53 protein-coding genes, 1 tRNA gene and 1 riboswitch (2 of these 55 cut by a window edge) are annotated in these 56,206 nt (G+C 70.3%); of the genes, 17 read left to right on the forward strand and 37 right to left on the reverse strand.

Translation table 11 applies throughout. The features are described from left to right. The 4 genes from rdgB to ACSMXR_RS12590 form a co-directional block, all read right to left on the reverse strand. Nucleotides 1-135 carry the beginning of an RdgB/HAM1 family non-canonical purine NTP pyrophosphatase gene (gene rdgB / locus ACSMXR_RS12575; protein ID WP_473171885.1) on the reverse strand. 468 nt of this gene lie to the left of the window's left edge, so 135 of the gene's 603 nt are visible here — the first part of the coding sequence; the start codon lies at nt 133-135; its stop codon lies off the left edge, out of view. Nucleotides 136-185: 50 nt separating this feature from the next. Beyond that, the gene (locus ACSMXR_RS12580; RefSeq protein ID WP_137233714.1) at nt 186-575 is read right to left on the reverse strand and encodes a hypothetical protein; all 390 of its coding nucleotides are present in this window, start codon (nt 573-575) and stop codon (nt 186-188) included. Between the two features lie 123 nt (nt 576-698). Further along, entirely contained in the window at nt 699-1,436 is a 738-nt protein-coding gene (gene rph / locus ACSMXR_RS12585; RefSeq protein WP_018512386.1) for a ribonuclease PH, read from the reverse strand. A 146-nt stretch (nt 1,437-1,582) separates the two neighbouring features. Beyond that, nucleotides 1,583-1,816 carry a PTS sugar transporter subunit IIB gene (locus ACSMXR_RS12590; RefSeq protein ID WP_010062050.1) on the reverse strand — a complete coding sequence of 78 codons (234 nt, stop codon included), beginning with the start codon at nt 1,814-1,816 and terminating at the stop codon, nt 1,583-1,585. Nucleotides 1,817-2,035: 219 nt separating this feature from the next. Between ACSMXR_RS12590 and ACSMXR_RS12595 the strand changes: the two genes are divergently transcribed. Beyond that, complete coding sequence (locus ACSMXR_RS12595; protein ID WP_137233713.1) at nt 2,036-3,295, forward strand: PTS transporter subunit EIIC; 1,260 nt, start codon at nt 2,036-2,038, stop codon at nt 3,293-3,295. A gap of 263 nt (nt 3,296-3,558) precedes the next feature. After that, on the forward strand, nt 3,559-4,824 hold the full coding sequence (locus ACSMXR_RS12600; protein WP_137233712.1) for a PTS transporter subunit EIIC: 1,266 nt from the start codon (nt 3,559-3,561) through the stop codon (nt 4,822-4,824). A gap of 96 nt (nt 4,825-4,920) precedes the next feature. Here the strand turns inward: ACSMXR_RS12600 and ACSMXR_RS12605 are convergent, their stop codons facing one another. Both ACSMXR_RS12605 and ACSMXR_RS12610 read right to left on the reverse strand, forming a co-directional pair. Further along, complete coding sequence (locus ACSMXR_RS12605) at nt 4,921-5,412, reverse strand: GNAT family N-acetyltransferase (protein ID WP_381795439.1); 492 nt, start codon at nt 5,410-5,412, stop codon at nt 4,921-4,923. Nucleotides 5,413-5,455: 43 nt separating this feature from the next. Further along, nucleotides 5,456-6,208 (reverse strand): MBL fold metallo-hydrolase, encoded by a 753-nt coding sequence (locus ACSMXR_RS12610; RefSeq protein WP_473171886.1) that lies wholly within the window; start codon nt 6,206-6,208, stop codon nt 5,456-5,458. A gap of 215 nt (nt 6,209-6,423) precedes the next feature. Between ACSMXR_RS12610 and ACSMXR_RS12615 the strand changes: the two genes are divergently transcribed. Continuing rightward, nucleotides 6,424-6,939, forward strand: a complete 516-nt coding sequence (locus tag ACSMXR_RS12615) for a type II toxin-antitoxin system PemK/MazF family toxin (RefSeq protein ID WP_473171887.1) — start codon at nt 6,424-6,426, stop codon at nt 6,937-6,939. Between the two features lie 167 nt (nt 6,940-7,106). On the opposite strand, the gene ACSMXR_RS12620 is transcribed toward ACSMXR_RS12615, so the two are convergent. The 10 genes from ACSMXR_RS12620 to clpS form a co-directional block, all read right to left on the reverse strand. Beyond that, the gene (locus ACSMXR_RS12620; protein WP_128847410.1) at nt 7,107-8,057 is read right to left on the reverse strand and encodes a PLP-dependent cysteine synthase family protein; all 951 of its coding nucleotides are present in this window, start codon (nt 8,055-8,057) and stop codon (nt 7,107-7,109) included. Further along, complete coding sequence (locus ACSMXR_RS12625; protein ID WP_006124874.1) at nt 8,057-8,335, reverse strand: MoaD/ThiS family protein; 279 nt, start codon at nt 8,333-8,335, stop codon at nt 8,057-8,059. The genes ACSMXR_RS12620 and ACSMXR_RS12625 overlap by 1 nt, the downstream gene beginning before the upstream one ends. Before the next feature lie 112 nt (nt 8,336-8,447). Continuing rightward, the gene (locus ACSMXR_RS12630) at nt 8,448-8,561 is read right to left on the reverse strand and encodes a putative leader peptide (protein WP_319099102.1); all 114 of its coding nucleotides are present in this window, start codon (nt 8,559-8,561) and stop codon (nt 8,448-8,450) included. Between the two features lie 69 nt (nt 8,562-8,630). Next, nucleotides 8,631-9,428, reverse strand: a complete 798-nt coding sequence (locus ACSMXR_RS12635) for an ABC transporter ATP-binding protein (RefSeq protein WP_218526282.1) — start codon at nt 9,426-9,428, stop codon at nt 8,631-8,633. 94 nt (nt 9,429-9,522) lie between these two features. Continuing rightward, nucleotides 9,523-10,563: a FecCD family ABC transporter permease gene (locus ACSMXR_RS12640; RefSeq protein ID WP_137233707.1), complete on the reverse strand. Its 1,041-nt coding sequence runs from the start codon at nt 10,561-10,563 to the stop codon at nt 9,523-9,525. Next, complete coding sequence (locus ACSMXR_RS12645) at nt 10,560-11,546, reverse strand: ABC transporter substrate-binding protein (protein ID WP_137233706.1); 987 nt, start codon at nt 11,544-11,546, stop codon at nt 10,560-10,562. The genes ACSMXR_RS12640 and ACSMXR_RS12645 overlap by 4 nt, the downstream gene beginning before the upstream one ends. 38 nt (nt 11,547-11,584) lie before the next feature. Beyond that, nucleotides 11,585-11,767: riboswitch (cobalamin riboswitch) on the reverse strand. An 18-nt stretch (nt 11,768-11,785) separates the two neighbouring features. Further along, nucleotides 11,786-12,208: a M67 family metallopeptidase gene (locus tag ACSMXR_RS12650; RefSeq protein WP_030087623.1), complete on the reverse strand. Its 423-nt coding sequence runs from the start codon at nt 12,206-12,208 to the stop codon at nt 11,786-11,788. A gap of 135 nt (nt 12,209-12,343) precedes the next feature. After that, the gene (locus tag ACSMXR_RS12655) at nt 12,344-13,798 is read right to left on the reverse strand and encodes an amino acid permease (RefSeq protein WP_381849333.1); all 1,455 of its coding nucleotides are present in this window, start codon (nt 13,796-13,798) and stop codon (nt 12,344-12,346) included. A 343-nt stretch (nt 13,799-14,141) separates the two neighbouring features. Beyond that, a complete protein-coding gene (locus ACSMXR_RS12660) occupies nt 14,142-14,753 on the reverse strand; it encodes a DUF2017 domain-containing protein (protein WP_473171888.1) in 612 nt (203 codons plus the stop codon). Nucleotides 14,754-14,814: 61 nt separating this feature from the next. Continuing rightward, entirely contained in the window at nt 14,815-15,132 is a 318-nt protein-coding gene (gene clpS, locus ACSMXR_RS12665; protein ID WP_010062069.1) for an ATP-dependent Clp protease adapter ClpS, read from the reverse strand. A 79-nt stretch (nt 15,133-15,211) separates the two neighbouring features. On the opposite strand from clpS, the gene ACSMXR_RS12670 reads away from it, so the two are divergent. Both ACSMXR_RS12670 and ACSMXR_RS12675 read left to right on the forward strand, forming a co-directional pair. Continuing rightward, a complete protein-coding gene (locus ACSMXR_RS12670) occupies nt 15,212-16,537 on the forward strand; it encodes a nicotinate phosphoribosyltransferase (RefSeq protein ID WP_137233703.1) in 1,326 nt (441 codons plus the stop codon). A gap of 251 nt (nt 16,538-16,788) precedes the next feature. Next, nucleotides 16,789-17,379: an isochorismatase family protein gene (locus ACSMXR_RS12675; RefSeq protein WP_137233702.1), complete on the forward strand. Its 591-nt coding sequence runs from the start codon at nt 16,789-16,791 to the stop codon at nt 17,377-17,379. A gap of 39 nt (nt 17,380-17,418) precedes the next feature. On the opposite strand, the gene ACSMXR_RS12680 is transcribed toward ACSMXR_RS12675, so the two are convergent. Both ACSMXR_RS12680 and ACSMXR_RS12685 read right to left on the reverse strand, forming a co-directional pair. Continuing rightward, on the reverse strand, nt 17,419-17,844 hold the full coding sequence (locus ACSMXR_RS12680; RefSeq protein ID WP_137233701.1) for a hypothetical protein: 426 nt from the start codon (nt 17,842-17,844) through the stop codon (nt 17,419-17,421). Nucleotides 17,845-17,968: 124 nt separating this feature from the next. Then, complete coding sequence (locus ACSMXR_RS12685) at nt 17,969-20,371, reverse strand: immune inhibitor A domain-containing protein (RefSeq protein WP_473171889.1); 2,403 nt, start codon at nt 20,369-20,371, stop codon at nt 17,969-17,971. Nucleotides 20,372-20,794: 423 nt separating this feature from the next. On the opposite strand from ACSMXR_RS12685, the gene ACSMXR_RS12690 reads away from it, so the two are divergent. After that, nucleotides 20,795-21,109, forward strand: a complete 315-nt coding sequence (locus ACSMXR_RS12690; protein ID WP_137233699.1) for a hypothetical protein — start codon at nt 20,795-20,797, stop codon at nt 21,107-21,109. Nucleotides 21,110-21,116: 7 nt separating this feature from the next. On the opposite strand, the gene ACSMXR_RS12695 is transcribed toward ACSMXR_RS12690, so the two are convergent. After that, nucleotides 21,117-21,785 carry an RDD family protein gene (locus tag ACSMXR_RS12695; RefSeq protein ID WP_137233698.1) on the reverse strand — a complete coding sequence of 223 codons (669 nt, stop codon included), beginning with the start codon at nt 21,783-21,785 and terminating at the stop codon, nt 21,117-21,119. Between the two features lie 132 nt (nt 21,786-21,917). Then, entirely contained in the window at nt 21,918-23,576 is a 1,659-nt protein-coding gene (locus ACSMXR_RS12700) for an RDD family protein (RefSeq protein WP_473171890.1), read from the reverse strand. A gap of 247 nt (nt 23,577-23,823) precedes the next feature. Here ACSMXR_RS12700 and ACSMXR_RS12705 point away from each other — a divergent pair, with 247 nt between their 5' ends. After that, nucleotides 23,824-24,306 carry an SsgA family sporulation/cell division regulator gene (locus tag ACSMXR_RS12705; RefSeq protein WP_473171891.1) on the forward strand — a complete coding sequence of 161 codons (483 nt, stop codon included), beginning with the start codon at nt 23,824-23,826 and terminating at the stop codon, nt 24,304-24,306. Nucleotides 24,307-24,328: 22 nt separating this feature from the next. On the opposite strand, the gene ACSMXR_RS12710 is transcribed toward ACSMXR_RS12705, so the two are convergent. Continuing rightward, nucleotides 24,329-25,696 (reverse strand): FAD-binding oxidoreductase, encoded by a 1,368-nt coding sequence (locus ACSMXR_RS12710; RefSeq protein ID WP_473171892.1) that lies wholly within the window; start codon nt 25,694-25,696, stop codon nt 24,329-24,331. A 97-nt stretch (nt 25,697-25,793) separates the two neighbouring features. Between ACSMXR_RS12710 and ACSMXR_RS12715 the strand changes: the two genes are divergently transcribed. Next, the gene (locus ACSMXR_RS12715; protein ID WP_473171893.1) at nt 25,794-27,410 is read left to right on the forward strand and encodes a tetratricopeptide repeat protein; all 1,617 of its coding nucleotides are present in this window, start codon (nt 25,794-25,796) and stop codon (nt 27,408-27,410) included. 85 nt (nt 27,411-27,495) lie between these two features. Here the strand turns inward: ACSMXR_RS12715 and hppD are convergent, their stop codons facing one another. Further along, on the reverse strand, nt 27,496-28,641 hold the full coding sequence (gene hppD / locus ACSMXR_RS12720; protein ID WP_137233693.1) for a 4-hydroxyphenylpyruvate dioxygenase: 1,146 nt from the start codon (nt 28,639-28,641) through the stop codon (nt 27,496-27,498). A 122-nt stretch (nt 28,642-28,763) separates the two neighbouring features. Between hppD and ACSMXR_RS12725 the strand changes: the two genes are divergently transcribed. The 8 genes from ACSMXR_RS12725 (at nt 28,764) to ACSMXR_RS12760 (ending at nt 35,420) form a co-directional block, all read left to right on the forward strand. Next, nucleotides 28,764-29,243, forward strand: a complete 480-nt coding sequence (locus tag ACSMXR_RS12725) for an Lrp/AsnC family transcriptional regulator (protein WP_103511595.1) — start codon at nt 28,764-28,766, stop codon at nt 29,241-29,243. A gap of 53 nt (nt 29,244-29,296) precedes the next feature. Continuing rightward, a complete protein-coding gene (locus ACSMXR_RS12730) occupies nt 29,297-29,944 on the forward strand; it encodes an ABC transporter permease (RefSeq protein WP_030087600.1) in 648 nt (215 codons plus the stop codon). Then, nucleotides 29,937-31,205: a betaine/proline/choline family ABC transporter ATP-binding protein gene (locus ACSMXR_RS12735; protein ID WP_364890866.1), complete on the forward strand. Its 1,269-nt coding sequence runs from the start codon at nt 29,937-29,939 to the stop codon at nt 31,203-31,205. Before ACSMXR_RS12730 ends, ACSMXR_RS12735 begins: the two co-directional genes overlap by 8 nt. Continuing rightward, on the forward strand, nt 31,202-32,071 hold the full coding sequence (locus ACSMXR_RS12740) for an ABC transporter permease (protein ID WP_103511597.1): 870 nt from the start codon (nt 31,202-31,204) through the stop codon (nt 32,069-32,071). Before ACSMXR_RS12735 ends, ACSMXR_RS12740 begins: the two co-directional genes overlap by 4 nt. Before the next feature lie 53 nt (nt 32,072-32,124). Next, the gene (locus ACSMXR_RS12745) at nt 32,125-33,048 is read left to right on the forward strand and encodes a glycine betaine ABC transporter substrate-binding protein (protein ID WP_364890924.1); all 924 of its coding nucleotides are present in this window, start codon (nt 32,125-32,127) and stop codon (nt 33,046-33,048) included. 76 nt (nt 33,049-33,124) lie between these two features. Next, nucleotides 33,125-33,760, forward strand: a complete 636-nt coding sequence (locus tag ACSMXR_RS12750; protein ID WP_364890869.1) for a winged helix-turn-helix domain-containing protein — start codon at nt 33,125-33,127, stop codon at nt 33,758-33,760. A 64-nt stretch (nt 33,761-33,824) separates the two neighbouring features. After that, complete coding sequence (locus ACSMXR_RS12755) at nt 33,825-34,031, forward strand: hypothetical protein (protein WP_473171894.1); 207 nt, start codon at nt 33,825-33,827, stop codon at nt 34,029-34,031. Nucleotides 34,032-34,055: 24 nt separating this feature from the next. After that, nucleotides 34,056-35,420, forward strand: a complete 1,365-nt coding sequence (locus tag ACSMXR_RS12760; RefSeq protein WP_473171895.1) for an MFS transporter — start codon at nt 34,056-34,058, stop codon at nt 35,418-35,420. Here ACSMXR_RS12760 and ACSMXR_RS12765 read toward each other — a convergent pair. From ACSMXR_RS12765 to ACSMXR_RS12780, 4 genes are all read right to left on the reverse strand, one after another. Then, on the reverse strand, nt 35,380-36,168 hold the full coding sequence (locus ACSMXR_RS12765) for a S16 family serine protease (protein ID WP_381908508.1): 789 nt from the start codon (nt 36,166-36,168) through the stop codon (nt 35,380-35,382). The two genes, ACSMXR_RS12760 and ACSMXR_RS12765, sit on opposite strands and share 41 nt — an antisense overlap. 132 nt (nt 36,169-36,300) lie before the next feature. Continuing rightward, nucleotides 36,301-36,945: an IclR family transcriptional regulator gene (locus tag ACSMXR_RS12770; RefSeq protein ID WP_030087587.1), complete on the reverse strand. Its 645-nt coding sequence runs from the start codon at nt 36,943-36,945 to the stop codon at nt 36,301-36,303. Nucleotides 36,946-37,523: 578 nt separating this feature from the next. After that, nucleotides 37,524-39,308 carry a DEAD/DEAH box helicase gene (locus ACSMXR_RS12775; protein ID WP_098024290.1) on the reverse strand — a complete coding sequence of 595 codons (1,785 nt, stop codon included), beginning with the start codon at nt 39,306-39,308 and terminating at the stop codon, nt 37,524-37,526. A gap of 197 nt (nt 39,309-39,505) precedes the next feature. After that, complete coding sequence (locus tag ACSMXR_RS12780; RefSeq protein WP_218526266.1) at nt 39,506-41,017, reverse strand: MFS transporter; 1,512 nt, start codon at nt 41,015-41,017, stop codon at nt 39,506-39,508. Between the two features lie 201 nt (nt 41,018-41,218). On the opposite strand from ACSMXR_RS12780, the gene ACSMXR_RS12785 reads away from it, so the two are divergent. Then, nucleotides 41,219-41,293: transfer RNA gene (locus ACSMXR_RS12785), tRNA-Cys, on the forward strand. Between the two features lie 81 nt (nt 41,294-41,374). On the opposite strand, the gene ACSMXR_RS12790 is transcribed toward ACSMXR_RS12785, so the two are convergent. The 11 genes from ACSMXR_RS12790 to ACSMXR_RS12840 form a co-directional block, all read right to left on the reverse strand. Continuing rightward, nucleotides 41,375-42,136: a hypothetical protein gene (locus ACSMXR_RS12790; RefSeq protein WP_473171896.1), complete on the reverse strand. Its 762-nt coding sequence runs from the start codon at nt 42,134-42,136 to the stop codon at nt 41,375-41,377. A 64-nt stretch (nt 42,137-42,200) separates the two neighbouring features. Continuing rightward, nucleotides 42,201-42,869 (reverse strand): hypothetical protein, encoded by a 669-nt coding sequence (locus ACSMXR_RS12795; protein WP_473171897.1) that lies wholly within the window; start codon nt 42,867-42,869, stop codon nt 42,201-42,203. 35 nt (nt 42,870-42,904) lie between these two features. Next, nucleotides 42,905-45,286 (reverse strand): hypothetical protein, encoded by a 2,382-nt coding sequence (locus ACSMXR_RS12800; RefSeq protein WP_473171898.1) that lies wholly within the window; start codon nt 45,284-45,286, stop codon nt 42,905-42,907. A 17-nt stretch (nt 45,287-45,303) separates the two neighbouring features. Next, the gene (locus ACSMXR_RS12805; protein WP_473171899.1) at nt 45,304-45,738 is read right to left on the reverse strand and encodes a hypothetical protein; all 435 of its coding nucleotides are present in this window, start codon (nt 45,736-45,738) and stop codon (nt 45,304-45,306) included. Between the two features lie 225 nt (nt 45,739-45,963). After that, a complete protein-coding gene (gene mycP / locus ACSMXR_RS12810) occupies nt 45,964-47,292 on the reverse strand; it encodes a type VII secretion-associated serine protease mycosin (protein WP_473171900.1) in 1,329 nt (442 codons plus the stop codon). Nucleotides 47,293-47,315: 23 nt separating this feature from the next. Then, nucleotides 47,316-48,749, reverse strand: coding sequence for a hypothetical protein (locus ACSMXR_RS12815; protein ID WP_473171901.1), 1,434 nt, complete (start codon nt 48,747-48,749; stop codon nt 47,316-47,318). Between the two features lie 48 nt (nt 48,750-48,797). Beyond that, complete coding sequence (locus tag ACSMXR_RS12820) at nt 48,798-49,340, reverse strand: hypothetical protein (protein ID WP_218526259.1); 543 nt, start codon at nt 49,338-49,340, stop codon at nt 48,798-48,800. A gap of 127 nt (nt 49,341-49,467) precedes the next feature. Beyond that, the gene (locus tag ACSMXR_RS12825) at nt 49,468-51,819 is read right to left on the reverse strand and encodes a xanthine dehydrogenase family protein molybdopterin-binding subunit (RefSeq protein WP_473171902.1); all 2,352 of its coding nucleotides are present in this window, start codon (nt 51,817-51,819) and stop codon (nt 49,468-49,470) included. A 58-nt stretch (nt 51,820-51,877) separates the two neighbouring features. Next, on the reverse strand, nt 51,878-53,536 hold the full coding sequence (locus ACSMXR_RS12830) for a (2Fe-2S)-binding protein (RefSeq protein WP_473171903.1): 1,659 nt from the start codon (nt 53,534-53,536) through the stop codon (nt 51,878-51,880). Further along, nucleotides 53,533-54,429 carry an FAD binding domain-containing protein gene (locus tag ACSMXR_RS12835; protein WP_030087564.1) on the reverse strand — a complete coding sequence of 299 codons (897 nt, stop codon included), beginning with the start codon at nt 54,427-54,429 and terminating at the stop codon, nt 53,533-53,535. The genes ACSMXR_RS12830 and ACSMXR_RS12835 overlap by 4 nt, the downstream gene beginning before the upstream one ends. 339 nt (nt 54,430-54,768) lie before the next feature. After that, nucleotides 54,769-56,206, reverse strand: partial view of a beta-N-acetylhexosaminidase gene (locus tag ACSMXR_RS12840; RefSeq protein ID WP_473171904.1) — the 3' portion only. It continues 278 nt past the right edge of the window; only the last 1,438 of its 1,716 coding nucleotides appear in the window; its start codon lies beyond the right edge, outside the window; the stop codon is at nt 54,769-54,771.

A 56,206-nucleotide genomic window follows, 5' to 3' on the forward strand; every position in this document is an offset into this window, starting at 1 on the left:
GGTTTCCTTGACGTCGGGGATGTCGGGGTACGCGTCCGCGCCGACGAGGTCGAGGTCGAGACCCGCGTCGGCGAGGATGGCGTGGAGTTCGGTGATTTTCCCGGCGTTGCGGGTGGCGAGGATCAGGCGCTTCATGGGCCCATTGTCGCCGGGCCGGCGCCGCCGTCGGCCCGGGGCCGCTCGACCTACGGCGTGCAGACCTTGCCGATCTCCGTCGCCGCGTCCGTCACGGGGGTGATGTCGGGGGTGGCGTCGCCTGCCTCGATGGACTTGCGGACCTCCGTGACGCCCTTCTGGAGGTCGTCGACGGCCTTGGAGAGGTCGGCGTTGTCCGTGGTGTCGTCGAGCTTCTTCAGCTCGCGGTCGATCTCGTCCAGGGACTCGGAGGCCTGGGTGATGTCCTCGGAGGCGTTGGAGACGGCCTGCTGGAGGTTTCCGACGCTGGTGGCGATGGCGTCGGCGGTACGGACGCAGTCGAGCGCCTTGTCGAGGCCGGCGCAGCCCACGGCCGTGGTCAGCGTCAGCAGGGTGGCGGCGGTGGCGAGTGCGAGGCGTTGGTGGCGGCGCGAAGCCATGGTGCGGTCCCTCCCCGGGGATCGTTACGTGGACGGACGCACGGTTCGACCCGTGCGCCCGTATCCGTGACGACGCTCTGTGGTGCGTATTTGGTTGCTTCTTTACCCGGGGAGGGCGAGTCGCTACGCGTTCCGCGTGGTTGCGAGTGCGTCACGCTGGAGTGCGGCGAGGTCGACGCAGCCCGCGGTGGCGAGGTCCAGGAGGGAGCCCAGTTCCTTGCGGTCGAAGGGGGCGCCCTCGGCGGTGCCCTGGACCTCGACGAAGCGGCCGTCGCCGGTGCAGACGACGTTCATGTCGGTCTCGGCGCGGACGTCCTCCTCGTAGCAGAGGTCGAGGAGCGGGGTGCCGTCGACGATGCCGACGCTGATGGCGGCGACGGTGTCGGTGAGCGGCTTGCGGCCGGCCTTGACGATCTTCTTGCCCTGGGCCCAGGCGACGGCGTCGGCGAGGGCGACGTAGGCGCCGGTGATGGCGGCGGTACGGGTGCCGCCGTCGGCCTGGAGGACGTCGCAGTCCAGGACGATGGTGTTCTCGCCGAGGGCCTTGTAGTCGATGACGGCGCGCAGCGAACGGCCGATCAGGCGGCTGATCTCGTGGGTGCGTCCGCCGATCTTGCCGCGGACGGCTTCGCGGTCGCCGCGGGTGTTGGTGGAGCGGGGCAGCATGGAGTATTCGGCGGTGACCCAGCCTTCGCCGCTGCCCTTGCGCCAGCGCGGGACGCCTTCGGTGACGGAGGCGGTGCAGAAGACTTTGGTGTCGCCGAAGGAAATGAGGACTGAGCCCTCGGCGTGCTTGCTCCAGCCGCGTTCGATGGTGACGGGGCGGAGCTGTTCGGGCGTGCGGCCGTCGATGCGAGACATGGGCCCGACTTTATCCGCTGGCGGGGGTGGCTCCGTTCGGGTGCGGCGGGCGGCCGTCCGGGGGAACCGTCCGCGTACGGCGCAGGCCCCGCACCGGGGCGGGTGCGGGGCCTGCGCGGGTGTGGGGCCGGCGTGCGGTCAGCCGGTCACATCATGTCTTCGATGTCGGCGGCGATGGGGTCGGCGTCGGTGCCGATGACGACCTGGATCGCGGTGCCCATCTTGACGACGCCGTGCGCGCCGGCGGCCTTGAGGGCGGCTTCGTCGACCTTGCTGGGGTCGTGGACCTCGGTGCGGAGGCGGGTGATGCAGCCTTCGATCTCGTCGATGTTGTCGATACCGCCGAGCCCGGCGACGATCTTCTCAGCCTTGGTGGCCATGTCCTTCTCCCTGTTTCACGCGCAGACGGCCGCCCGCTGCGGGTCCGTTTCGTCACGGTAACGCACGGTTGGCCCAACTTCGCGGGCGGGTAACCGGACGATCCCGAAAGATGACGATCACCGGCGCCCTGCCTTCGGGACGGACCCCGGACCGTGACGCAACTGGTCTACACCAGTTTGCAACGCCCGCCAAACGTGAAGTGTTCCGGGAGGACGCCCATGAGTTCGAGCGCCGCTGCGGTACCGCAGCAAAAATGGTGGAACGGACCGGTCCAGGGCCTGCAGAAGGTCGGGCGGAGCCTCCAGCTCCCGGTGGCCGTCCTCCCCGCGGCCGGTCTGCTCGTCAGCCTCGGCAATCTGTTCAGCTCTTACCTGCACGGCGCGTTCTGGGACAAGACCTCCGCGGTCCTGCTCAACGGCGGCACCGCGATCCTCAACGGCGAGCTGGGCCTGCCGCTGCTGTTCTGCATCGGCGTGGCCATCGGCTTCGCGAAGAAGGCGGACGGCTCCACCGCGCTGGCGGCCGTCGTGGGCTTCCTGGTCTACCGGGGGGTGCTGACCGCCTTCCCCATGGACGGCACGGTGACGGACGAGCTGCCCGCCGGTGAACCGCAGAACCCCGGAGTGCTGGGCGGCATCCTCATCGGGCTGCTGACCGCCGTCGTCTGGCAGCGCTACCACCGCACCAAGCTGGTGGACTGGCTCGGCTTCTTCAACGGCCGCCGCCTGGTCCCGATCCTGATGGCGTTCCTCTGCGTCATCCTCGGCGTGCTGTTCGGACTGCTGTGGCAGCCGGTGGGCGACGGGCTGACCTGGTTCTCCAAGCAGCTGATCGACCTCGGCTCATGGGGCGCGGCGATCTTCGGTTTCGCGAACCGGCTGCTGATCCCGGTCGGTATGCACCAGTTCCTGAACACGTTCTTCTGGTTCCAGGCGGGCGAGTTCACGGGAGCCAACGGCGCGACCGTCCAGGGCGACATCACCCGCTTCTTCGCCGGGGACCCGTCGGCCGGCCAGTTCACCTCGGGCTTCTTCCCGATCATGATGTTCGGCCTGCCCGCCGCGGCCCTGGCCATCACCCACACCGCACGGCCCGAGCGCCGCAAGGAAGTGGGCGGCCTGATGTTCTCGGTGGCACTGACTTCGTTCATCACCGGGGTGACCGAGCCGATCGAGTTCTCGTTCATGTTCGTCGCACCGCTGCTATACGGCGTGCACGCGGTGCTCACCGGGGCCTCGATGGGCATCACCTGGCTGTTGGGGGTGCACGCCGGGTTCACCTTCTCGGCCGGGTTGATCGACTACGTCGTCAACTGGCATCTCGATACGAAACCCTGGCTGATCCTCCCGATCGGCGCGTGCTTCGCGGTCGTCTACTACGCGATCTTCCGCTTCGCGATCACCAAGTTCAACCTCAAGACACCGGGGCGCGAACCCGAGGAGATCGAGAAGGAGATCGAGAGGGATCTGACGAAGTAGCAGCACACCGGGGCTTCACCCCCGGACCCCGCAAGGCCCTCGGACCACCCGGTCCGGGGGCCTTCGGCATGTCACCGAACGTATCCCGTCTGCTACTGCGAATGAGATAGGGAATTGAAGGTTCCTTATCTAACCCTCACCGTGCTAAAACTGGTCTACACCACTGAGTGGTCCAGACCACGGCGCTCTGCCGCAGGGTCTGTCGAGTCGCCGCCTCCCCGCATCAACGACCTGGGCGGCACCGTGTCCCATGGAGGAAGTTGATGACCACGGCTGAGACCGCACCCGCGGCCGAGAAGAAGAAGGGCGCCGGCGTGATGGCCGTCATGCAGCGCATCGGCCGCAGCCTCATGCTGCCGGTCGCCGTGCTGCCGGCCGCCGCGCTCCTGGTCCGCCTCGGCAACGGCGACATGCTGGGCCGCGACTCGTTCCCGACCTTCATCACGAAGCTCGCCGGCTACATGGCCGCGGGCGGTGGCGCGATCCTCGACAACATGGCGCTGCTGTTCGCCGTCGGTATCGCCATCGGCTTCGCGAAGAAGTCGGACGGCTCCACCGCGCTGGCCGCCGTCACCGGCTACCTGGTCTTCCAGAAGGTGCTCGCCACCTTCACCGACAGCAACCTGCCCCAGGTCGCGAGCGTCGTCGACGGCAAGATCGTGATGAACGACGCGCCCGTCAACGCCGGTGTCCTCGGCGGTGTCGTGATGGGCATAGTCGTCGCCCTGATCTACCAGAAGTTCTACCGGACGAAGCTGCCCGACTGGGCGGGCTTCTTCAGCGGCCGCCGTCTGGTCCCGATCCTCTCCGCCTTCGCGGGTCTCGTCATCGGTATCGTCTTCGGTCTGATCTGGCCGGTCCTCGGCGCCGGTCTGCACAACTTCGGTGAGTGGCTCGTCGGCTCCGGCGCCGTCGGCGCGGGCATCTTCGGTGTCGCCAACCGTGCGCTGATCCCGGTCGGCATGCACCACCTGCTGAACTCCTTCCCGTGGTTCCAGGCGGGCGAGTACAACGGCGCCCACGGTGACATCGCGCGCTTCCTGGCCGGTGACCCCGACGCCGGGCAGTTCATGACCGGCTTCTTCCCGATCATGATGTTCGCCCTCCCGGCGGCCTGCCTCGCGATCGTCCACTGCGCCCGCCCCGAGCGCCGCAAGGTCGTCGGCGGCATGATGTTCTCCCTCGCGCTGACCTCGTTCGTCACCGGTGTGACCGAGCCGATCGAGTTCACGTTCATGTTCATCGCCCCGGTGCTGTACGCGATCCACGCGGTGCTGACCGGTGTGTCGATGGCCCTGACCTGGGCGCTCGGTATGAAGGACGGCTTCGGCTTCTCGGCCGGTCTGGTCGACTTCCTGCTGAACCTCGGCATCGCGTCGAAGCCGTGGCTGCTGGTCCTGGTCGGCCTCTGCTTCGCGGCGGTCTACTACGCGGTCTTCCGCTTCGCGATCATCAAGTTCAACCTCCCGACCCCGGGCCGGGAGTCGGACGAGGAGCTCGCCGAGCTGCAGAAGGCCGAGGCGAAGTAGCCTCCGCCTCACCCGTACGCACCTGCGCCGAAGCCCCCGCCACCCGAGATGTTCTCCGGGTGACGGGGGCTTCGGCGTGTCTTTCCTACGGTCGCGTCATCCCTGGCGTACGGGCACGTCCAGCCGGTAGATCTGGCGGGAGCCGCCCTCCGGGCCGGGCTCGGTGGGCTCGCCGGGCGCGAAGCCGAGCCTCTCGTAGAAGACCCGGGCCCCACTGCGCACCGCCCCCGGGTGGTCGGGCCCGAAGGTGACCACCTCGACGGTGCCGGGCCCCTGCACGTACCGGCGCATCGCCTCCGCCATCAGCAGGCGGCCCACGCCCGTGCCCCGGCAGCGTTCGGAGGTGACGAGCCAGTGCACGTGGTACGCGGGTGGCTCGGCGCCGAACAGCAGACCGCCGACCGGGCCGGGCGGGTCGGCGGGCTCCGTGGACTCGGCGAGCAGGGCCGCTCCGTCACGGATGTGGGCGTTCACCGCCCGGTGGAAGCCCGGCTCCCCGACCATCGGCCCGAACCAGTGCTCGACCTGGGACGCCAGGGTCAGGAAGCCGTCGAGATCGCCCTCCCGGGCGGGTCTGATCGTGATCATCCCGGGAGTCTCGCAGAGCGGGCCGCGGTGCGGCGGCCGGCTCTCAGATCTCGTACACCGCGCCCGGAACCGCCAGCTCCACCGGGCCCGGGTAGACCGCGCGGGCGTCGGCGGCGTTGCGGTCGGCGTCGGTCCACGGCGGGATGTGGGTGAGGACGAGCCGGCGCACTCCGGCGCGGGCGGCCGCCTCGCCGGCCTCGCGGCCGTTGAGGTGCAGGTCGGGGATGTCCTCCTTGCCGTCGACGAACGACGCCTCGCAGAGGAACAGGTCCGCGTCGGTGGCCAGGTCCTCCAGCGCGTCGCAGGTCCCCGTGTCGCCGGAGTAGGCGAGGGAGGAGCCGCCGTGCTCGACCCGGATGCCGAAGGTGTCGACCGGGTGGCAGACCTTCTCCGTACGGACCGAGAAGGGGCCGATCTCGAAGGACCCCGACTTGAGGGTGTGGAAGTCGAAGACCTCGCTCATCGCCCGGTCGGACGGGGTGTCGCCGTGGGCGGCGGTCAGGCGCTGCTCGGTGCCCTCGGGGCCGTAGACCGGGAGGGGGACGGGGCGGGCGCCGTCGTGCCGGTAGTAGCGCACGACGAAGTACGCGCACATGTCGATGCAGTGGTCGGCGTGCAGATGGCTGAGGAAGATCGCGTCGAGGTCGTAGAGACCGACGTGGCGCTGCAGCTCGCCGAGGGCGCCGTTGCCCATGTCGAGGAGCAGCCGGAAGCCGTCGGCCTCTACGAGGTAGCTCGAGCATGCCGAACCCGTGGACGGGAACGAGCCGGAGCAGCCGACGACGGTGAGCTTCATGGAGCGGGAACCTCCGAGACGTGGGAACGGGGAGGGTTCGTGCGATGCCGCCGGAGCTTCGTACGGTTCCTGCGGTTCCTGCCGGACGGGTTTTGCGGTTTGTCGAGCGTAAGGCGCGAAACTCCACGTCGCTCCTCCGCTGCCCGCCGTTGTGGGGGAACTCACCTGCTCTGTCACCGGTTCGATGGAAGCGCGCCCACGGGTACGGTCGGTGGATGGACACGTTCTGGTGGGTGGCGCTGGCCGCCGTGGTTCTGCTCGCGCTCGTCGCCGCGGTGGTGGACGGGCGGGGGCGGTCGGACCGCGGGCCCCGTTCGCGGCGGCCCCGGCAGCCGGTGGGGTCGACCCGGCCGCCGTCCCGGCCGTCGTCCCGGCCTTCGGGTCCGGATGCGCGTGGGGAGGGGCCGGCGCCGCGGGCCGGTGAGGTGTGGTGGGCCGATGTGCCGTACGAGGACGGGCCCGGGTCGAAGGACCGGCCGTGTCTGGTGATCTCGGTACGGGGGCGGGGCCGACGGCGCACGGCGCTGGTCGCCAAGATCACCAGCAAGCATCACGAGGAGCGGCCCGGGGTGATCGCGCTGCCCGCCGGGACGGTGGGGGATCAGCGGGGGCGGCAGAGCTTTCTGGAGACGGATGAGCTGCGCGAGGTCCGGCTCGCCGGGTTCCGGCGGCGGGTGGGGGCGGTGGATGCGGACCTGTGGGAGCGGGTGCGCAAGCTGGGGACGGGGTGAGGGGCGGGGCCTTTCGGGGCGCTGCCCCGGGGCCCCGCTCCTCAATCGCCGGAGGGGCTGGAAAGGTGTCCTCAAGCGCCGGACGGGCTGGGTTTGCGCGGGCGGAACTGGAGGGTGTGCGCGGACGGGCTGAGAGGTGCGCCCGGACGGGCTGAAAGCGTGCGGCCCTACGCCCAGAGCTGGCCCTGCAGCGTTTCGATCGCTGCTTCCGTCGTCTCCGCCGTGTAGACGCCCGTCGACAGGTACTTCCAGCCGCCGTCCGCCACCACGAAGACGATGTCGGCGCTCTCCCCCGCCTTGACCGCCTTGTTGCCCACGCCGATCGCCGCGTGGAGTGCGGCGCCGGTGGAGACGCCCGCGAAGATGCCCTCCTGCTGGAGGAGTTCGCGGGTGCGGGTGACCGCGTCGGCCGAGCCGACCGAGAAGCGGGTGGTGAGGACCGAGGCGTCGTAGAGCTCGGGGACGAAGCCCTCGTCGAGGTTGCGGAGGCCGTAGACCAGGTCGTCGTAGCGCGGCTCGGCGGCGACGATCTGGATGCCGGGGCGGTTCTCGCGGAGGTAGCGGCCGACGCCCATGAGGGTGCCGGTGGTGCCGAGGCCCGCGACGAAGTGCGTGATGGACGGGAGGTCGGTGAGGATCTCCGGGCCGGTGGTCGCGTAGTGGGCGCCCGCGTTGTCCGGGTTGCCGTACTGGTAGAGCATCACCCAGTCCGGGTGCTCCGCCGACAGTTCCTTCGCGACGCGTACGGCGGTGTTGGAGCCGCCCGCGGCCGGGGAGGAGATGATCTCGGCGCCCCACATGGCGAGCAGGTCGCGCCGTTCCTGCGAGGTGTTCTCCGGCATGACGCAGACGATGCGGTAGCCCTTGAGCTTGGCCGCCATGGCGAGCGAGATGCCGGTGTTGCCGCTGGTGGGCTCCAGGATGGTGCAGCCGGGGGTGAGCCGGCCGTCCTTCTCGGCCTGTTCGACCATGTGGAGCGCCGGGCGGTCCTTGATCGAGCCGGTGGGGTTGCGGTCCTCCAGCTTGGCCCAGATGCGGACGTCCTCGGACGGGGACAGCCGCGGGAGGCGGACGAGGGGAGTGTTCCCCACGGCCGCCAGCGGGGAGTCGTACCGCATCAGCGCATGCCACCGGCGACGGCCGGAAGGATCGTGACGTTGTCGCCGTCGCTGAGCTTGGTGGAGATGCCGTCGAGGAAGCGAACGTCCTCGTCGTTGAGGTAGACGTTCACGAAGCGGCGGAGCTGTTCGCCGTCGACGATGCGCTCACGGATGCCGGTGTGGCGGCTCTCCAGGTCGGCGAAGAGGTCGGCGAGGGTGTCCCCGTTGCCTTCGACGGCCTTCGCGCCGTCGGTGTAGGTGCGGAGGATGGTCGGGATGCGGACCTCGATGGCCATGGCGTGGGCTCCTGTCGAAAGCGGAGTGGTGGCGTGGGGCGCGCGTTTCTGCCCCCGCGCAGGGGGTGGTGCGTGTGGGTGGGCGCGCGGACCGCGCCTCAGGCCGGGCGGCTCACGGGCAGGCTGCGGTGGGACAGATCGCGCTCGCGAGCCTGCACAGGTCGACGTGCAGCCGCGCGACGAGCAGCGTGCCCGGCGTCTTGTTGCTCACGTCATGGGGAACCATGCGGGCATCGTATCGATTCCCTGTACGGAAACCCGAGTGCCGTCCCGCATGGTGGATGGTCGGCGACCGCTATGTGGACTTCTGCCGCACGGTGCGGTCCTGCGGGAGGTAGACCACCGTGGGTGCGCCGGTCTTCGGGTGGGTGCTGACCTCGGCGGCCACGCCGTACACCTCGCTCAGCAGCTCGGCCGTGAGGACCTCCGCCGGGGTGCCGGAGGCGACGACGCGGCCGGCCTGGAGGACGTAAACGCGGTCGCAGTAGTACGCGGCGAGGTTGAGGTCGTGCAGGGCGAGGAGGTTGGTGGTGCCCAGGTCACGGACCAGGGAGAGGATCTCCAGCTGGTAGCGGATGTCCAGGTGGTTGGTCGGTTCGTCCAGGACGACGAGCGAGGGTTGCTGGACCAGGGCGCGGGCGACCAGGGCGCGCTGGCGTTCGCCGCCGGAGAGGGAGGCGAACGTACGGGGTTCGAGTGCGGCGATGCCGACCCGGGCGAGGGCCTCGGTGACGAGGGTGGTGTCGGCGGCGGTGTCCGCCTCCCAGAACCGCTTGTGCGGGGCGCGGCCCATCGCGACGACCTGGCCGACGGTGAGCTCGAATCCGGCGTGGCCGTCCTGCGGGACGGTGGCGATGCGCTGGGCGCGGGCCTTCACCGGGAGGGTGGCGAGGTCGTCGCCGTCGAGGAGGACGCGGCCGTGGGTGGGGCGCAGGGTGCCGTAGACGCAGCGCAGGAGGGTGGTCTTGCCGCTGCCGTTGGGGCCGACGAGTCCGACGGTCTCGCCGTCGGCGGCGGTGAGGTCGACGGCGTCGACGAGATGGCGGCCCTCGCCGGTCCCGTACGAGAGGCCTTCGGTGCGCAGGGTGGTCACGGGTGGGCTCCCTCGGCGGAACGTACGTGTGTCGTCGTGCGGGCGCTCCGGACGGGGAAGGGCGTCGTGCGGCCGGTCCGGACAGGAAGAAGCCTCATGCCGGTGCTCCCTCGGGCCTGCGGCGCAGCATCCAGAGGAAGAACGGGCCGCCGGTCAGGGCCGTGAGCACGCCGACCGGGATGTCCTGCGGGGCGGCGAGCGTCCGGGCGGCCAGGTCGGCGAGGACCAGGAACACCGCTCCGCCGAGGGCGACCACGGGCAGCAGCGCGCGGTGGGCCGCTCCGACGACCATGCGGGCCATGTGCGGGACCATCAGGCCGACGAACCCGATGGCCCCGCTGTACGCGACGAGCACGCCGGTCATCAGGGAGGCGAGGACGAAGACGGCGGCCCGGAAGCGGGCGGTGTCGAGGCCGAGGACGGTGGCGCCCTCCTCCCCCACCAGGAGCAGGTCGAGCGGGCGGGCCAGGGTGAGGAGGACGGCGGTGCCGACGACCAGGGTGATCGCGGGGAGGGCGAGCATGTCCCAGCGGGCCGCGCCGAGGCCGCCGAGGGTCCAGTAGAGGACTTCCTGGAGGTGGTCGGCGCGGGCCGAGGTGACCAGGATCAGGCTGGTCAGGGCGGACAGGACGTAGGAGACGGCGACCCCGGCGAGGACGAGCCGGTTGGTGGTGAGGCCGCCTCCGCCGCGCGCCAGGGTGTAGACGAGCAGCAGCGAGAGCAGGGCTCCGGCGAAGGCGGCGGCGGGGATCGTGACGGTGGTGGCGAGGGTGGCGCCGATGCCGAGGACGATCACCAGGACCGCGCCGGTGGAGGCTCCGGAGGAGACGCCGAGGAGGAACGGGTCGGCGAGCTGGTTGCGTACGAGGGCCTGGAGGACGGTGCCGATGACGGCGAGTCCGGCGCCGACGACGATGCCGAGCAGCACCCGGGGCAGCCGCACGTCCAGGACGATCGTGCGGAACGGGCTCGCCTCCGCCCGCCCGGTCAGGATGTCGAGGACCTGGCCGGGCGGGATGCGGACGGAGCCGAGGGCGAGGGCGGCGAGCACGGCGACGGCCAGCAGCGCGGCGAGGACGCCGAGCACCAGGACGTAACCGAGCGGCCGCCGCGGTGCGGAGGCGCGGCAGCTCACGGGGTGGTGGCCGCCGGGTGGAGCTGGGCCGCGAGCTTGTCGACGGCGGCGGGGACGCGGACGCCGAGGACCGCGTCGGAGAGCGGCATGACCGCGAAGCGCTTGTTCTTGATGGCGGGGACGTCGGCGAGGGCCGGGTCGGTCAGGAGGCGCTTCTTCTTCTGTTCGACGGTGGTGGAGCCGTAGTCGTAGATCACGATGGCTTCGGGCTTGCGGGCGACGACGTTCTCCCAGGAGGCGTCGCCGAAGGCCTTGTCGAGGTCGGCGAAGACGTTGGTGCCACCGGCCCGCTCGATCAGCTCGTTGCCGATGCCCTTGCCGCCCGCGGTGAAGGCGGTCTTGTCGCCGCTGTCGTAGACGAAGACGGGGAGCGGCTTCAGGTCCGCCAGCTTCTTCGCGGTGGCGGCGTTGTCGGCCTTGGCCTGCTTGATCCAGGCCTCGGCGCGGTCGGGGACGCCGAAGGTGCGGCCGACCTCGCGGATCTCCTCGTAGAGGGTCTCCATCGGGGTGTCGGCCTCGGCGCAGCTCTCGGTGTTCAGCCGGGTCTCGATGCCGGACTTCTTCAGCGCCTCGCGGCCGCGCCCGTCGCCTGCCGCGAACGCGCTGGCGTAGCCGCCGTAGACGAAGTCGGGGTCGGCGGCGAGGACCTGCTCGTAGGAGGGGTACTCCTTGGCGAGGACCGGGACGGCGGCGTAGTCCTTCGCGTACTTCGGCAGGACCTGGTCGTCGAGGTAGGCGGTGCCGACGAGGGAGCTCTTCAGGCCCAGTTCCAGCATGATCTCGGTGACGTGCTGGTTCATGGTCACGACGCGCTTCGGCGGGGCCTGGTACGTGGTGGTGACACCGCAGTTCTTGACGGTGTACGGGAAGCCGTCGCTCGTGGACGCGGCTTCGGGCTCGGCGCTCTCCGAGGCCGAGCAGGCGGTGAGGGCGAGCGGGAGCAGCACGGCGGCGGCTATGAGCGCGGGGGTGCGCCGGGACATGGCGGGGCCTCTCCGGGGGATTTCCGCGTCCCCTGGTCGATGCGAGAAGGCGGCGGGCCAGTTCCTGGCTTCCGGGCCGCCCTCCGGCACGGAGTCGGAGTCCGTACGGGAGGGGGCCCGGTCACAGTGGCGGGACCGTGCCGGATTCGCACCGGCTTCCTGGTTCCTGCTGCCTTGTGGTCGGGTCTGGGGTGCAGTGTGCCAGACCCGTGCGGTGGGTCCGCGAGCTGCCCGGGTGCTCAGTACGCCTCGACGACCTGCACGTCTTCCTCGGTGATCTCGCCGTCCACGATGCGGTACGAGCGGAACTGGAAGGGGCCGGAGCCGTCGGTGTCGGCGGTGGAGACGAGGACGTAGTGGGCGCCGGGCTCGTTGGCGTACGTCACGTCGGTGCGGGAGGGGTAGGCCTCGGTCGCCGTGTGCGAGTGGTAGACGATCACGGGCTCCTCGTCGCGGTCGTCCATCTCGCGGTAGAGCTTGAGGAGGTCGGCCGAGTCGAACTCGTAGAACGTGGGCGAGCGGGCGGCGTTGAGCATCGGGATGAAGCGCTCGGGCCGGTCCGTCCCGGCCGGGCCCGCGACCACTCCGCACGCCTCGTCGGGGTGGTCGGCCCGGGAGTGGGCGACGATCTGGTCGTAGAGCGTCTGGGTGATGGTCAGCATGGCGCCAGGATAAGCAGGCGGGCCGCCGTGTACCGGTGGGTGGTACGCGACGGCCCGCATGCTGGACGCCGTCGGCCTTTGGGGAGGCCGGGGCGGTCCGGGAGGAAGGGGGCGGTGTGGGGCCCGCCGCCCGGGTCAGTGGGTGCCGGAGGTGGCCTTCCCGGTCTTCTCCGGGGTGCGCGCCTGGAGCACCCGGTAGGAGACGAAGAGGATGAGCGCCCACAGCGGTGCGCAGTAGAGCGAGATCCTGGCGTCCTCGTCGATCGCCATCATCACGATGACCATGCCGATGAAGGCGAGCGCGAACCAGCTGGTGTACGGCGCGCCGGGGGCCTTGAACGAGGACTGCGGCAGCATGCCCGCGTCGGCCATGCGGCGGTAGCGGATCTGGCTGATCAGGATCATGATCCAGGCCCACATGCCGGAGATGGTCGCGAAGGAGACGACGTAGTTGAACGCCTCGCCCGGCCACTGGTAGTTGATCCACACGCCGACGAGCATCAGGGCGGCGGAGAACGTGGTGCCCACCAGCGGCAGGCCGTTCTTCGTCAGCTTGGTGAAGGCCCGGGGGCCCTGGCCGTTGAGGGCGAGGTCGCGGAGCATGCGGCCGGTGGAGTACATGCCGGAGTTGCAGGAGGAGAGCGCCGCGGTGAGGACGACGAAGTTGACGATGGCGGCGCCGATGCCGAGGCCCATCTCCTCGAAGGCCTTCACGAACGGCGAGACGCCGGGCTTGAAGGTGGACCAGGGCACGACCGACAGGATCATGATGAGCGCGCCGACGTAGAAGACGGCGATGCGCCACGGCACGGTGTTGATGGCCTTGGGCAGCACGGTCTTGGGGTCCTTGGACTCCCCGGCGGTGACGCCGACGAGTTCCACGGCGAGGAAGGCGAACATGACGATCTGGAGCGTCATGAGCGTGCCGGTGATGCCGTTCGGGAAGAAGCCGCCGTCGTTCCAGAGATTGGAGACGGTCGCGGTGTCGCCGGCGTCGGAGAATCCGACGGTGAGGACGCCCGCGCAGATCAGGATCATGCCGATGATGGCGGTGACCTTGACCATGGAGAACCAGAACTCCAGCTCACCGAAGAGCTTCACGGAGATCAGGTTCGCGCCGTAGAGAATGACGGTGAACACCAGGGCGGACAGCCACTGCGGAATGTTCCACCAGTACGTCATATAGGTGGCCGCGGCGGTGACTTCGGTGATTCCGGTGACGACCCAGAAGAGCCAGTACGTCCAGCCGGTCACGAATCCGAAGAACGGGCCGATGAATTCCCGGGCGTACTCCGAGAAGGAGCCGGAGACGGGGCGGTACATGAGGAGTTCGCCCAGTGCCCGCATGATGAAGAAGATGACCAGGCCCGCGATGACGTAGGCCAGGATGAGGCTGGGCCCGGCCCGGTCGATGGCCTTGCCCGCGCCGAGGAAGAGCCCGGTGCCGATGGCTCCGCCGATGGCGATCATCTGAATCTGGCGAGCTCCCAGACCGCGCTGGTATCCCTCGCCGCCGGCTCCGGCGTCCCCGGCATTGCCGCCGGGCTGACCCTTGTCGACCTGTCCCTCGTCGACCTGCGCCGATGTCATGGTGGTGCGCCTTTCTCCACGCCGATCCGCGCCGTAAAGGCTGCGGATCAGGTCCTGATCCCCCCGGATATGGATGGAGTGCGACCGGCGTTCGGCCGGTTTGTAGCGCCCCCGGGAACAGGGGTGGCGTCCCCGGGCGGTCGTGAAGATTTATCACGGCCGTCACGGGACACCGTGGGACATTCTGTGGTGTACACCACAGGCATAAGGGAACATAAAGCCCCGACCGGAACGAATGACCCGAATGACTTGGGTGGATCGTTACTCGGATCTGAGCGTCCGTTGAGCGAACAGGAGCCGCCCACCCCGGCGGGGTGGGCGGCTCCTGTTTTCCGGAGGCTGCCTACGGCATCAAGGTCTCGACCAGGGATTCCTGGAGTGCGCCGAGCCAGAGGTAGGCCATCACCATGGGCTTGCGCGGATCGCTGTCCGGGAGGCGGTAGAGGGAGCCCTCCTCGCCCTGGTCCTCGTCGGCGACCTCCAGCCGGGTGCCGATGGTCAGGCGCAGGTCGTTGAGGGTGCCCAGCCAGCTGCGGCACTCGTCGCCGGTGAGGGTGAGGACCGCGCCGCCGTCCCCGACGGGCGAGAGCGCGTCCAGGGTGCGCACGGCGGCGACGGCGTCGTCGCGCTTGCGCGAGCGCAGGTCCATCTCGGTGAAGCGGCGGAACTCCGCGGACAGCGCGCGCAGCTCCTCCTCCGGCGTTCCGCCGTCGACGGGCCGGTCGGGGCCGTTGTAGGCGTCCGGGAAGAGCCGGGCGAGCGCCGGGTCGGAGGGCGGCTTGCTGGGGCCCTCGGCGAAGAGGGCGGCGAGCGGGTCCTCGCCCTCGGCGGGCTGGTCGCCCGGGCCGATCAGTTCGAGCAGCTGGACGACGAGGGAGCGCAGGATGGAGATCTCGACCTCGTCGAGCGCGACGGCCGCGCCGCCGCCTGGGGTGGCCTCGAAATGGCCGGCCATGGATTCTCCGATGGTGGGTCGAGCGGGGCGGGTGGGGGCGGGGCGGTGACGCTCGCAGGGGTCAGTTGCGGTCCTGGGTGAGGGTGGCCCACAGCCCGTAACCGTGCATGGCCTGGACGTCGCGCTCCATCTCCTCGCGGCTCCCGCTGGAGACGACGGCGCGGCCCTTCTGGTGCACGTCCAGCATGAGCTTGTGGGCCTTGTCCTTCGGGTAGCCGAAGTAGGCCTGGAAGACGTAGGTCACGTAGCTCATGAGGTTGACCGGGTCATTGTGGACGAGCGTCACCCACGGGACGTCTGGCTCGGGGACCGCGAAGGTCTCCTCGGCCGAATCGGGACGTTCGATCTCTAGCGGGGTAGCAACGCTCACCTGTCCCATGCTGCCACCCGGGCGGGTCCGGCGCACAAACGGACCCCACATCTCGTCACTTTGACGAATAGGGGGTAGCATCCCAGCCATGAACACAGCGGACCTCGGGCGACGGGTCGGCGTTCCGTCGACCGCGCTCTTCACCGACCAGTACGAGCTGACCATGGTGCAGGCGGCCCTCAAGGCCGGCACCGCCGACCGGCACTCGGTCTTCGAGGCGTTCACCCGCCGGCTGCCCGAGGGGCGGCGCTACGGCGTCGTCGCGGGCACCGGGCGGGTGCTGGACGCGGTGGAGAACTTCCACTTCGACGACGAGATGATCGGTTTCCTGAGGCAGCAGGAGATCGTCGACGAGCCGACCCTCGAATGGCTGGCCGGCTACCGCTTCAGCGGCGACATCTGGGGCTATCCGGAGGGCGAGGTCTACTTCCCCGGCTCCCCGATCCTGCGGGTGGAGGGTTCCTTCGCCGAGTGCGTGCTGCTGGAGACGGTGATCCTCTCCATCCTCAACCACGACTCCGCCATCGCCGCGGCCGCCTCGCGGATGTCGGCCGCCGCCGGGGGCCGCCGGCTGATCGAGATGGGCGCGCGGCGCACCCATGAGCTCTCCGCGGTGGCCTCGGCCCGCGCGGCGTACGTCGGCGGCTTCGACGCCACCTCCGACCTGGCGGCGGGCTTCCGCTACGCGATCCCGACCGTCGGCACCAGCGCCCACGCCTTCACCCTGCTGCACGACACCGAGCGCGACGCGTTCCGGGCGCAGGTGGACTCGCTGGGGCGGGGCACGACGCTGCTGGTCGACACGTACGACGTGGCCGAGGCGGTCCGGGCAGCCGTCGAGATCGCGGGGCCCGAGCTCGGCGCGGTGCGGATCGACTCCGGGGACCTGCTGCTGGTCGCGCACCGGGTGCGGCAGCAGCTGGACGAGCTGGGGGCGACGGGCACGAAGATCGTGGTGACCTCGGACCTGGACGAGTACGCCATCGCCTCGCTGGCCGCCGCACCGGTGGACGCGTACGGGGTCGGCACCCAGCTGGTCACCGGGAGCGGGCACCCCACCTGCTCGATGGTCTACAAGCTGGTGGCCCGCGCCGGCTCGGCGGAGCCGGACGCTCCGCTGGTGCCGGTGGCGAAGAAGTCGCTCGGCGCGAAGTCGTCGAAGGGCGGTCGCAAGTGGGCGGCGCGCCGGACCGACGAGCACGGCGTCGCCGAGGCCGAGGTGATCGGCACCGGCCCGGTGCCCGCGTCGGCCGGCCGGCCGCTGCTGGTGGAGCTGGTGCGCGGCGGCGAGGTGGTCGTACGGGAGCCCCTGGAGGCCGTCCGCGAGCGGCATGTGGCCGCGCGCGCGGAGCTGCCGATGTCGGCGATCCAGCTGTCGCGGGGCGAGCCGGTGATCCCGACCGAGTACGCCTGAGCACGGTTGAGCACGCCGGTGAGTACGCCGGAGAACCCCCGGGAACGGCTCGGGCGGCCCGTGGTGGGCGGCCCCGGCCGTCCGGACCGGCCGGGTCCGGAACCGGGGGTTTGGCCGACGGGCTTGATTGTGACGTTCCAGTGCCTAGGCTCGAACCCTCGGATCCACCCGGGCATCCCCATCCCGGCCGCACCGCTCCAGCTTCCGCTCCCGCCCCCATCCGCTCCCGCCCCCACCGAAGGACACCCGCCATGCACCGCGCATTGATCGTCGTGGACGTTCAGAACGACTTCTGCGAGGGCGGCAGCCTCGCGGTGGCGGGCGGTGCCGACGTCGCCGCCGCCATCACCGACCTGATCGGCGACGCCCAGCCCGCCTACCGCCACGTGGTCGCCACCCGCGACCACCACATCGACCCGGGCGGCCACTTCTCGCCGAACCCGGACTACGTCGACTCCTGGCCGGTGCACTGCGTCGCCGGTACGGAGGGCGTCGGCTTCCACCCGAACTTCGCGCCCGCCGTCGCCTCCGGAGCGATCGACACGGTGTTCGACAAGGGGGCGTATTCGGCCGCGTACAGCGGGTTCGAGGGCTCCGACGAAAACGGGACCCACCTCGCCCAGTGGCTGCGCGACCGCGAGGTCACCGAGGTCGACGTGGTCGGCATCGCCACCGACCACTGTGTGCGGGCCACCGCGCTGGACGCGGCCCGTGAGGGCTTCGTCACGCAGGTGCTGCTCGATCTGACCGCGGGCGTGTCCGGGGCGACCACCGAGCGGGCCCTGACGGAGCTGCGTACGGCGGGCGTGAAGCTCTCCGGCACTCCCGTCGTCGCGTCGTAGCCCACCCCGGCGGGTACGCCGGACCCCGCGCGCCGGGCCCTACGCGGCCGGGCGGGCCGGTCCGGCGTACCCGCCGGGGCCCAGCAGCGCCCTGATCGGGTGCCACAGCTCCTGGCACGACGACACCGGCCCGGCCGCCTGACGCCCGAGGCCGCCGGGCCGCCCGTGCGGGTCCACCGGTGGCGCGGCCCGCCAGAGCAGCCCGTCCGGATGGTGCAGCACCGCCGTGACCTCGTCCGGCGTCGGCGGCTGGTCGTTGCCGCGCAGATAGACCGCCCGCAGCCCCAGATTGCGCAGCCTGGTCAGGGCGCGCGCCCGGTTCACCGCGTGCACCAGCACCCGTACCGGGGCTCCGGGCCCGGCTTCCGTACCGCCGCAGGATCCGGTGCCGTCGGCCGGTCTGGTCAGGGTCAGGGCGACCACCACCGTGCCGTTCGGCAACCTGCAGAAACCTCCGCCTGCCATGCTCCGCGCTCCCCCGTGAGACGTCGTGTCAATAAGGATGTGAACAAGACGCACCTAAACACGATCGGCCGCCGCCCGCTAGAGGGCGACGGCCGATCATGCTTTGACCTGCGGTTTTACTTGATCAGCGACCCGAGGGGCTGACCAGGACGGTCATCGTCTGGCCGTTGAGGGGCTCGTGCACGATGGAGATGCGGGTGTTCGTGTCAGAAACCTTGACACTGCCCGTGGGGTTCTCCTTGTACCAGTAGGTGCCCTTGCGGTCGTCGAAGACCGGGTTGCCCAGCGCGGGCTTGATCTTCAGCGGGACGTCCGCGTTGTGGAGCGTGAAGCCCTTGTTCGGGTACCAGCTGAACGGCGCGTCGAACGGCTGGATCTTGTTGCGCAGGAGCGAGCCGTCCTTCCACTTGAGCGGCTTGGCGTGCGCGTCGATCGGCAGGATCAGACCCTGGCCCGGGTGGACCGAGGTGTTGTTGTCCTTCTGGGAGGTGTCCCAGAGCCAGACCAGCAGACCGGTCTGGTACGAGTAGTGCTCGACCCAGTCCGGACGGGTGGTGGAGAAGCCGAAGTTGTACGGGCCGACCTTCAGGGTCTCGTCGTACGAGACGTACTGGCGGTTCTCCGCGATGTAGTACTGCGGGTAGTCCTGGGTGAAGGACTCGCCGATCCGCGAGAAGCCCTTGGCGGTCCAGCCGTTGTCGTCGCCCTCGGCGTTGTCCGCGAAGAGCTCGGCGCCGTCGGCGGTGACGGTGATGGCGTCGGCCGCGAAGCCCTTGCCGCCCGCGCCGCCGTCCGTCTGGTAGCGGAAGCGGAGGTCGACCTTCTTGCCCGCGTAGGCGTCCAGCGGGAAGGAGAGCTTCTTGTAGTCGCCCGAGACGTCGGTCAGGGCCGGCTTGTCACTGGCGTCGCGCGGGATGGCCTTGCCGTCGGCGGTGCCGTCGAGCGCGGTCCAGCTGGTGCCGCCGTTGTCGGACACCTCGGTGTAGAGGTAGTCGTAGTCGGCCTCGATGTCGTACCAGCCCGAAAGGTCCAGCGTGGCCTTGGACTTGCCGGTCAGGTCGACCGAGCGGGTCAGGGTGTTCGACAGGTCGTCGCCCATGTCGCTCCACCACTGCTTCTCACCCTCGGCGGGCTTGACGACGGTGGTGGTGACGGCCTTCTCCGGCAGCTCGACGACGAGCGCCTGCGGGTTCTTGGTGTTGTACTCCGAGACGCCCAGCTTGTGCAGCGAGGTCTTGCCGGCCTTGGCCTTGTCGTAGTCGAGCCAGCCGAGCTGGAGCTTGTCCCACGAGGTCATGTCGCCCGGCAGGTTGCCGATCTCGCCCTTGCCGGTGCCGAGCCAGGAGCCCGCCGACATCAGGGACCAGAAGCCGACCGAGTTCTCGCCGCCGCCGGAGGTGTCGTACAGGTCCGGCAGACCGAGGTCGTGGGCGTACTCGTGGGCGAAGACGCCCAGTCCGCCGTTCTCGGGCTGAACGGTGTAGTCGCCGACCCAGATACCCGTGTCGCCGATCTGGGCGCCACCGGCCTTGTTGTTCTCGGGGCCGGTCGCACCGGCGTTGGTGCCGTACGCGTACCAGCGGTGCGCCCAGATGGCGTTCTCGCCCTCGGCGCCGCCGCCGGCCGACTCGTCCTCGCCGGCGTGGACCAGCTGGAAGTGGTCGATGTAGCCGTCGGGCTCGTTGAAGTTGCCGTCGCCGTCGAAGTCGTAGCGGTCCCACTGGTCGTACTCGGCCAGGTTCGCCTTGATCTCGGCGTCGGTGCGGCCCTTCGCCTTCTGGTCGGCAGCCCAGGCGTTCACGCCGTCGCGGACCGCGTCCCACACGTTGGCGCAGTTGGACTGGCCGCAGTAGTTGGAGCCGTAACGGGCCTCGTTGTAGGGGACCTTCACCCAGTCGGAGACCTCGCCCTCGACCGAGTAGCGGCCCGAGGAGGTCTTCTCGTAGTAGGTCTTGAGCGAGTTGACGCCCTTGCCCTCGCCGAAGTAGAGCTCCTGGAAGTGCTCCTGGTTGTAGTCGTCCTTCCAGGCCGTGCTGTTGTCCTTCTTCGGGTCCGGCTTGGCGATCTCGTTGTGCGCCGGGCCCGGGGTGCCGCCGTACTTCTTGACGGGCGGCTTGGGGCCGTCGCCGTCGGGGTCGAACATCGTGGTGTCGTCGACCTCGTCGCCGAACTCCAGCAGGATGGTGAAGATCTTGTCGGTCTTCTCCCGGCCGAGCTCCACGTACTTCTTGTCGCCGAGCTTGACGACCTTGGAGCCGCTCTTGTTCGCGACCTTCTTGTCCCCGGACAGCACCTGCTCCAGCGCGGCCTCGCGCTGGGCGGCCTGCTGCTCGCTGAAGGGGCCTTCCAGGTTGTGCTCCACATGCCCCTCGGCGGGTGCCGGGTCATGGCGGTCGACGGTGGTGACACCGGAACCTGATGAGCTGTCATGCGCCTGGGCGGTGGCGAAGGTCGACGCCGTCGCAGCGGTCGCAGCCATGGCCACGACAACGGCGGCGGTACGAAGCGCCCGTCTCTGATTGGTCACTTGATGCAGTCCTCCCCGGGCGTCCGCGCAGCGGCCAGGGGGGTATGGAGCGGGCCGCGCGCGTAAACGCGTCACAAGTGACGACATTCGATCGGAGTTATGAGAGAAAAGACAGACCTTGACTTGAACAGACCAAGTGCACTATGCGGAGCACTCATCCGGTATGCGGACGGTATGAGGAGGGCATGGGAACGGTAAAAGAACGGCGGCGGTCCGGACCAGGCGGTCCACGGTTTCCAACAGGCGCGCTCCGCTGTCCGGTTGGTGAGAGGCGTGACTCCGTGCGCCCCCTGTGCACCGGTACCGTGGGTTAGGTCACGCTTACTACCGGTCCGTGTCGGGCATCCACCGTCGTAGGGTCGTTCGGCGCCTTCATCCGTGTCGACCGCCCGCCCATCCGACGTCCCGAGGACGGAAACCGCCATGCCGCGTCCGACTGCCGCACAGTTCGCCTACGGTTCGGCCACCGTCGTCGTCACGACGCTCGCCCTGCTGCTGCTGTTCCGCACGGAGTCCGGCATCGGCGTGGCCGCCGTCGGCGCGACCGCGCTGGCCCTCGGCCTGCTGGTCGCCGTACGGCTGCCGCTCCCCCGCCACCGTACGGCGGAGGGGACCGGACAGCCGGCGAGCGCCCACGCCGCCCGGACCCACCACGCCCTGGAGAGCATCGGGGTCCGGGAGCGCGTCCCGGCGGGCCGCTCGTCCGCGCGGGTGGACGAGCACTCGCTGCGCCGCTAGCGGTCCACTAGCGGGCGGCCACCACGACCGTCTTCGCCGCCTTGTCCTGGAGCCCCTGCCGGTAGGGCTTGTCGGTGAACATCAGCACGATGTTGATGAGCCACCACAGGCACGGGCAGCACAGCAGCGCCGGGGCCCACAGCACGACGGCCCGCATCAGCGCGGCCCCGGTGTCGGGCACCCGCCCGTCGTTGAGCATCGCCACGCGCAGCTTCAGCAGCCGCTTGCCCACCGTGCGGCCGTCCTTGTGGGTGAAGTACGTGTCGTAGGCGACGTAGACCACCAGGCCGATGATCGACCACAGCAGCTGGTGCCCGCTGTACCCGCTGGCGACCGCGTCCCCGAACCCGTCGTCGCCGTCCCCGTTGACGTCGACCGCGCCGCCCCAGGGCAGCGAGATCAGATACAGCGGGATCGAGATGATGAGGAAGTCGATGAGCCGCGCCAGGATCCGCTTGCCGGGCTCGGCGAGCGGCGGCATCCCGGCCAGCGGATCGGGCGCCCCGAAACCACCGCCGCTGCCGTACGGGTCGTTCGGCGGGGGCGGAGGCGGCGGCGGGGGCGGCGCACTGCCGTACGGCTGACCCTCGGACGGCGGCGAGGGCTCCTGCGGCTTCTTGAGGAACGGATCGTCGTCCTCGGGCGGCTGGCCGGGCGTCGGCTGGTCGTTGCTCATGGGGGCAGTGCATCCCGCACCACCGGGGCCCGCAACGGCTCAGGTGCGTTCGGGGGACGCGGGGCGGCATACGAGTCTAAACGGGCATGTCGCCACGCGCCCGGCCACGCCTTGGGCAGTCGGGTGACCCGCTCAGCCGGCGACGAACGTACGGGCGGCCTTGTCGTGCCAGCACTGGCGCCAGGGGCGGTCGATCAGGCACCAGAGGACGTTGACCACGCCGATGACGAGCAGCCCCAGCACGCCGTAGACGAGCCAGCGGCGCAGGGCCGCGCCCAGGGACGGGGAGTCATGGGACTCGATGTCCCGTACGTCGAGCCCGAAGAGCTTCTTGCCCAGCGTCCGGCCCCACTTGGCCGTCGGCAGCGCCTCCAGGAGGAAGCCGAGCAGCAGGAACGCGGCGAGCAGCGCGCCCAGCAGCGCCCCGGTGGTGGAGTCCAGCAGCCAGACGGTGACGGTCTCCCCCGTCTCCTTCGCCGCGGTGATCTTCCGGTCGATGTGGTCGAGCGCCCGGGTGGTCAGCGGGACGGCCGCCGCGCCGACGACCGCGCCGAGCACGAGGTTGTCGACCAGCCGGGCGGCGAACCGCTTGCCGAGACCGGCGGGCCGGGCCGAGGCCTGGTTGCGGGCGAGTTGCTGGAAGGGGTCGTCGACCGGCGGCTTCCAGGGCACGACGGGCTGGTCCGCGCCGAGCCCCTGGTTCTGGTGCGGCAGTTGGTGCTGCTGGGGCGGCTGGGACTGCTGCTGCGGTTCGGGCTGGGCCAGTTGGTGGACCTGCTGCGCCCAGGAGGCCGAGCCGCCGCCGGGGCCGGGCGTCAGGGGCGTGTGCAGGGCCGCCGGGGGCTCGGGCGCGGGGGCCGCCGGGGACGGCGTCACGGGCGTGGCGGCGGGGGCCTGGACCGGCCCCTGCCGTACTTCTTGCGGGGCGGGCGCGGGGGCCGGGACGGGCGCGGGGGCCTGGGCCTGGGCCTGCGAGACCTGCTGCGGCAGCCCCTGTTGCGCCTGGGCCTGCTGGGCCTGCTGTACGTGCGGGGACTGGGCCTGCTGCGCCTGCTGTACGTGCTGCGCCTGGGCCCGGGCCGGGAGCGCGCGGGGCTCCGGGGCCGGGGCGATGCTGTTCTGCGGCGCGCCCACGTTCTGCGGCCCCTGCGGCGTACCGGAGTTCGGCGGTACGGCCCGGTGCGCCGAGGCGCTTCCCCGTACCGCATTCGGCTGCGGCCCCACCGCGCGGATCGTGACCGTCCCGTCGGCCGGCGGACGGGTCCCGGCCTCCTCGGCGGGCCGGCCGCCGCTCTCGCGCATCCCCGGCAGCGCGCCGCCGGTCGGGTCCTGGGCCAGCGGCGCCCTCGGGTCGGCGGGCTGCGTCGGGCGGCCGGGGCCCGTGGGCTCCTGCGCCGGTCCGCCCCACTCCACCCGGCGGTCCCGTTCGCCGCCGAAACCGCTCTGGCGTGCGGTGTCCGCCTGCCAGACCGACGCGGCGTCACCGCCGGCCGGCCGGTCCGCGGGGGCGGCACCGGGCGCGCCGGGTCCGGCCGGGGCGCCCTGGCCGGACCGGAGGCCGTCCTCCTCGTCGAAGAAGATCGGCCCGGTCTCCTCCACCGGCGCGGTCCCCGCACCGGCCGCCGGGGCGGGGGCGGTTGCGGCCGGTCCCGTCTGCCGGGGCGCGGGACGGCTCGTACCGGGGACCCAGGACGCGCCGTTCCAGTACCGGACGTAGCCGGGGATGGAGGGGTCGGGGTAGTAGCCCTCGCGGGGGCTTTCGTCACCGGGTGCCGGAGTTGGCGCGCTCATCAGCGGGTCCCGTATCTCTTCGAGGCCTCAGGCCGTCCCCGCCGGGCGGGCGGACGGCCTCAATACAAGGGTCCACATCTATCAGACAGCCGCCCGCCCCCGGGCCGGTCCACCTGTTTGGGACCACTTTCGGGACGGCCCGAAGTTTTTTTGAGAAGTCGCGTAATAGGTGGCGGGGAGGGCGCTCTCTCCTTGTGCGGGACGGTCACGGGACCGGCCCATGAGCACCGGAAGGTTGTGCATTCTCATGATGAGCATCGTGGAACGTGAGCTGGAGCTGCGCCTCGTCCTGTCCCCCGAGCGGTCCATCCCGGTACCCGCCCGGCTGACGTATCGCACCGAGGACCCGTACGCCGTGCACATCGCCTTCCACATCGGCTCCGAGTCGCCCGTGCACTGGACGTTCGCCCGGGAGCTGCTGGTGGAGGGTGTGTTCCGGCCGTGCGGGCACGGGGACGTACGGATCTGGCCGACGAAGGTCGCGGGCCGCAGCGTGATCTGCGTGGCCCTCACCTCCCCCGACGGCAACGCCCTGCTGGAGATGCCCTCGGCCGCCGTGGCCGCCTGGGTGGAGCGGACCCTGCGCATCGTGCCGCCGGGCACCGAGGGCGACCGGCTCGGCATCGACGAGGCGCTGGCGGAGCTGCTGGCCCCGCTGCCGGCCGACGACCTGTGGCTGAGCGACCCGTGGTCGGCGGACGAGTCGCCGTCCCAGGACGGTGAGGTGTGAGGGCCGCCGCGAGAGGCGGTGATCAGAAGAGCTTGCCGGGGTTGAGGAGACCGAGCGGATCGAAGGCGGCCTTGATGGAGCGCTGCAGTTCGACGCCGGTCTCGCCCAGTTCGCGGGCGAGCCACTCCTTCTTGAGGACTCCGACGCCGTGTTCGCCGGTGATGGTTCCGCCGAGCTCCAGACCGAGCGCCATGATGGCGTCGAAGGACTCGCGGGCCCGGCGGGACTCGTCGGGGTCGTGGTGGTCGAAGCAGACGACGGGGTGGGTGTTGCCGTCGCCCGCGTGGGCGCAGACGCCGATGGTGAGGTCGTACTCCTCGGCGATGGCGGCCGTGCCCGCGAGCATCGCGCCGAGCTGCGAGCGCGGTACGCAGACGTCGTCGATCATCGTGGCGGACTTGACGGTCTCCAGCGCGGTGAGCGACATCCGGCGGGCCTGGAGGAGGAGTTCGGACTCGGCCGGGTTATCGGCGGGGACCACTTCGGTGGCCCCGGCGGCGGTGCAGAGCTCTCCGACGGCGGCGAGATCGGCGAGCGGGTCCGGGGTGTCGAAGGCGCAGAGGAGGAGTGCCTCGGTGGTCTCGGGCAGGCCCATGGAGGACATCGCGTTGACGGCACGCACGGTCGTACGGTCCATCAGTTCGAGGAGTGACGGGGTGTGACCGCGCTCCATGATCCGGCACACAGCGTCACAGGCGGCGGTCGCGGAGGGGAACTCGGCGGCGAGGACGAGCTGCTGGGGAGGCTGCGGTTTGAGCGCGAGGACGGCCTTGACGACGATTCCGAGGCTGCCCTCGGAGCCGACGAAGAGCCGGGTCAGGTCGTATCCGGCGACGCCCTTGGCGGTGCGGCGGCCGGTGGTCAGGAGCCGCCCGTCGGCGAGGACGACCTCCAGGCCCAGCACGTATTCGGCGGTGACCCCGTACTTCACGCAGCACAGACCGCCGGACGCGGTGCCGATGTTGCCGCCGATGGTGCACGTCTCCCAGCTGGAGGGGTCCGGCGGGTAGTACAGACCGTGTTCGTTCACAGCGCGTGAGAGCACCGCGTTGACGACGCCCGGTTCGACGACGGCGATCCGGTCGACCGGGCTGATCTCCAGGATCCGGTCCATCTTCACCAGGGAGAGCACGATGCAGCCGTCCGAGGCGTTGGCCGCGCCGGACAGGCCGGTACGGGCGCCCTGCGGGACGACCGGGACGCGCAGCGCGGTGGCGGTGCGCATGACGTGCTGGACCTGCTCGACCGTGCGCGGGAGCACCACGACGGCCGGGGTGCCGGCCTCGCAGAAGCTCGCCATGTCGTGGGCGTAGGACGCGGTGACGTCCGGATCGGTGATCAGCGCCTCGGGAGGCAGTCCCGCGCGCAGCCGTTCGAGGAGATCGCTCATGATCCAAGCGTGACACCCGGGGCCAAAGGTGTGAACCCGTGGGCGGCAACGATCCCAAGGCGCGGTGTGCTCGTATGACTGACGCACAGTGATGGCCATGGATGTCATGCCCCAGCAGGATCCTTGTGCAAGGCCCGCCGAAGGCGCCACCGCCGTACCCCCGCCGCCTCCCACCCTGCGGACGACGTTGCGGCGGGCCGCGGTCGGCGCGGTGGCGGCCGGGGTGCTGCTGGCCGGAGCGCTGGTGGCGGTGGACGACGGGGAGGGCGACGGGCCGAAGGAGCCGGGTCCGGTCGAGCGGGCCGAGGCGGCGACGACTGCGGGCTCACCCGCCTCGCTCTCGGACCTCACCGCGCTGATCGGGGACCGGCAGAAGTGGGTGGAGTCCCACCCGAAGGACGCCCCGTCCCTGGCGACGCTCGGCACGGCGTACGTGGAGTGGGCGCGGCGTTCGGCGGACACCGCGTACTACGCCCGCGCGGAACAGGCCCTGAAGCGCTCGCTGGAGGCGCAGCCGGGCGAGCGCGGCAACGGGGAGGCGTGGGTGGGTCTCGCGGCCCTGGCCAACGCCCGGCACGACTTCCTCGCGGCGAAGCGGTGGGGCGAGACGGTACGGAAACAGCAGCCGAAGAGCTGGAGCGTGTACCCCGTCCTCATCGACGCCTACACCGGGCTCGGCGACCAGAAGGCGGCCACCGCGGCGACGGAGAAGTTCGGCGAGCTGCGCAAGGGCGTTCCGGCGCTGGCCCGCACCGCCGATCTGTACCGGGGCCAGGGCTGGCGCGAGGACGCGCTGGCCGCCGCCCGGGAGGCGGCCGACCGGGCGACGCAGCCCGCCGAGAAGGCCGAGGCGCTGCACCGGCTGGGCGAGCTGGCCTGGGAGCGGGGCGAGGCGGCGGAGGCGGTGGCGCAGTTCGACGCGGCGCTGCGCACGGACGCCGGCCACTTCCCCGCGCTGGCGGGCCGGGCCCGGGCCCTGGTGGCGCTGGACCGCACCGACGAGGCGTCGGCCGCGTACCAGAGCGCGCTGGAACAGCTTCCGCGCCCGGAGTACGCGCTGGAACTGGGCGAGCTGTACGAGTCGCTGGGGCTGGACGGTGACGCCCGCACCCAGTACACGAAGCTCCGGGAGATGGTGGCGGAGGCGAAGAGGGCCGGGGCCGACGAGTCCCTGGTGCTGGCCCGTTTCGAGGCCGACCACGGGGACCCGGAGGCGGCGGTGGAGCTGCTGCGGGCCCAGTGGCGGGGGCAGCACCGCAGTGCGGCGGTGGCGGACGCGCTGGGCTGGGCGCTGCACCGGGCGGGGAAGTCCGAGGAGGGCCTGGAGTACGCGGAGCGGGCCGTCGACACGGGCGTACGGAACGCCTCGTACGCGTACCACCTGGGCGTGATCCAGCGGGAGCTGGCGGACTACGGTCCGGCGCGCCGCAATCTGGAGCAGGCCGTGCGCACCAACCCGGCCTTCTCGCCGCTCGCCGCGCCGCTGGCCCGGGAGGCGCTGGACGCGCTGGGCGAGCCGCCGCCGGGCGGGCCGGGCGACATGCAGCCGCCTCCGCCCCCGCCGCCGGCCCCCGAGCCCAAGCCGGAGCCGAAGCGGGAGACGAAGCCGGAGGCTCCGGCCCCGGCTGCGTCGAAGCCGGCGGACGCGCCATCGAAGTCCCCGTCGCCCACCGCGTCACCCTCCTCATCGCCCTCCGCGTCGAAGAGTCCGTGAAGCGGAGGCCGTGAACGGCGAACGCCGCCGCGGTCCGGGGTACTGCCCCGGGCCGCGGCGGCGTTCTCCACCGTCCGCGAGCGGATCAGAGGTTGCCGCGCTTCTCCTGCTCGCGCTCGATCGCCTCGAACAGGGCCTTGAAGTTGCCCTTGCCGAAGCCCATGGAGCCGTGGCGCTCGATCATCTCGAAGAAGACGGTCGGCCGGTCCTGGACCGGCTTGGTGAAGATCTGCAGCAGATAGCCGTCCTCGTCGCGGTCGACGAGGATCTTCAGCTCGCGCAGGGTCTCGACCGGCACCCGGGTCTCGCCGGCCCACTCGCCGAGGGTGTCGTAGTACGAGTCGGGGGTGTCCAGGAACTGCACACCGGCGGCGCGCATCGAGCGGACCGTGGAGACGATGTCGTTGGTGGCGAGCGCGATGTGCTGGACCCCGGCGCCGCCGTAGAACTCCAGGTACTCGTCGATCTGCGACTTCTTCTTCGCGATCGCCGGCTCGTTGATCGGGAACTTGACCTTGAGCGTGCCGTCGGCGACGACCTTCGACATCAGGGCGGAGTACTCGGTGGCGATGTCGTCGCCCACGAACTCCTTCATGTTGGTGAAGCCCATGACCTGGTTGTAGAAGCCGACCCACTCGTTCATCCGGCCGAGCTCGACGTTGCCGACGCAGTGGTCGATCGCCTGGAAGGTGCGCTTGGCGGGCGGCTCGACGATCGGGTTCGCCGCGGCGAAGCCGGGGAGGTAGGGGCCCTCGTAGCCGGAGCGCTCGACCAGCGTGTGGCGGGTCTTGCCGTACGTGGCGATGGCGGCGAGGACGACGGTGCCGTGCTCGTCCTTGACCTCGTGCGGCTCGGTGATGCCGCGCGCGCCGTGCTCGACGGCGTACGCGTACGCGGCCCGGGCGTCCGGGACCTCGATCGCGAGGTCGACGACGCCGTCGCCGTGCGCGGCCACATGGTCGGAGAGGAAGGTGCCCCACTCGGTGGACGCCTTGATCACGGAGGTGAAGACGAAGCGGGCCGATCCGTTCGTGAGGACGTAACTCGCCGTCTCGCGGCTGCCGTTCTCCGGTCCGGAGTAGGCCACGAGTTTCATGCCGAAGGCGGTCGAGTAGTAGTGCGCGGCCTGCTTGGCGTTGCCCACGGCGAAGACGACCGCGTCCATTCCCTTGACCGGGAAGCGGTCGGCCTGCGCTGCGGTTTCGGGGCTGGTGTGCAGAGTCTCAGTCATGTTCGAAGGCTCTCCCCACATCGCAAGGTGCGCAATAGTTCGCGCATTCACTGGTCAATATGCCCAGCCGAACGCCATGATGGCCGGACTATCTGTACAGGCTGACCACCGGAGGCAGGACCGTGGCGATCGATCATCTGGACGGCCGGCTCATCGTGCTGCTCGCGCGTGAGCCGCGCATAGGCGTCCTCGAAGCATCCCGGCGGCTCGGGGTGGCGCGCGGGACCGTGCAGGCGCGGCTGGACCGCCTTCAGTCGAATGGCGTCATCCGGGGGTTCGGCCCCGACGTGGACCCGGCGGCGCTCGGCTATCCGGTCACCGCGTTCGCCACCCTGGAGATCAAGCAGGGCCAAGGGGCCGACGTACGGGCCCATTTGGGCGGCGTACCGGAAGTGCTGGAGCTGCACACCACCACCGGGCACGGCGACATGTTCTGCCGGCTCGTCGCCCGTTCCAACGCCGATCTTCAGCGGGTGATCGACCGGGTTGTCGGATTTGATGGCATTGTCCGGGCCTCCACGGCGATCGTCATGGAGAACCCGGTTCCGCTGCGGATCATCCCGCTGGTGGAACAGGCGGCCGAGGACACCGACCGAGCGTAGGGACCGACCGGGCGGCAGGGCCCGGGGAGGTCATCGATCCGAAGGAGCGCCGTGTGAGCTTCTGGGAGTATCTGAACACCCGCCACCAGCAGCTCCTCACGGACGCGTTCCAGCATGTCAGCGCGGTCTTCCAGTGCATGGTCATCGCCACCGTGCTGGGTGTGGTCATCGGGGTGGTGAGCTATCGCAGCGGCTGGGGCGGCTCGCTGGCGATCACCTCCACGGCGACGATCCTGACCATTCCGTCCCTCGCCGCGATCGGTCTGCTGATCCCGCTGGTCGGCCTGGGCGTCGCCCCGACCGTGATCACCCTGACCCTGTACGGGCTGCTGCCGATCGTCCGGAACTCCATCGTCGGGCTGCGGGGCGTCGATCCGTCGCTGGTGGACGCGGCGACGGGCATCGGGATGTCGCGGCTGGCGCGGCTGTGCCGGGTGGAGCTGCCGCTCGCCTGGCCGCCGATCCTGACCGGGATCCGGGTCTCCACCCAGATGCTGATGGGCATCGCCGCGATCGCCGCGTACGCCTCCGGGCCCGGCCTGGGCAACGAGATCTTCCGCGGCATCGCCTCGCTGGGCAGTGCCAACGCGATCAACCAGGTCCTCGCGGGCACGCTCGGCATCGTGGTCCTCGCCCTGCTCTTCGACGCCGCGTACGTCCTGCTGGGACGGCTGACCATCCCGAGGGGGATCCGTGCCTGAGACCGAGACCGGCGCTGTCGCCGTGGAGGAAGGGGCCGAGGCCACCTCCGGGGCCACCATCCAGCTGGAGAACCTCACCAAGAAGTACCCGGGCAACCCGAACCCGGCCGTCGACAACGTCTCCATGGAGATCAAGGCCGGCGAGACGGTCATCTTCGTCGGCCCGTCCGGCTGCGGGAAGTCCACCACCCTGAAGATGATCAACCGGCTGATCGAGCCGACCTCGGGCCGGATCCGGATCGGCGACGAGGACGTCACCGACATCGACCCGGTGAAGCTGCGCCGCAAGATCGGTTACGCGATCCAGTCCTCCGGCCTCTTCCCGCACATGACGGTCGCGGACAACATCGCGCTGGTCCCGAAGATGGTCGGCTGGTCCAAGTCCCGGGTGAAGGACCGGGTGGAGGAGATGCTCGACCTGGTGGGCCTGGACCCGCGCGAGTTCCACGGCCGCTATCCGCGCCAGCTCTCCGGCGGGCAGCAGCAGCGGGTGGGCGTGGCACGGGCGCTGGCCGCCGACCCTCCCGTCCTGCTGATGGACGAGCCGTTCGGGGCGGTCGACCCGATCACCCGGGACCACCTCCAGGACGAGCTGATCCGGCTCCAGCACGAGCTGCACAAGACGATCGTGTTCGTCACCCACGACTTCGACGAGGCGATCAAGCTGGGCGACCGGATCGCGGTGCTGCGGGAGCGCTCGCACATCGCGCAGTTCGACACCCCGGAGGCGATCCTCACCAACCCGACGGACGACTTCGTCTCCGGTTTCGTCGGCGCGGGCGCGGCCCTCAAGCGGCTGAACCTCACCCGCGTACGGGATGTGGGCATCGCGGACTTCCCGACGGTGACGGTCGAGGACCCGCTCCAGACGATCTTCAACAAGCTGCGCAACGGCCCGCACAACGAGCTGCTGATGCTGGACCGGCAGAACCGCCCGTACAAGTGGCTGCGGCGCGGCGACCTGATGCGGGCGCGCGGTTCGCTGGCGCGGGCCGGGCAGCTGGTGCACGACACGGTGACCCGGGACGCCACGCTGCACGACGCGCTGGAGGCGGTGCTCACCGACAGCGGGGGCCGGGTCGCGGTGACCGGGCGGCGCGGCGAGTTCATCGGGGTCGTCGACATGAAGACGCTGATGGACAACGTGCAGGAGCTGCTGGAGGCCGACCGGCTGACCGCGATGGAGCACCAGCACGAGCTGGAGGAGCAGCGCGTCCACCAGACGGAGCAGGAGCTGGAGGGGGGTGGCGGCGGAGTATGAGCCCCAGCCATCAGTCGGGATCCGGCAAGGGCCCGGCCACTCCCACCCGGCCGCCGGGCGAGCACGACGTCAAGGGCCACGCGTTCCACGACGAGGAGAGCGACCCCTCCCCCGCTCCGGCCGCCCCGGCCCGCCGGATCACCTGGCGGAAGCTGGTGCTCCTGCCGGCGGTGCTGGTGGTCGTCCTGGTCATCACGTACGTGTGGATCACCAACATCCACCTGGACTCGATCGCGGAGAACTCGCTGACCGGCGGCAACGTACAGCTGCGCTGGTGGCAGCACGTACGGCTGACGGCGATCTCCACGTTCTGGGTGCTGATCATCGCGATCCCGCTCGGCATCGCGCTGACCCGGCGGCGGCTGCGCAAGGCGGCCCCGGCGTTCACGGCGCTGGCCAACATCGGGCAGGCGACCCCGGCGATCGGTCTGCTGGCGCTGCTGGTGATCTGGCTGGGCATCGGGCCCCGGACGGCGATCATCGGCATCGTGATCTACGCGGTGCTGCCGGTGCTCTCCAACACGGTGGCGGGTCTGCGGGCGATCGAGCCGAACATGATCGAGGCGGCGCGCGGGATGGGGATGTCCGGGCGGGGCGTCCTGCTGAAGGTGGAGCTGCCGCTCGCGGTGCCGCTGATCCTGGCGGGGGTGCGTACGGCACTCGTCCTGAACGTCGGTACGGCGACGCTGGCCACGTTCGGCGGGGGCGGCGGGCTCGGTGACCTGATCACCTCGGGGATCCAGACGCAGCGGATGCCGGTGCTGATCATCGGCTCGGTGCTGACGGTGGTGCTGGCGCTGCTGGTGGACTGGCTGGCCTCGCTGGCCGAACTGGCGCTGACGCCGCGCGGGCTGGAGGAGCGGTGAGGACCACGACGTACGGAATCCGGGTCCTGGCGGCCGCGTCCCTGGTGCTGCTGATGGGCGGCTGCGGGCTGAAGAGCGGTTCGCCCATGGTGGACGACGTGTCGCCGGGGTCGGTCGGGCAGGGCGAGCCGCTCAAGGGCGCCACGCTGACGGTGACCTCGAAGAACTTCAGCGAGAACATCATCCTGGGCCAGATGACCGGCCTGGTGTTCAAGGCGGCCGGGGCGGAGGTCCTGGACCGGACGAACCTGCCGGGTTCGATCAGCGCCCGCGAGGCCATCATCAACGGCGACGCCGACGCGCAGTGGGACTACACCGGCACCGGCTGGATCACCTTCCTGGGCCACGCGGACCCGATCGTCGACCCGAAGAAGCAGTACGAGGCGGTACGGGACGAGGACAAGGGCAACGGGGTGATCTGGCTGCCGCCGGCCCCGCTCGACAACACGTACGCGCTGGCCATCAGCAAGAAGAACAACGCCAAGTACAAGCTCAAGACCCTCTCGGACGTGGCGGCCCTCGCGAAGAAGGACCCGGGCGCGGTGACGATCTGCGTGGAGAACGAGTTCGCCTCGCGCGACGACGGACTACCCGGCATGGAGAAGAAGTACGGGATGAAGATCCCGGCGGGCAACATCCAGAAGATGGACGCCGGAATCATCTACACCCAGGTCTCCGAGTCCAGCTCCTGCCTGCTGGGCGAGGTGTTCACCACCGACGGGCGCATCAAGGCGATGAACCTGGACGTCCTGGAGGACGACAAGAACTTCTTCCCCAACTACAACGCCTCCCCCGTCGTCCACGAGGCCACCTTCGAGAAGTACCCGGTGATCGCGGAGCTGCTGGACCCGCTCGCGAAGAAGCTGACGACCGAGGTCGCGCAGACGCTGAACGCCAAGGTGGACGTGGACGGCGAGGACCCGCACGAGGTGGCGAAGGACTGGCTGGTGGCGGAGGGGTTCATCGAGGAGGGCTGAGTTACAAAGAATCGTTGCAAAGACCTCGTTGCAAAAAAGTCTTGCAAAGGACTCTTTGCATCTCTACTGTCGAAGCATGACGGAGAACGAGAACGCCTCTCAGCGCGAGAACGCCCCTGGCCCCTACCGCCACGACGGCACCGACCGGAGGATCCACAACGTCGACGCCCGCACGCTGCGCGCGGTAGCGCACCCCCTACGGCTCCGACTACTGAACACACTGCGGGAGTTCGGCCCGGCCACCGCCTCCAAGCTCGGCGAGCGGCTGGGCGAGTCCAGCGGAGCGACCAGCTACCACCTGCGCCAGCTGGCGGAGAGCGGCATGGTCGAGGACGCCCCGGAGCTGGGCAAGGGCCGCGAGCGCTGGTGGCGGTCGGTGCACGACGGCTCGATGTTCAACGCCGCGGACTTCAAGACGCACGCCGACCCGGAGGTGCGCGGGGCCATCGACTTCGTCCTGCACGAGACGGCCACCGTCCACGCCCAGGAGCTGAACACCTGGCTGGGCACGGTGGGCGACTGGTCGGAGGAGTGGCAGCGGAGCTGGGACCTGAGCGACTTCAAGATCCGTCTCACCCCGGAACTCGCGCTGGAGCTGTCCACGAAGCTCCACGAACTGGTGGAGAGCTACCGCGACGTCGTCCCCGAGGACACCGAGGGATCGGCCGTCGTCCGCACCCATCTGCACACGTTCCCGCGCCCCTCCGAATGACCGGGCCGCACACCGTAAGTCCCCACACTCCCCGAACTCCCCACCACCCGAAGGGAAGCCCGTTATGCACGCCGACGTCCACCACCTCCTGCACGCCGCAGAGTCCGCCGAACTCCGCTCCACAGCAGCCGAGTTCCGCCTCCCCCGCACCAGCCTGCGCACCCGGGTCGGCTGGACCCTGGTCGAGGTGGGCCTGCGGCTGACGACCCAGAGCCGGGAGGCGACCACGAGCGTGAACGCGCCTCGCGCCGCCGCCTTCCATCCGGCGTAACCATCGACTCGGGGGGACAGAACCATGGGGCACCGCACCCCGCTCGCCGCCACGCTCGCGGCCAACTCCATTTCCACCGCAGGCACTTCACTGACCCTGATCGGCGTCCCCTGGTTCGTCCTGGAGACCACGGGAAGTGCGGGCCGGGCCGGCGTCGTCGCCTTCTGCGCGACCCTGCCGATCGTCGTCGCCGCACTGATCGGCGGACCGGTCATCGACCGGATCGGCCGCCGCCGGGTCGCCATCGCCTCCGACGCCGTGTGCGCCCTGGCCATCGCCGCGATCCCGCTGCTGCACTTCGCCGGCGTCCTCCACTTCTGGATGCTGTGCGCGCTGATGGCGCTGAACGGCTTCGCCCACACCCCGGGCAACACCGCGCGCTACGTCCTGATCCCGGACCTGGCCGAGCACGCCGGCACCACGCTCGCCCGGGCCGCCAGCCTCTTCGACGCGGTCTCGCGCGGCGCCCGGATGGTCGGTGCGGCGCTCGCCGGGGTCCTCATCGCCTTCGCCGGCGCGGAGTCGGTCCTGCTGCTGGACGCGGCGACGTTCGGGCTGTCCGCCCTGCTGGTCGCCGCAGGGGTACGGGGCATCCGCGCGGCCGAGCCGCGGAAGGCCGAGGCCCCGGTCTCCGTACGCGCCTACGGCACCGAACTCCGCGAGGGTTACGCCCACTTGCTGAGCAACCGGCTGCTGCTGTCGGTCGTGGTCATGGTGATGTTCATGAACGGCCTCGATCAGGGCTGGTACGCCGTACTGCTGCCCGTGCACGCCGAGGCCGAGCTGGGCGGCGCGACCGACATCGGGCTGCTCACCGCGCTGTTCGGGGCGGGCGGGCTGACAGGAGCCCTGCTGTACGGGGCGGTGGGGCACCGCTTCCCGCGCCGGGCGGTGTTCACGGCGTGCGTGATCCTGTGCGGTGCGCCGCGCTTCCTGGTCGCCGCGCTGACCGGGACGACGCTGCCGCTCGCGGTGACCATGCTGCTCGGCGGGATCGCGGGCGGCGTGCTGAACCCGATCCTGACGACGGTGATCTACGAGCGCGTACCGGACCGGCTGCGCAGCCGGGTCTCGGGTGCGCTGACGGCGGGCTGCGAGTTCGCGATGCCGCTGGGCGGGCTCGCGGCCGGGCTGCTGGTGGAGGGCGCGGGGGCGACGGGGGCGCTGCTGGTGATGGGCGGGATCTACTTCCTGGCCACGCTGAGCCCGCTGGTGTTCCCGTCCTGGCGAACGCTGGACGACGCGCCGGAGGCGGAGTCCGGGCCCGCACCAGGCACGCCGGAGGCGGAGGAGGCCAGGGAGTCCGGAGAGACCGGGAAGCCCGGGGATCCGTCCGTGCCGCCGCAGGTCAGCAGCTCGGCACCTTCCCACCCGTCTCCAGGGCCTTGAGCGAGCCGACCGCGTCCTTGAGCGTGGAGACGGGCACGATCCGCAGCCCGTCCGGCCGCTCGGCCTCCGCCTGACGGCACTCGGCCTTCGGGACGAGGAAGACGGTCGCCCCGTCGCGGTGGGCGGCCTGTGTCTTCATCGACACCCCGCCGACCGCGCCGACCTTGCCGTCCGCGCTGATCGTTCCCGTACCGGCGATGGTGCGGCCGCCGGTGAGGTCGCCGCCGGAGCCGTTGCCGTCGAGCTTGTCGATGATGCCGAGGGAGAGGAAGAGCCCGGCGCTCGGGCCGCCGATGTCGCCGAGGTCGACCTCGACCCGCATCGAACCGGGTTCGCGGTCCAGGTAGTCGAGGGCGGCGTCGACGGCGACGTTCTGCGACTCCTTCATGTCGTCGAGGTTGTGCTTCTCGATCTCCTTCTCGGAGCCGCCGGTGGGGTAGACGGAGTCGCGCGGCATGACCGCCCGGTCGGTGCGGAACCAGCCGTCGATCACCTCGCCGATACGGACGTCCGCCTTGGGCCCGGTGGCGAGGATCGTCGTCATCCGCAGCTGCCCGTCGGTGGCCCGGGTCTCGGCGCCGGTGATGGTGATCACCGGCCGCCCGTCGTCCTTGCCGAGCACGTCCGCGGTCATGCCGGGCCGCGCCAGGGTGAACGGCAGCGGCGCGAGGGCGACCGTACCGAACAGGGCGAGGACGGGCAGCGCGCAGAGGGCGAGAACGCGGGGGCGCGTGAGACGAGTGAGCACGCACCCAATCTAACCGGCGCACCCGACGGGGAACGCGCCAGGCGTACGCCGCCCGGAACGCTCCGGACCACGCACGCCCCAATACGCGTACGGGGGCCGGACCACACACCCCGCACGCGTACGGGCACCCGCCTACCGCAGCGCGTCGGCCACTTCCCGGGCGGCGTCGAGCACACGGGGCCCGACCCGTTCCGGTACGGCGTCGGCGAGCATGACGACGCCGACGCTGCCCTCCACGCCCGAGACCCCGACCAGGGGCGCGGCCGCCCCGCTGGCGCCGGCTTCGAGTTCGCCGTGGGTGAGGGTGTAGCCGGGGTGGCCGTTCTCCGTGGTCTGACGGGCGGACAGGATGGCCCGGCCCGCCGCGCCCCGGTCCAGCGGATGGCGGAAGCCGGCCCGGTAGGCGACGTGGTAGTCGGTCCAGGTGGGCTCGACGACGGCGACCGCGAGGGCGTCGCTGCCGTCGACGAGGGTGAGATGGGCGGTGGCCCCGATGTCCTCGGCCAGGGAGCGCAGCGCGGGCAGCGCGGCTTCCCGGACGAGCGGGTGCACCTGTCGGCCGAGCCGCAGCACACCCAGGCCGACCCGGGCGCGGCCGCCCAGGTCTCGGCGGACCAGGGCGTGCTGCTCCAGGGTGGCGAGCAGTCGGTAGACGACGGTCCGGTTGACACCGAGTTTGTTGGACAACTCGGTGACGGTCAGTCCGTGATCGGTGTCGGCGAGCAGTTTGAGGACGCGCAGTCCTCGGTCGAGCGTCTGGGAAGTCTCCGCTGTCACGACGCCCTCTCCTCTTCGGGGTGAGCGACGACGGTCCTGCTCCGGCGGGGTTGCGACGCCGGTCCCAGCGGCGACGCACGGAGAGGCCGCCGGCCTGGCAAGGCACCGGCTGCGCTCCGCGGCGGCGTTGCCACGGGGCGTTCATATGGCGGGGACAGTAGCGAGCCGGTCCGCTCAGCGGAAGTCCTCGTCCAGAATCCGGTCTCCGGACACGGAGCCCCGGTACGGCCCGCACATAAGGGCCGGTCAGCGGGACGGCGTCCGGTAAGCGAACATCTACGCGCGTTCACGTGTCACGACACGGTCGGGGCAACGCGTCCATGGATGTGAACCATCGTTAACAGTGTGTGAACGGCCACCGGAGAAATTTCCCGGCGCCGCCGACCGGAAACGTCGCGATGCCGCCCGCTGGTCCGCCCGGAAAAGCCGTCGGCCCGCACGGAGGAGGGAACCTCCGCACGGGCCGACAAGAACCGGAACACCACCGGGCCACCGGGCCACCGGGCCACCGGGCCACCGGGCCACCGGGCCACCGGGCCACCGGGCCACCGGGCCACCGGGCCACCGGGCCACCGGGATCATGTCATCCGGGTGGCCCACTCCTGGACCTTCGCGATACGCGTCTGGATCTGGTGGGCCGTGGCCTCCGCGCTCGGCGGGCCGCCGCAGACCCGGCGCAGCTCGTTGTGGATCACGCCGTGCGGCTTGCCGCTCTGGTGGGTGTAGGCGGAGACCATCGTGTTGAGCTGCTTGCGCAGGCTGAGCAACTGCTTGTGGGTGACGACGGGCCGGGCGTCGGCCGGCTTCTCCAGGAGGTCGGCCTCCTCGGCCGGCTTCTGGCGGCTGTGCGCGATCTGCCGGCTCTGCCGCTTCTGGAGGAGCAGCTGGACCTGGTCCGGCTCCAGGAGCCCCGGGATGCCGAGGTAGTCCTGCTCCTCCTCGGAACCGGGGTGGGCCTGCATGCCGAACTCGGCGCCGTCGTACAGCACCCGGTCGAAGACGGCGTCGGACTCCAGCGCCTCGAAGGGCAGTTGCTCCTCGGTCTCCTCGTCCTCCAGCTTCTCCGCGTCGGCGAGGAGCTTGTCCTCCTCCGAGAACGGGTTCTCCTCGTCGCTGCCCTTCTTCGGCTTGTCGAGCACGTGGTCGCGCTCGACCTCCATCTCGTTGGCGAAGTCGAGGAGCATCGGGATCGTCGGGACGAAGACGGACGCGGTCTCACCGCGCCTGCGGGAGCGCACGAAGCGGCCGACGGCCTGGGCGAAGAAGAGCGGCGTGGAGATGGTGGTCGCGTACACGCCGACGGCGAGCCGCGGCACATCGACCCCCTCGGACACCATCCTGACGGCGACCATCCAGCGCGACTCGTCCGCGCTGAACTTGTCGATCTTCTTGGAGGCGGCCTTCTCGTCGGAGAGGACGACGGTCGGCGTCTCCCCGGTGACCTTCTTGAGGATCTTGGCGTACGCGCGTGCCGAGTCCTGGTCGGTCGCGATGACGAGCCCGCCCGCGTCGGGGATGCCCTTGCGGACCTCGGTGAGCCGCTTGTCGGCGGCGGAGAGCACGTTGGGGATCCACTCACCGGTGGGCGCCAGCGCGGTGCGCCAGGCCTGCCCGATGGCGTCCTTGGTCATCGGCTCGCCGAGCCGGGCGGCGATCTCGTCACCGGCCTTGGTGCGCCAGCGCATGTTGCCGCTGTAGCTGAGGAAGATGACCGGGCGGACGACGCCGTCGGCGAGCGCGTTGCCGTAGCCGTAGGTGTAGTCGGCGGAGGAGCGGCGGATGCCGTCGTTGCCCTCCTCGTACGCGACGAACGGGATCGGGTTGGTGTCCGACCGGAACGGCGTACCGGTCAGCGCGAGCCGCCGGGTCGCCGGGTCGAACGCCTCCTGGCAGGCCTCGCCCCAGGACTTCGAGTCACCGGCGTGGTGGATCTCGTCGAGGATCACGAGCGTCTTGCGCTGCTCACAGCGGTTGCGGTGCAGCATCGGGCGGACGCCGACACCCGCGTAGGTGACGGCGACCCCGTGGTACTCCTTGCTGAGCGGACCGGCGCTGTAGTCGGGGTCGAGCTTGATCCCTATCCGGGCGGCCGCCTCCGCCCACTGCTTCTTGAGGTGCTCGGTCGGGGCGACGACGGTGATCTGCTGGACGACATGGTGGTGCAGCAGCCACGACGCGAGCGTCAGCGCGAACGTGGTCTTGCCGGCGCCGGGCGTCGCGACGGCGAGGAAGTCGCGCGGCTGCTCCTGGACGTACCTCTCCATGGCGCCCTGCTGCCAGGCTCGCAGCTTGCCGGCGGTGCCCCAGGGGGCCCGGCCGGGAAAGGCGGGTGAGAGGTGGTGGGAGGCGGTGGTAGTAGTCACGGTCTCCGGTTCGGGGCTCTCGGGTACGTGGGTCGCTGCCGGCACCGGACCGGGCCCGTACGTCCCGGCCCGCGATACGACAACCGGGCCACCTTACCGGGGGCCCGGTGGAAACCCGGTACGGACGAGCCGCGCCGAGGTCCGACGAGACGGTGCTCACATCGCGTCGACGACCAGGTCCGGCACGCCGGGGAAGATCACTTCTCCCGTGTCCCGACGACGACCCTCGTCGCCACCCACACCCCCACCAGCGCCACCCCCGCCATCGGCAGGAACACGGCAGCGAACGCGCCCGGGTGCGAGCCGGAGGCGCCCGCCTCCACCACCCCGTGCGCGGCCGCGCCCAGGGCCTTGCCGCCGAGGGCCGCGAAGGCGGCACCGCCCATGGCCAGCAGCAGCACGTTGGAGAGACCGTCGGAGATCTGGAGCGCGGCGGAGTTGGAGCCCGCCTCCTCCGGGGCCGAGAGCTTCAGCAGCAGCACGCTGGTGGAGGCGATCACCATGCCCATCCCGAAGCAGCCGAAGGCCCAGGCGACGGCGACGATCCAGACCGGGACCCCTTCGATCAGCACGGAGGGCGCGACGGCGATCGAGGCGGCGACGAGCACCATGCCGCTGACCATCAGCCGCTCGCGGTGCGCTTCCATACGCGGCCGGGACTGAACGTACGAACCGAGCGCCCAGGTCGCCCCGCCCACGGCCAGCGAGAGCCCGGCCATCGTCGGGGACAGCCCGCGCTGGGTGACCAGCATCAGCGGTACGAAGGACTCGGCGGCGATGAACGACCCGGCGGCGACCCCGCGCAGCAGGACCACCGAGGGAAGCCCGCGCCCCGCCCGTACGGTCCCGGCGGGCAGCAGCCCGCGGACGGCGGGCACCAGCAGGGCGACGCCGAGGGCGGCCGGCAGGAGGGCGAGCCAGTTCAGCTCCTGCCCCGCGTACTGGAGCAGCCCCGCCCCGGCCGAGATCCCGAGGGCCAGCCGGATCCGGCGGCGGTCGTACGGCTCGGTGGCGGCGGCCGGATCCGCGGGCCCGGAGGCGGTCCGCCGGATCGCCGGGAGGGCCAGGGCAAGCGGAATCACGATGAGAACAGGAATGCCGACGAAGACCCAGCGCCAGCCGAGGTGCTCGGTCACCGTCCCGGAGGCGAGCGGCCCGACGACGGACGGAATCACCCAGCTCGCGGCGAAGGCGGCCAGGATCGCGGGCCGGATGCGCTCGGGGTAGGCCCGCCCGATGACGACGTACAGGGCGACGATCACCAGCCCGCCGCCGAGGCCCTGGACCGCCCGCCCGGCGATGAAGATCCACATGCTGGAGGCCGCCCCGGAGAGCAGCAGACCGGCGCCGAACGCGGTGATCCCGGTGGCGAGCGGCTGGAGCGGCCCGCGCCGGTCGGCCCACTGCCCGGAGAGGACCATGGCGAAGAGGCTGGTGGTGAAGTACGCGGAGAAGGCGAACGCGTACAGCGGGATGCCGTTCAGCTCGCGGGCGGCCACCGGCATGGCCGTGCCGACCGCCGTGGCCTCGAACGCGATGAGGAACACCACGGAGACGATGCCGATGCTCAGCGCCCGGTAGGTGCGCCCGAGGACCCCTTCGACGGCCGCGAGGGGCACGTCGGACAACGGGTCCGGGGAGTGATCGTCGGTCGCGGGCGGCGTGAGGCGGGCGGCATCGGTGCCGTCGCGCGGTTCGAGGGCGGTCATGGCCTCAGCGTAAGGGGCATGGACCGGTTTGAACCCTGTCGATGTACGGTCCCGGGCTCGGCCCTTGGTCGTAGGCCTCGGGCCCCGGGTATGAACGGCGTATGGCAGTCGCGTTGCGGGCGGGCCGGATTCCTTGAGGCGGGGGGCGGGGGCCCGTAGCGTCATGGACAGCAAAGGAACAGCGCATCCAGCGTTACTCCCGACCGTGTGCCCGAGAGGCTCAGGGGCTCGACTGCAACTCGAGTTACACCGGTTCGATTCCGGTCACGGTCTCCACACCGCGGAAGTGGCCGCCCCTTGTGTGTCGGGGGCGGCCACTTCCGCTCGTACAACGACCGGTCGGCCGGCCACTGACACTCAGCCCGTCTTCAGCGCCTTCATCACCTCGCGCATATCGGTGATCAGGTCAGCCCGGTACGCGAGCAGCTCGGGTTCCGGCTGCACATCCGGCACCTCCTCCTCGTCATCCAGGTCGAAGTTCGTCCAGGCGGTCAGGGAGAGCGTCACGACGGCACCGCCCTCCACCACCTTCAGCTGCATCACGTTGTCCTCCATGACCAGCAGATGAGCCAGGTCCCCGAGGTCCGGCACCCGCTCGACCTGCGCCACCGCAACGCCGTCGATCTCCGTCAGCGTGCTGCTCGCCTCGAATTCGGGTCGCGGGTCGGTCTCCTTGTGCAGCTCGGCCGTGACGGACGCCTGGTAGGTCGTGGTCCACTTCGCCCCGTCCTTGCCGCCCTGCGCAGCGGCGTCCGGCGGGGTGAGGATGACGGTGCACCGGATGCGGTGGAGGGCCGGATGCTCGATGCCGTCCAGTTCGGTCGCCGCCGCCTCGGGCTCCGTCGCCCCCACCACCTCGGCGAGCGCCTTCACCTCTATCGCGGCACAGGAGTCGGACTCCACGCGGTAGCCGTGCAGGTCCGGCTTCCGGTCGCCACCGATCCCGTACGCGAACACCGCCGTCGCCCACACCACGGAGGCCACCAGCGCGCCGCCCACACCCCAGAGCACCCCCGGCCCTCGCCGCCGCCCGGCCGCAGGCTCCCGATCGAACCCGCTCACCACGTCCGGGGACGAGCCCGGCCCGTCCTCCCCCACCAACTCCGGCTCGGATATCACGCCGGCACCTCCCCCTGGTCAACGGTTACGGTACCGGCCGTACCGCTCGCCACCGCGCCGTACGTCACACGGGGTCGAGTACCGGCCGGGCCTCCAGCCCTCCGTCGTTCTCGCAGCCCAGTTCCTTCGCCATGGCGAGGGCGAAGGAATGGGCGACGGTCGCGTAGGCATCCTTCAACTTCTCCGGATCACCCTCGGGGTCCTCGGGCGACCAGCGCTCCACATTGATATCGATGTGAGCCGGTTGTGATCCCGGCAACTTCTCGCTTCGGCAGGCGAATTGGACGGAGCCGGCGTCCACGGCAGTCAGAGCGCGCTCCCCCATCCGGAGCACCGTGAACTTCGAAGCAAGGTCACGCACCGGCCGGCCGTCGGTCAGCTCCCAGGTCACCTCCAGCCGATCGCTCAGGGCCGCGCCGATCGCGAACACCTGGCAGATGTCCCCGTCAGTGGTGAGGGACGAGGTGAACTCTCGGATCAATGAATTCGCCGCGTACGCGACGGTGGACTTTTCGTCCGACTGCTCGAACCGGGAAGACCTCGTGATTGTTCTCAACGATGAGGCCGCCTCGGCGGAAACAGCAGTGCCACCGCAGAGCCGTGTCCCCGCCACGGACTTGTCGTCGCCCTTCGGGACCTCGTCCCCTGTGCTGCAGCCGACAGCTCCGAAAGCCAACGCGCCGGCCACCGCTACGGCGACGAGTCCATCACGTACCGCCTTGCGACTGCTCACATCTGAATCCTTCTGCTCATCGCCCGGCACCGTTCTCAGCCGGTCTCCGAGTCATTTCCCTGCTGTTCCTCGCGGGCATTACCGGTGGAATAGCCGACCCTCATAGATTCCTTGAGGTCCTGTCCGAGATCACTTTTAATACTCACACCATGCTTACGCCTGAACTCCTCCATAGGCGACTCGGCCAGACTCTCACCGGCCCTGTACACCTTCTTCCTCTCATCCTCATTGAGTTCTTCGACCTTCTCCTTGTGCCCATCCACCGAGTTGTCGGAGACGTCACCGATCACCTGTCCGATGACTTGCTCTAGAGCGCCACTGGCAGTGTCGGTTGCCAATGGGATAAGGACGGCGGCGGTACCCACAGCTGCCGTCGCTGGCAAGAAGGCGACACCCGCCGCCACGCCGGCCACGGCCCCGAATTCGACCCAGCCCGCCCGCGCGGCCACCGCCTTCTCGTAGTCCTCGTGCGTTTTGAGGTTCGTCGCCTGGACCTGGTCCGCCCGAGATTGGTCGAGCATGCCTTGTACCTCGGACCCTGTTTGCACTGCGGCCCGCGCCCCAGCTTGATCGATCTTTCCGTCCGGGCCTACCTGCGCTTCCAGCACGCTGCGGGTGTAGACCTCCTCGGCAGCCGAGATGGTCGCGTAGGCATCCGGGTGCTGGCCAAGTGAGCTGAGGAATTCCCGGGTGATGCCGCGGCCGTTGTGATCTGCGGTGCCTACGAAATCGAGACGTCCCTTCTGCTTCTCACCGGGGGCGAAGACGCTTTCCGAGTCGTTCTTATCCAGAGCCCAGTTGATGTCGTCGATATATCCCGCACCCATGACGCCCATGCTGTCCGCCAAGCCCTCCTGGTGCTTGAGCAAGCCGGCGTCCGACCCGTACTTCTCCATGACCTTCTGCATGATCGCGGCGTTGTCGGCGTCCCGTTGCGCACGCGGATCCGGCTCGCCTGCCGGGTAGCCCAGAGTCGCCGCCTCCAGGGCATGCCCCAGCGCGTCCGGCATGTACTGGAGGGTGGGAGCCAATTTTTCCGGATCGGTGGAGTTGGAGTCCGGAAAAGACTCCCACTTCTCATTTCCGAAGAAGTCGAGGTAGTTATCGATGGCCACCTCTTTCTTCTTGTCGGGGCCCTCTTCGCTGGTCTCGACATCCATTTTGCCGAGGTCTGCCGTGGCACCTCGGTTGACCGTGCCGTCCTCGTTGTAGGACGTCGGTTCATCGGTGAAGAACTTCTTTGCCGCGTCGGGGCTGTTCCCCAGCGCCTCCAGCATGGCGGTGGCCGGGTCATAGCCGGACCCGTTCTTCCCCGAGGGGTTGAACGGGTTGTCCAGGAAGCCGTTCACCTGCTTGTTGCCGGCGAACCGGTAGGGATCCTTCTGATGCAGCTGCGCCACGTGCTCGGCGATCGGGTTGAGGAACTTCGCGTCGTAGTTCCCGTAGCGCATGATGCCGCCGAGCAGTTGATAGCCGTACGGGCCGCCGCCGTTGTCGTACTTGGACAACGGGATCTGCTGGGTGCCCATCTTGCGGAGCTCCGGGCCCCACTCCGCGGTGAACGCCCTGTCGTGCGAGGCCGTGGCCAGGCTGAGGCCCATATTCTTCTGGAGCGCCTGGACGTCCTTGAGCCGCTCCTCATCAACCTTCATGCCCTCGTGCGTATCCGTGGCGAGCTGACCGAAGAACGCGAGCGACTTCTCCGGACCGAGCTTCTCGTAGAAGCCAGTGGCGAACTCAGTCGAATTGGCGTTGTCACGCAGCAGCTCGTTGAGCGCCTGCAGCTGGGCATGTGTCAGGTCGCGCCCCTTGCGCGCGAGGTCTGCGGCGCGGGCAGCTTCTTCCTGGTCCAGGTTCTTGTACTTCGGGCTGCTGAAATCCCTGCCCTCGGTGACGTTGGCCTCAAGCGCGTTCTTGAAGGCGACGTCGGTGTCGTTGCAGTTGTCGACGATCAGGTCGATCTTCTTCTGCCAGCTGTCGATGGCTTCCTTCTGCTTGCGTAGCGCTTCGGGGTAGTCGGGATCGTGCCGCGCAGCCACGTTTTCCTCCAGCGGCCGCCGCGGCGTGACCTTGCCCTTGGCGTCCACGTGGATACCCGCCGCGCGCCCTTCGACGTCGCGGATGTTCACCAGGTCGTCCTTGGCCTTCTTGAAGGCGGTGTGCGCGTCCTCCAGAACGAGCTTCACGCCTTTGGCCTCGGCGACCGCGTCTTTGAATTCCTTGGCGGTCTTGCCGATGAACCCTTTGGTGACGCCGGCGTTCACGCCGTCCCACTCGGCCTTGTCCGCCTTGACCTTCATGCCGTCATTGGCCACCTCGGCCAGGCGCTGCAGCTTGGTGACCATCTCCGACCAGTCGTCGGCAGCCTCCTTCAGCTTGCCGAGTGGTGCGTCGATGATGTCCTCGTACTTCAACACGCCAACTCCCCCGTGACTTACTTCAGATACTCGTTGAGCTTCGACACGCTGAGCAGGTCGCCGACGATCTGAACGTCGTCATTGTGATGGGCGGCCTTGGAGTAGTCGAGGTGGTTCGAGATCTGCGCGCAGGCATCGAGGAGCGTCTTGAGGTGCGTCTGCCAACGGTCGTGAACCTTCAGCAGCCCGGATCCGCTCACGAAGTTGCCATTGGTGAGCGCGATGGCCGCGTCGAAGGTCGTGGGCCGGGCATGATCGCCGTCCTTCGACAGCCGCGTGCGCAGTTCGTACGCGTCATGCCCGATCGCGCCCAGGTCGTCATCGTTGACGGCAAGGTCAGCCTGTGACGGGCCTTTCGGAGTTCCTGGTTCGGCAGGTACGCCGTTGAGACGCATATCAACCCTCTGGGTCGATTCCGTACGAAGTCCCGCCCATTCCGCATCAAACGTCATGGATTCCCCGTGATGGTCTACTCAAGCGGCCGAGGCCTTGGACAGATTTACTGACTCAAGGCACCAACACTAGCCGCCGGAAATCACGGAGTGGCATCAAACAAGACATCTCTGCACCCTGCCGCGGAACACCGAAAAGTAGCGCACGAACGCGACTCGCTAGCCTTTTCGGGCGCCGGGCAGCTATTTCAAGCCATGAACGAGCGCGACCGTGAAACCAACGGCCTAGCGCGAAGTGTTCTCCGGCGCACCAGGCGGAGGAGATGTTGGCGGATACGGCGGCTGGAACTGCGGCTGCCCATACCCGTACGAGGGCTGATACGCCGGCGGAGCCTGTGCGGCAACGGCCTTTCGCCGACGGGAACGGAGCACCGCTGCTGTCACGCCGCCGCCGACCAGGGCTGCCGTGGCAACCCCCAGGCCAATCCAGAGAGCGCTATTGCCGCCTCCGTCCGCAGCCGCGGCAGGCACCTCGCTACGATCGGCACCGCCCCCAGCCTTGGACGGCTGCGGCGAAGGGGCCTCGGACGCCGCTGCGGCGAGATCCGGAAGCGGGTACACATCGGCGGGCCCGGGGTCCCCGGGGGTCTTGAGCGCGATACGGGGTCGAACGATTCCGTAGCCGATCCCGTCGGACCGCTTCTTACCACTGACGGGACCGCCTGCGGTGTTCAGCATGACCCGCAGAACCTGATTGTTCGTCCAGTCCGGATGCTTGGACCAGATGAGGGCAGCGGAGGCAGAGGCGAGAGCTGTTGCGTCGCTGGTGCCGTTGCCCTCACACAGACCAGTTCCACCGCCGCAGGCGTGGACCATCTCCTCGCCTGGCGCGGCCAGGTCGACCTGGGGTCCGTAGTGTGAGAAATCGGATCTTGCGAAGTCGCGGCCCACTGCGCCGACGCCGACTACTCCAGGCGTAGCCGCAGGAAACATAACCTTGTTTCCCTTGTCAGCATCATTCCCAACACCCGCGAACACAAGGGAGCCTTTACTCAAAGCATACGCGACAGAATCATCAAGATTTCGCGACCCCCGATCAACAGCCATCGAAATATTAATGACTTTCGCGCCGGAGTCCACGGCGAACCGGATAGCCTCAGGTGCCGACTTGTTGAAAATCCTCAGTGATTCCGCCTCATTGTTCGCTTTCTGACTGAGACGAATCGGCAAAATCTTTACCCCTGGGGCAAGCCCGAATGCCCCCTGACCTCCATCCCTTTCACCTGTGCCAGCGATCAGCCCGGCCATACCAGTACCGTGACCGTCAGTGTCGGTGTGCTCGTCCCCCGGAGTGCCCTCCGCCAAGTCTTTCCCCTTGAGGACACGCCCTCGCAGGTCGGGGTTGGAATCGTCGACACCGGTGTCGATCACGGCAACAGTGACTCCCTCTCCCGTACTGGAAGCCCACATCTCCTCCGCTTTCATAACGTCGAGATGCCACTGCTTGGACCTCATCGAATCCGCATGAGCAGGTGCGGGAATGCCCACCAGCAGTCCGACCAGCGAGGCGAGCACGACACGGACATGGATTCTGCGGCGACTGCCGGTAGGCATACGGTTCCCTTAGCAGGTTTTGGTCAGTCGATGACCGGCGGCACGACACGTCGCGCTCCGTGCTGCCACGTCTCTTCATCCTCGGTCAGGTAGTCAGGCCTCTCGCTGCCTTCGTCCCGGCGCGAGTCACCAGCACGTTGAGAACCAACGGCACCACGACCCATCGCACCAGTGCTGCGTGCACCTTCGCCGCCTGACGCCGCGCCTCGCACGAGGCCCGTCCCACCGGGCGTAAACGGCCGTGCACCGGACTGGCCCGGCTGCTGTGGGCGGCCGCCCACCATTCCCCCGGCTTCGCCGGCGAGCCGTCGCCCGCCGACAATGCCGCTCTGCCCGCTTCCAACTGAACCGCCCGGCGCGTGCATCATCGGTGCACGACCACCGTGAGCCCCTTCGCCGCCGACCACCAGCCCGCGCGGCAGGCCACCTACCGGCCGCCCGGTTGTCTGCGGCGCGGGTCGGCCGCCGACGATACCGTTGGCCGGCGAGGGGCGTCCGACTTGCCCGCTACCAGGACCATTTGGGCCTGGCATGGCCAGAGAAGGCCGCACGGCACTTACCGGCCGGCCTGAGCCGTTCGTCGATGGCAGCGGAACAACACCCTTGTTGAGGGTGGGCGGAACTCCACCTACAACAGGCGGAAGGACGACGTCGGGCCTTCCGCCACCAGCCTGGCCGAGTGCCGGAGCGATATTCGGGACTGTAGGTGCCTCCGGACGCGTCACTACGCTGTCGATGCCCATGTGCACCGAAGAGGTAGCCGACGGAGGCAAGCTGGCAGGACTGAAAGCCTCTGCAGAAGCAACCCTTCGCGGTGTGTTCTCGGCGGGCTGAAGCGCAGGGCCCTGCATTTCTGGATTCACCGTGTTGTTGCCGACACTCGGTGCGGTTGGATTCAGGTACCTCGCGTCTTCGACGGTCTTATTACCCTCAGGCATGACCACCTGAGGCGGAGGCGGAAACGTCGGCCGCTTCAGGTTGTCGAGCTGCGCCACCGAATGGCTGTACGTCTGGGAGAGCTTCCGCATCTCCGCCGCCGCGGCCTCCCGCTCCCCGTTCAGCTTCTTGATCAGCCCCGCCGAGTCCGGGTCGTTCCGTGCCGACTCCGCGGCCTTGAGGCTCGCCTCGGGGTCTCCTGTGGGGCGGGGGATCGCCGCCTTGGCCTGGGCGATCGCCGTGGCGGTTTCGCCCAGGCGGTTCGATGCGTCCTTGCTGAACTCGCCCAGGCGCAGCGTGGCGTTGGCCAGATCCGCACTCCACGTGCGGAACGAATCGGCTCCGTCGCCCTTCCACTTCACGATCTGCGGGCGGATCTTCAGCTCTTCGCCGATTTTCGAGATCTCTTTCGCCGCACTCGACAGACGATCGGCCACGCCCTGGACCGCCGCGCTGTTGGCCTGGTCCAGCCACGCGATCATCTGCTTGTGCGACATGCCCTCGAACGATGTCGAACCCATCTCACTCCCCCGTTCGTACCGCTGATCGCCACGCCGTCCCGACCGCCATCAGGCACCCCCGGTGTCGTCGGTCGTCGAAGGCTGAGGCGTGGGCGGCGTCTTGTCGCCGTTTCCGCTCTGCTTGTCCCCGCCCGGAACCGGGTTGTACTCGCCGGGGTAGTGCTTCTCCGCACCCGTCTTGATGGCGAGCATGCGGTCGCGGATGTCCTGGTCCATGTTGTCGTAGCCCTTGTGCGAGGCCAGGACCGCGATGCTCATGCCCTCGATGGAGTCCGAGAGGAGCTTCGACAAGGTCTCCAGCTCGCCGACGACCTTCTCGTACGAGGCGAACATGCCCTTCGCCTCCGGCCAGGACACGTCGCCGAACTGGCTGTCCTTGATGGAGATCTCGCCCAGCTTCTTCGCGTCCGCCGGGGACGCCTTCAGGTCCACGAGGATCTCGTCGATACGGTCGCGGAACTTGGTGAAGGACTCCAGCTCGGTGTAAAGCTCTGTGACCGCACTTTGCGCCGCAGCGACGGCGCCCCCAATGAATCCCCCGAAGAGCCCCCCGGAGGAGCCGGCCCCTTCGGAGCCCTCTCCCGTCGCCACAACACCCTCCCCGTTGTCCTGCTGGTACAGCTTCGAGGATCACTGTAGCCAGCATCGGTGACAGCTCGCACCCTTTGATTGCACGTGCAATGCGCATCACACCGGTCCGACGGCGGTAACGAGCCAGTCAGGGCTTGGGCGTTGCCACCGCCGCCTGGGGTCTGATGGGGAGTCGGTTCACCGGGCGGCCCGTTGCGGAGCGGACTGCCGAGGCCACTGCCGCGGGGGCCGTGACGACCGGGACCGCCGAGGCCGGTTTCGCGCCGAACGGGGCCACCACGTCGCGTTCCTCGACCAGTTTCACGATGCGGATGTCGGGGGCGTCCAGCGAGGTCGGGAGTGCGTAGCCGGTCAGGTCGGGGTGGCGGATCAGGCCTCTCGCGGTGCGGAGGTTCTCCGTGAGGGCCGCGCCGATGCCCTGGGTGATGCCCGCCTCGATGCGGATCGCCAGCTGGGCGGGGTTGAGGGCGCGGCCGATGTCCTGGGCGACCGCCATTTCGACGACCCGTACTGAGCCCAGTTCGATGTCGACGTCCACCACCGCCCGTACCGCGCAGAACGCCAGGCCGACGAACGCGTCGCCCTGGCCCGACTCGTCCAGTGGTTCCGTGGGGTGCGGGCGGCACTGCGCGGTGGCCCAGAGTTCCTTGCCGTCCAGCGCCTCCGTGACGGTGGTGGAGAGCACACCGTCGTACGAGGTGATCTTCCCGTCGGCGATCTGGAGCAGTTCCGTGGACATGCCGAACTTGTGCGCCAGCGGCTGGAGGAGTTGGGTTCGGACCATCTTCGCCGCCCGTTCCACCGCCCCGCCCGACACCCAGGTGTGGCGGCCGTGCGTCGCCGGGCCCGCCGGGGGCTGGTCGGTGTCCACCGCCGCTACGTGGACCTCCTCGACGCCCAGGGTCTCCTGGACGATCTGGCGGGCGAGGGTGGTGAAGCCCTGGCCTGTTTCGACCGCCGCGCAGATGACGGTGGCCACCCCGTCGTGGACCCGGACCGTGGCCGTGGAGACCTCGTCCGTGCCCTCGGCGCCGAGCATGTGGACCATGCCCAGGCCGTAGCCCACGCCCCGGCGCACCGCCCCCGGCTCCCCCGCGCCCTCGGGGCCGCCCGGCAGCAGCCAGTCGTCCTCGGGGGCGTCCTTCGGGAGGGCGGGGAGGGGGTAGTCGCGGACCGCGCGGAGCAGTTCGGCGACCGGGGCCGGGCAGGTCACCGTCTGTCCGGTGGGCAGGATGTCGCCCGTGGAGAGGGTGTTGCGCAGGCGCAGTTCGGCCGGGTCGATGCCCAGCTTGGCGGCCAGCTTGTCCATCTGGCCCTCGTACGCCGCGCAGACCTGCATCGCGCCCTCGCCGCGCACATGGCCCGAGGGCGGGTTGTTCGTCCGGACCGCCCAGCCCTCGATGAAGGCGTGCGGGACGACGTAGGGGCCGCAGGCGAACGCCACGGCGGCGGCCAGGGATTCGGAGGAGGCGTCGGCGTACGCGCCCGCGTCCAGGAGGATCTGGGCCTCCACCTTGACCAGCCGGCCCTCCGCGTCCGCGTGGTGGCGGTAGCGCAGGAGCGTGGGGTGGCGGTGGGTGTGGCCGAGGAAGGACTCCTCGCGGCTCGCGGCCAGCTTCACCGGGCAGCCGGTGCGCAGCGCGAGCAGGCCCAGCGGGATCTGGAATCCCGGGTCCTCGCGGTCGCCGGTCGCGCCCGGCACCCCGGTCACGACGACCTTGACCCGGTCCGGTTCCAGGCCGAAGCAGGCGGCGATCAGGTCGCGGTCGGTGTGCGGGTCGGTGGAGGCGGTGTAGATCTCGACGCCCCCGTCGGGCCTCGGCACGGCGAGGCCGGCCTCCGCGCCGATCGGGGCCGGGTCCTGGCGGCCGATGCGGTACAGGCCCTCCACCACGACCTCGCCCGTCGCCTCCGCGTCGCCGTAGCGCAGCGGGATGTGGCGGATCAGGTTGCCGTCGGGGTGCAGGGGCTCCGCCGCGAACGCCTTCTCCGGGTCCGTGACCGGCTCCAGCACCTCGTACCGTACGGCGATGGCGGCGGCGGCCAGCCGTGCGGTGTCCGGGTGGTCCGCGGCGACCGCGGCGATCGGCTCGCCGTGGTGGCGGACCAGATCGGAGGCGAACACCGGGCGGTCCACCACATGGCGGCCGTAGTTGCTGTCCCCCGGCACGTCCTCGTGCGTGACGACCGCCCGCACCCCGGGCATCTCCTCGGCCGCCGAGGTGTCGATGGACAGGATCCGCGCGTGCGGGTGCGGGGAGCGCAGCACGGCCGCCCACAGCAGGCCCTCGGCCCAGAGGTCGGCGGCGTACGGGAAGGTGCCCTCGGTCTTCGCCCGGGCGTCGGCGGCGGGGAGCGACGCCCCGAGGCCCATCCGGGGCTGCTCCTGGCCCTGGTCCGGGCCGCCGCCGGGTCCGCCGCTCAGCGCGTCGATCCTGGGCAGGCCGGTGCTGGTCGCGTTGGCCGCGTCGCCGCTCACGCCGCCTCCTTGTCGTTCGCCTGGTGCTGCTGCTGTACGGCGGGGCCGCGGGCGTGCCTCACAGCGCCTCTCCCTCGTGCGGGTGGGGCACCTGCTGCACGCCGCCGGCGCCCGGCTCGGCCTGATGCGGGATACGCGCCTCGTCCTGGAGCGCCGTGGCCGCCTCGGCGGTCGCCTCGCGGGCCGCGACGACGTCCGCGACCGCGTCGAGCACGCCCCGGTAGCCGGAACAGCGGCAGAGGTTGCCGCAGAGGGCCTGGCGGGTCTCCAGCTCGCTGGGGGCGTGGTTGCCCTCCAGCAGGTCGTGGACGGTCATCGCCATGCCGGGGATGCAGAAGCCGCACTGGACGGCTCCGCAGGCGGACAGGGCGCGCTGGACGTCGGACGGTTCGCCGTCGACGGCGAGGCCTTCGACCGTACGCACCTCGCTGCCCGCCGCCGTGGCCGCGGGGACCAGGCAGGAGGCGACCAGCCGGCCGTCGACCTGGACGTTGCAGGCGCCGCACTCGCCCTGCGAGCAGCCGTCCTTGGCCCCGGCCAGGCCGAGGCGCTCGCGGAGCACGTAGAGCAGGGACTCGCCGATCCAGGCGTCGCTGACCGGGCGGTCGACGCCGTTCACATGGAGCAGGTAGGACGCGGAGGGGTGCTCGCTCGGGGTGTCGAGGAGGACGGGGGCCGGGTCCGGGGCGGGGTCCTCGGCGGGGGTGAGGGCGGGGTCCTCGTTCGGGGGTGCCGTCGGATCCGATTCCGCTTCCGGGCCGGACACCGGATCCGGTACCGGCTCCGCTTCCGCTTCCGTTTCCGGAGTTGCTTCCGCATCGGTCGCGGGCGCCGTGGCCGCTGCCGGGTCGGGTTCCTCCGTGTCGGGCCGGGTGTCCGCGGCCGCCTGGGTCGCCGCCGGTTCGTCCGTCGCCGGTTCCGGGGCTTCCTCCGTTACGGGTACGGGGGCGGCCTCCGGTTCCGGCGTGGCCCAGGGGGCGGGGGCGCCGCCGGGCAGCGTTGCCGGGCGGGCGCTGTCCGCGTACCACTGCGGGGTGTGCGCCGAGGCCAGGAACTCGCCCGATTCGTCCGGGAGATCCCCGTCCGCCACCGGGATCGTCCACTGGCCGGTGTGGCCCGTCTGGCCCGTGTGACTGGTGTGGCTGGTGTGGTCGGTGTGGCCCGTCTGGCTGGTGTAGTCGGAGACGGCGGAGGCATCGGAGACACCTGGGGCCGCGGGCGCTTCCGGGGCGCCCTGCTGCGGAGCTGCCGGTGTCTCGCCCAGGGCCTCGGTGAAGTTCCACTGGGCCGTGGCGTGCGACGTGTCCTGGTAGGGGCCCTGGTATCCACCCTGCCCGCCCTGCTGGTTCGGGTCCGGCCAGTGGACCGCGCCGGTCTCCCGGGCGGCGGCCTCGTGTGCGGCGGCGGCCTCCTGGGCGCGCTGCTCGGCCTGTGCCTGCTGGGTCTGCGTCTGGATCACCCAGCTGCCCGTCGCCGCCGGATCCAGACCGGCGGCCGGGGTCAGCGGAACGATCATCGGCGGGACGTACCCGTGGCCGGGCGCGGCCAGCGGGATGTTCGCCAGGTCCTCCGGCGGCAGGTGGACGAACGCGGTGGCGTCGGCGTCGAAGCCGTCGCCCTGCGGGGTCGGCTCCCAGCCTCCGTAGCGCGGGTCCGGGCCCTCGGAGTGCCCCTGTCCCTGCTGCCCGTGCTGGTCGGGGAATTCCTCATTGCTCACGACAGTGCCCTCCCCAGCGCGCGTCGGGCGAGCGCGGCGACGGTGCGCCGCAGGTGCAGGACGGCCGGGGACAGCGGCGGGGCCTCTGTGCCGTCGGCCGGTGGTGCGTGGTCCGGGATGCAGGCCGCGGCGACGTACTCGCCGAAGGCCGCCAGCGCGTCGGGGGCCAGGCCCCGCTCGCCGTCCCAGTCGATCAGCGAGGCGATCCAGCGCTCCGCCTCCAGCGGGCGCAGCGGCATCGGGGCGATCGCGCCGACCGCGCAGCGCACGCCGCGCCGGGCCGGGTCCAGGACGATGGCGACCGAGGCGGTGGCGCGGCCGGGGCCGGTGCGGCCGGTGGCCTTCAGGAACACCTGCGGGGCGTGCAGCAGCGGTACGCGGACGAAGCCGATCAGCTCCGCGGGCTCCAGCAGTTCGCGGCCGGCGAGCAGGTGGGAGACGGGGATCTCACGGCGGGCGCCGCCGGGGCCGGCGATGACGAGTTCGGCCTCCAGCGCGGCCAGCACCGGCAGGGCGTCGCCGGTGGGCGCGGAGGTGACGATGTTGCCGCCGAGCGTGCCGGCGTTACGGATCTGGGGCGGGCCCGCGGCGCGGGCAGAGGCGGCGAGGGCGGGGATGAGGGCGGCGAAGTCGGGGCGGCCCATGCGGGCGTGGGTGAGTCCGGCGCCGAGCAGGGCGTGGCCGTCCTGGTAGTGCCAGCCGCGCAGCTCGCTGATCCGGCCCAGGCCGACCAGCCCCGAGGGGCGCAGGAGCCCCTTGTTGACGGCTGCCATCAGGTCCGTGCCCCCGGCAACCGGTACGGCTGCAGGCATGGCGCCGAGTGCCGCCACGGCCTCGTCCAACGAGGCCGGCAGTGTCACCGACTGCGTCGCCTGCGGTGCGTGCGTGGTCAACCCAGCTGCCCCTTCCCGGTCTCCCGGCTGTCCCGCCTGTTCCGCCGTACGGTACGTGTTCACAGCCCGGACGTGGCAACTCTGGCACATCTTCCGATCGGACCGGCGCGAGGGTCCGCGAAGGGTGGATCCGTCCCTGACCTGCGGGATGTTCCGGTTTCGCATGTCTTCGGCGCAGAGGGTGAATTGCCACTCTTCAGCGAGGCTTGTACGACTTATTCCGTTCGCGCCCTCGCACGGGAGCGGACGGAAGGGCGGCCGGCCCCGGACGCGCGTCGGCCGCAGCGGTCCCGGAGAGCTCCCCGGAGGACGGCTGCGGCCGGCGGGCCGGTGCGCGGGTCACACCACCGGAGGCTCTCCCTCCAGCGGGCGGCCGAGGATGCCGGGCCGCTGCTGGCGGGGGTACGGGCCGGCCGGCGGGCGGTAGTCGACGCCGAGGGCGTCGAGCCGGGCGTAGTGGGCGGTCATCCGGGCGTCGAAGGCGGCGAAGTCCCGGTCGGCGGGGGCGGGCAGGGCGGACCAGGCGACCTCGGCGAAGGCGGCGAGGCGCGGGAAGACCTGGTAGTCGACGCGGGCCCGGTTCTGCATGACCTCGGTCCACACGTTGGCCTGGGTGCCCAGGATGTGACGGGCCGCCTCCTCGCTCAGGCCCGGCGGTACGGGCTCGAAGCGGTAGACGTTCTCCAGGGTCCTGACGTACCCGATGGGCATCGGCTCGTCGGGGCCGCCGTCCTGACGGTGGTCCAGATACACCTGCTGCTCGGGGCACATGACCACGTCGTGCCCGGCCTCGGCGGCCGCGATGCCGCCGGCGTAACCGCGCCAGGAGGAGACCGCGGCCCCTTCGGCGAGGCCGCCTTCGAGGATCTCGTCCCAGCCGATGAGGCGGCGGCCGCGTGCGGTGAGCCAGGCGTCGAAGTGCCGGATGAACCAGGACTGGAGCCCGTCCTCGTCCTTCACGCCGAGTTCGGCGATCCGGGCCTGGGCGAGCGGGGACTCCTTCCACTGGTCCTTGGGGCACTCGTCGCCGCCCATGTGGACGAAGGGCGAGGTCTCGGCGGGGAAGAGTTCCAGCACCTCCTCCAGGACGCCCTCGAAGAAGCGCAGGGTGTTGTCAGTGGGGGCGAGTACGTTCGGATTGACGCCCCAGGTGTCCCAGACGGAGAGGGTGGTGGTGTCGATGACGTCGGTGTTGCCCAGTTCGGGGTAGGCGCTGATCGCGGCCTGCGAGTGGCCCGGGATGTCGATCTCGGGGACGACCCGGATATGCCGCTCGGCGGCGTAGGCGACGATCTCGCGGATGTCGTCCTGGGTGTAGAAGCCGCCGTAGGGGGTCTCGTCCCAGAGTTCGGAGGCGCGGTGGCCGTATTTGGTGCGTGAGCGCCAGGAGCCGACCTCGGTGAGGCGCGGGTGGCGCTTGATCTCGATGCGCCAGCCCTGGTCGTCGGTGAGGTGGAAGTGGAAGACGTTCAGCTTGTGGGCGGCCAGCAGGTCCAGGTAGCGCAGGACGTCGTCCTTGGGCAGGAAGTGCCGGGAGACGTCGAGCATCAGACCGCGCCAGCCGAAGCGGGGCTCGTCCTCGACGACGACCGGCGGGACCTGCCAGGAGCGTCCCGGGGCGAGCGGTACGCGGCGGAAGGCGTCCGGGCCGAGGAGCTGACGGAGGGTCTGCGCGCCCCGGAAGACGCCCGCCGCGCTGCCGCCCGTGAGGCGTACGGCGTCCGCTTCGACGGCCAGGCGGTAGGCCTCGGGGGCGAGCGCGGCGTCGAGGGCCAGC

It is taken from the genome of Streptomyces sp. DSM 106670, assembly GCF_055792845.1.

Coding starts and splice junctions, on each gene's coding strand:
- ACSMXR_RS12655 (WP_381849333.1), bottom strand. CDS start 13,798: ATGACATCGGCGCAGGTCGACGAGGGACAGGTCGACAAGGGTCAGCCC.
- ACSMXR_RS12650 (WP_030087623.1), bottom strand. CDS start 12,208: ATGCTGACCATCACCCAGACGCTCTACGACCAGATCGTCGCCCACTCC.
- ACSMXR_RS12705 (WP_473171891.1), top strand. CDS start 23,824: ATGATGAGCATCGTGGAACGTGAGCTGGAGCTGCGCCTCGTCCTGTCC.
- ACSMXR_RS12595 (WP_137233713.1), top strand. CDS start 2,036: ATGAGTTCGAGCGCCGCTGCGGTACCGCAGCAAAAATGGTGGAACGGA.
- ACSMXR_RS12740 (WP_103511597.1), top strand. CDS start 31,202: ATGAGCCCCAGCCATCAGTCGGGATCCGGCAAGGGCCCGGCCACTCCC.
- ACSMXR_RS12760 (WP_473171895.1), top strand. CDS start 34,056: ATGGGGCACCGCACCCCGCTCGCCGCCACGCTCGCGGCCAACTCCATT.
- ACSMXR_RS12815 (WP_473171901.1), bottom strand. CDS start 48,749: ATGGGTTCGACATCGTTCGAGGGCATGTCGCACAAGCAGATGATCGCG.
- ACSMXR_RS12780 (WP_218526266.1), bottom strand. CDS start 41,017: ATGACCGCCCTCGAACCGCGCGACGGCACCGATGCCGCCCGCCTCACG.
- ACSMXR_RS12605 (WP_381795439.1), bottom strand. CDS start 5,412: ATGATCACGATCAGACCCGCCCGGGAGGGCGATCTCGACGGCTTCCTG.
- mycP (WP_473171900.1), bottom strand. CDS start 47,292: ATGCCTACCGGCAGTCGCCGCAGAATCCATGTCCGTGTCGTGCTCGCC.
- clpS (WP_010062069.1), bottom strand. CDS start 15,132: ATGGGACAGGTGAGCGTTGCTACCCCGCTAGAGATCGAACGTCCCGAT.
- ACSMXR_RS12695 (WP_137233698.1), bottom strand. CDS start 21,785: ATGAGCAACGACCAGCCGACGCCCGGCCAGCCGCCCGAGGACGACGAT.
- rph (WP_018512386.1), bottom strand. CDS start 1,436: ATGTCTCGCATCGACGGCCGCACGCCCGAACAGCTCCGCCCCGTCACC.
- ACSMXR_RS12630 (WP_319099102.1), bottom strand. CDS start 8,561: ATGGTTCCCCATGACGTGAGCAACAAGACGCCGGGCACGCTGCTCGTC.
- ACSMXR_RS12610 (WP_473171886.1), bottom strand. CDS start 6,208: ATGAAGCTCACCGTCGTCGGCTGCTCCGGCTCGTTCCCGTCCACGGGT.
- ACSMXR_RS12645 (WP_137233706.1), bottom strand. CDS start 11,546: ATGTCCCGGCGCACCCCCGCGCTCATAGCCGCCGCCGTGCTGCTCCCG.
- ACSMXR_RS12750 (WP_364890869.1), top strand. CDS start 33,125: ATGACGGAGAACGAGAACGCCTCTCAGCGCGAGAACGCCCCTGGCCCC.
- ACSMXR_RS12620 (WP_128847410.1), bottom strand. CDS start 8,057: ATGCGGTACGACTCCCCGCTGGCGGCCGTGGGGAACACTCCCCTCGTC.
- ACSMXR_RS12670 (WP_137233703.1), top strand. CDS start 15,212: ATGAACACAGCGGACCTCGGGCGACGGGTCGGCGTTCCGTCGACCGCG.
- ACSMXR_RS12660 (WP_473171888.1), bottom strand. CDS start 14,753: ATGGCCGGCCATTTCGAGGCCACCCCAGGCGGCGGCGCGGCCGTCGCG.
- ACSMXR_RS12745 (WP_364890924.1), top strand. CDS start 32,125: ATGGGCGGCTGCGGGCTGAAGAGCGGTTCGCCCATGGTGGACGACGTG.
- ACSMXR_RS12755 (WP_473171894.1), top strand. CDS start 33,825: ATGCACGCCGACGTCCACCACCTCCTGCACGCCGCAGAGTCCGCCGAA.
- ACSMXR_RS12615 (WP_473171887.1), top strand. CDS start 6,424: ATGGACACGTTCTGGTGGGTGGCGCTGGCCGCCGTGGTTCTGCTCGCG.
- ACSMXR_RS12715 (WP_473171893.1), top strand. CDS start 25,794: ATGGATGTCATGCCCCAGCAGGATCCTTGTGCAAGGCCCGCCGAAGGC.
- ACSMXR_RS12675 (WP_137233702.1), top strand. CDS start 16,789: ATGCACCGCGCATTGATCGTCGTGGACGTTCAGAACGACTTCTGCGAG.
- ACSMXR_RS12580 (WP_137233714.1), bottom strand. CDS start 575: ATGGCTTCGCGCCGCCACCAACGCCTCGCACTCGCCACCGCCGCCACC.
- ACSMXR_RS12710 (WP_473171892.1), bottom strand. CDS start 25,696: ATGAGCGATCTCCTCGAACGGCTGCGCGCGGGACTGCCTCCCGAGGCG.
- ACSMXR_RS12690 (WP_137233699.1), top strand. CDS start 20,795: ATGCCGCGTCCGACTGCCGCACAGTTCGCCTACGGTTCGGCCACCGTC.
- ACSMXR_RS12700 (WP_473171890.1), bottom strand. CDS start 23,576: ATGAGCGCGCCAACTCCGGCACCCGGTGACGAAAGCCCCCGCGAGGGC.
- ACSMXR_RS12805 (WP_473171899.1), bottom strand. CDS start 45,738: ATGACGTTTGATGCGGAATGGGCGGGACTTCGTACGGAATCGACCCAG.
- hppD (WP_137233693.1), bottom strand. CDS start 28,641: ATGACTGAGACTCTGCACACCAGCCCCGAAACCGCAGCGCAGGCCGAC.
- ACSMXR_RS12625 (WP_006124874.1), bottom strand. CDS start 8,335: ATGGCCATCGAGGTCCGCATCCCGACCATCCTCCGCACCTACACCGAC.
- ACSMXR_RS12590 (WP_010062050.1), bottom strand. CDS start 1,816: ATGGCCACCAAGGCTGAGAAGATCGTCGCCGGGCTCGGCGGTATCGAC.
- ACSMXR_RS12680 (WP_137233701.1), bottom strand. CDS start 17,844: ATGGCAGGCGGAGGTTTCTGCAGGTTGCCGAACGGCACGGTGGTGGTC.
- ACSMXR_RS12600 (WP_137233712.1), top strand. CDS start 3,559: ATGACCACGGCTGAGACCGCACCCGCGGCCGAGAAGAAGAAGGGCGCC.